General features: G+C 68.6%; 36 protein-coding genes. 17 read left to right on the top strand and 19 right to left on the bottom strand.

The genetic code is table 11. From position 1 onward, the window contains the following. Window positions 1–53: 53 nt before the first annotated feature. A complete protein-coding gene (gene hisC / locus AC0IYU_RS33100) occupies window positions 54–1,040 on the bottom strand; it encodes a histidinol-phosphate transaminase (protein ID WP_472126135.1) in 987 nt (328 codons plus the stop codon). Between the two features lie 206 nt (window positions 1,041–1,246). Here hisC and AC0IYU_RS33095 point away from each other — a divergent pair, with 206 nt between their 5' ends. Further along, a complete protein-coding gene (locus tag AC0IYU_RS33095) occupies window positions 1,247–3,421 on the top strand; it encodes a malate synthase G (protein WP_472126133.1) in 2,175 nt (724 codons plus the stop codon). A gap of 57 nt (window positions 3,422–3,478) precedes the next feature. Here the strand turns inward: AC0IYU_RS33095 and AC0IYU_RS33090 are convergent, their stop codons facing one another. Next, window positions 3,479–4,624, bottom strand: coding sequence for a PDDEXK nuclease domain-containing protein (locus tag AC0IYU_RS33090; RefSeq protein ID WP_472126130.1), 1,146 nt, complete (start codon window positions 4,622–4,624; stop codon window positions 3,479–3,481). A gap of 289 nt (window positions 4,625–4,913) precedes the next feature. On the opposite strand from AC0IYU_RS33090, the gene AC0IYU_RS33085 reads away from it, so the two are divergent. Further along, window positions 4,914–6,260 carry an MFS transporter gene (locus AC0IYU_RS33085; RefSeq protein WP_472126127.1) on the top strand — a complete coding sequence of 449 codons (1,347 nt, stop codon included), beginning with the start codon at window positions 4,914–4,916 and terminating at the stop codon, window positions 6,258–6,260. 5 nt (window positions 6,261–6,265) lie between these two features. Here the strand turns inward: AC0IYU_RS33085 and AC0IYU_RS33080 are convergent, their stop codons facing one another. The 3 genes from AC0IYU_RS33080 to AC0IYU_RS33070 all read right to left on the bottom strand — a co-directional run bounded on the left by AC0IYU_RS33080 (window position 6,266) and on the right by AC0IYU_RS33070 (window position 7,627). Then, complete coding sequence (locus AC0IYU_RS33080; protein ID WP_472126124.1) at window positions 6,266–7,027, bottom strand: hypothetical protein; 762 nt, start codon at window positions 7,025–7,027, stop codon at window positions 6,266–6,268. A gap of 4 nt (window positions 7,028–7,031) precedes the next feature. Further along, complete coding sequence (locus AC0IYU_RS33075) at window positions 7,032–7,184, bottom strand: hypothetical protein (RefSeq protein WP_472126121.1); 153 nt, start codon at window positions 7,182–7,184, stop codon at window positions 7,032–7,034. 203 nt (window positions 7,185–7,387) lie between these two features. Continuing rightward, window positions 7,388–7,627 (bottom strand): hypothetical protein, encoded by a 240-nt coding sequence (locus tag AC0IYU_RS33070; protein ID WP_435494300.1) that lies wholly within the window; start codon window positions 7,625–7,627, stop codon window positions 7,388–7,390. A 36-nt stretch (window positions 7,628–7,663) separates the two neighbouring features. Between AC0IYU_RS33070 and AC0IYU_RS33065 the strand changes: the two genes are divergently transcribed. Continuing rightward, complete coding sequence (locus AC0IYU_RS33065; protein WP_435438993.1) at window positions 7,664–8,242, top strand: fasciclin domain-containing protein; 579 nt, start codon at window positions 7,664–7,666, stop codon at window positions 8,240–8,242. Between the two features lie 34 nt (window positions 8,243–8,276). Here the strand turns inward: AC0IYU_RS33065 and AC0IYU_RS33060 are convergent, their stop codons facing one another. Continuing rightward, the gene (locus tag AC0IYU_RS33060) at window positions 8,277–9,203 is read right to left on the bottom strand and encodes a LysR substrate-binding domain-containing protein (protein WP_472126118.1); all 927 of its coding nucleotides are present in this window, start codon (window positions 9,201–9,203) and stop codon (window positions 8,277–8,279) included. An 81-nt stretch (window positions 9,204–9,284) separates the two neighbouring features. Here AC0IYU_RS33060 and AC0IYU_RS33055 point away from each other — a divergent pair, with 81 nt between their 5' ends. From AC0IYU_RS33055 to AC0IYU_RS33045, 3 genes are all read left to right on the top strand, one after another. Continuing rightward, window positions 9,285–9,638, top strand: a complete 354-nt coding sequence (locus AC0IYU_RS33055; protein WP_472126115.1) for a DUF2917 domain-containing protein — start codon at window positions 9,285–9,287, stop codon at window positions 9,636–9,638. 128 nt (window positions 9,639–9,766) lie between these two features. Then, window positions 9,767–10,945: an acetyl-CoA C-acetyltransferase gene (locus tag AC0IYU_RS33050; RefSeq protein ID WP_472126112.1), complete on the top strand. Its 1,179-nt coding sequence runs from the start codon at window positions 9,767–9,769 to the stop codon at window positions 10,943–10,945. After that, on the top strand, window positions 10,945–11,748 hold the full coding sequence (locus AC0IYU_RS33045; protein ID WP_472126110.1) for an enoyl-CoA hydratase-related protein: 804 nt from the start codon (window positions 10,945–10,947) through the stop codon (window positions 11,746–11,748). The genes AC0IYU_RS33050 and AC0IYU_RS33045 overlap by 1 nt, the downstream gene beginning before the upstream one ends. A gap of 40 nt (window positions 11,749–11,788) precedes the next feature. On the opposite strand, the gene AC0IYU_RS33040 is transcribed toward AC0IYU_RS33045, so the two are convergent. Next, a complete protein-coding gene (locus tag AC0IYU_RS33040) occupies window positions 11,789–12,682 on the bottom strand; it encodes a DUF4261 domain-containing protein (protein ID WP_472126108.1) in 894 nt (297 codons plus the stop codon). Between the two features lie 145 nt (window positions 12,683–12,827). Between AC0IYU_RS33040 and AC0IYU_RS33035 the strand changes: the two genes are divergently transcribed. Both AC0IYU_RS33035 and AC0IYU_RS33030 read left to right on the top strand, forming a co-directional pair. Then, the gene (locus AC0IYU_RS33035; protein ID WP_472126105.1) at window positions 12,828–14,090 is read left to right on the top strand and encodes a 6-phosphofructokinase; all 1,263 of its coding nucleotides are present in this window, start codon (window positions 12,828–12,830) and stop codon (window positions 14,088–14,090) included. Continuing rightward, window positions 14,087–14,341 (top strand): cysteine-rich CWC family protein, encoded by a 255-nt coding sequence (locus tag AC0IYU_RS33030; protein WP_472126102.1) that lies wholly within the window; start codon window positions 14,087–14,089, stop codon window positions 14,339–14,341. Before AC0IYU_RS33035 ends, AC0IYU_RS33030 begins: the two co-directional genes overlap by 4 nt. On the opposite strand, the gene AC0IYU_RS33025 is transcribed toward AC0IYU_RS33030, so the two are convergent. Beyond that, window positions 14,332–15,714 carry a zinc-binding metallopeptidase family protein gene (locus AC0IYU_RS33025; RefSeq protein ID WP_472126100.1) on the bottom strand — a complete coding sequence of 461 codons (1,383 nt, stop codon included), beginning with the start codon at window positions 15,712–15,714 and terminating at the stop codon, window positions 14,332–14,334. The genes AC0IYU_RS33030 and AC0IYU_RS33025 overlap by 10 nt on opposite strands. Window positions 15,715–15,836: 122 nt before the next feature. Between AC0IYU_RS33025 and AC0IYU_RS33020 the strand changes: the two genes are divergently transcribed. The 4 genes from AC0IYU_RS33020 (at window position 15,837) to AC0IYU_RS33005 (ending at window position 21,758) form a co-directional block, all read left to right on the top strand. Further along, entirely contained in the window at window positions 15,837–17,348 is a 1,512-nt protein-coding gene (locus AC0IYU_RS33020; protein ID WP_472126096.1) for a DHA2 family efflux MFS transporter permease subunit, read from the top strand. 81 nt (window positions 17,349–17,429) lie between these two features. Then, window positions 17,430–18,578, top strand: coding sequence for an ABC transporter substrate-binding protein (locus AC0IYU_RS33015; protein WP_472126094.1), 1,149 nt, complete (start codon window positions 17,430–17,432; stop codon window positions 18,576–18,578). Between the two features lie 70 nt (window positions 18,579–18,648). Then, window positions 18,649–19,416: a class II glutamine amidotransferase gene (locus AC0IYU_RS33010; protein ID WP_435487967.1), complete on the top strand. Its 768-nt coding sequence runs from the start codon at window positions 18,649–18,651 to the stop codon at window positions 19,414–19,416. Window positions 19,417–19,535: 119 nt separating this feature from the next. Beyond that, a complete protein-coding gene (locus AC0IYU_RS33005; protein WP_472126091.1) occupies window positions 19,536–21,758 on the top strand; it encodes a TonB-dependent receptor in 2,223 nt (740 codons plus the stop codon). Between the two features lie 17 nt (window positions 21,759–21,775). Here the strand turns inward: AC0IYU_RS33005 and gshB are convergent, their stop codons facing one another. Genes gshB through AC0IYU_RS32980 form a run of 5 tightly spaced genes read right to left on the bottom strand, consistent with a single transcriptional unit; the run spans window position 21,776 to window position 28,692 of the window. Then, window positions 21,776–22,726: a glutathione synthase gene (gene gshB, locus AC0IYU_RS33000; protein ID WP_472126088.1), complete on the bottom strand. Its 951-nt coding sequence runs from the start codon at window positions 22,724–22,726 to the stop codon at window positions 21,776–21,778. Then, window positions 22,726–24,006: a benzoate/H(+) symporter BenE family transporter gene (locus AC0IYU_RS32995; RefSeq protein WP_472126086.1), complete on the bottom strand. Its 1,281-nt coding sequence runs from the start codon at window positions 24,004–24,006 to the stop codon at window positions 22,726–22,728. The genes gshB and AC0IYU_RS32995 overlap by 1 nt, the downstream gene beginning before the upstream one ends. A 60-nt stretch (window positions 24,007–24,066) precedes the next feature. Continuing rightward, window positions 24,067–26,601, bottom strand: a complete 2,535-nt coding sequence (locus AC0IYU_RS32990; protein WP_472126082.1) for a branched-chain amino acid ABC transporter ATP-binding protein/permease — start codon at window positions 26,599–26,601, stop codon at window positions 24,067–24,069. After that, window positions 26,598–27,473 carry a branched-chain amino acid ABC transporter permease gene (locus AC0IYU_RS32985; protein ID WP_472126078.1) on the bottom strand — a complete coding sequence of 292 codons (876 nt, stop codon included), beginning with the start codon at window positions 27,471–27,473 and terminating at the stop codon, window positions 26,598–26,600. The genes AC0IYU_RS32990 and AC0IYU_RS32985 overlap by 4 nt, the downstream gene beginning before the upstream one ends. A 22-nt stretch (window positions 27,474–27,495) precedes the next feature. Then, the gene (locus AC0IYU_RS32980) at window positions 27,496–28,692 is read right to left on the bottom strand and encodes an ABC transporter substrate-binding protein (protein WP_472126076.1); all 1,197 of its coding nucleotides are present in this window, start codon (window positions 28,690–28,692) and stop codon (window positions 27,496–27,498) included. A gap of 246 nt (window positions 28,693–28,938) precedes the next feature. On the opposite strand from AC0IYU_RS32980, the gene AC0IYU_RS32975 reads away from it, so the two are divergent. From AC0IYU_RS32975 to AC0IYU_RS32965, 3 genes are all read left to right on the top strand, one after another. Then, window positions 28,939–29,367, top strand: a complete 429-nt coding sequence (locus AC0IYU_RS32975) for a nuclear transport factor 2 family protein (protein WP_472126073.1) — start codon at window positions 28,939–28,941, stop codon at window positions 29,365–29,367. Window positions 29,368–29,377: 10 nt separating this feature from the next. Further along, entirely contained in the window at window positions 29,378–30,301 is a 924-nt protein-coding gene (locus AC0IYU_RS32970; RefSeq protein ID WP_472126070.1) for a polysaccharide deacetylase family protein, read from the top strand. A gap of 61 nt (window positions 30,302–30,362) precedes the next feature. Next, complete coding sequence (locus tag AC0IYU_RS32965; RefSeq protein WP_472126067.1) at window positions 30,363–31,154, top strand: GntR family transcriptional regulator; 792 nt, start codon at window positions 30,363–30,365, stop codon at window positions 31,152–31,154. Window positions 31,155–31,184: 30 nt separating this feature from the next. Here AC0IYU_RS32965 and AC0IYU_RS32960 read toward each other — a convergent pair whose 3' ends face one another. The 6 genes from AC0IYU_RS32960 to leuS all read right to left on the bottom strand — a co-directional run bounded on the left by AC0IYU_RS32960 (window position 31,185) and on the right by leuS (window position 40,340). Then, complete coding sequence (locus AC0IYU_RS32960; protein ID WP_472126064.1) at window positions 31,185–33,053, bottom strand: potassium transporter Kup; 1,869 nt, start codon at window positions 33,051–33,053, stop codon at window positions 31,185–31,187. 184 nt (window positions 33,054–33,237) lie between these two features. After that, the gene (gene gshA / locus AC0IYU_RS32955) at window positions 33,238–34,554 is read right to left on the bottom strand and encodes a glutamate--cysteine ligase (RefSeq protein ID WP_472126061.1); all 1,317 of its coding nucleotides are present in this window, start codon (window positions 34,552–34,554) and stop codon (window positions 33,238–33,240) included. 92 nt (window positions 34,555–34,646) lie between these two features. Next, window positions 34,647–35,948 (bottom strand): glutamate-5-semialdehyde dehydrogenase, encoded by a 1,302-nt coding sequence (locus AC0IYU_RS32950; RefSeq protein WP_472126059.1) that lies wholly within the window; start codon window positions 35,946–35,948, stop codon window positions 34,647–34,649. A gap of 88 nt (window positions 35,949–36,036) precedes the next feature. Continuing rightward, entirely contained in the window at window positions 36,037–37,110 is a 1,074-nt protein-coding gene (holA, locus tag AC0IYU_RS32945) for a DNA polymerase III subunit delta (protein WP_472126057.1), read from the bottom strand. A gap of 39 nt (window positions 37,111–37,149) precedes the next feature. After that, window positions 37,150–37,695, bottom strand: a complete 546-nt coding sequence (locus AC0IYU_RS32940) for an LPS-assembly lipoprotein LptE (protein ID WP_472126054.1) — start codon at window positions 37,693–37,695, stop codon at window positions 37,150–37,152. Window positions 37,696–37,709: 14 nt separating this feature from the next. Continuing rightward, window positions 37,710–40,340 carry a leucine--tRNA ligase gene (leuS, locus tag AC0IYU_RS32935; RefSeq protein WP_472126051.1) on the bottom strand — a complete coding sequence of 877 codons (2,631 nt, stop codon included), beginning with the start codon at window positions 40,338–40,340 and terminating at the stop codon, window positions 37,710–37,712. A 282-nt stretch (window positions 40,341–40,622) separates the two neighbouring features. Between leuS and AC0IYU_RS32930 the strand changes: the two genes are divergently transcribed. After that, entirely contained in the window at window positions 40,623–42,332 is a 1,710-nt protein-coding gene (locus AC0IYU_RS32930) for an alpha-glucosidase (protein ID WP_472126047.1), read from the top strand. 5 nt (window positions 42,333–42,337) lie between these two features. Then, a complete protein-coding gene (gene glgB, locus AC0IYU_RS32925) occupies window positions 42,338–44,509 on the top strand; it encodes a 1,4-alpha-glucan branching protein GlgB (protein WP_472126044.1) in 2,172 nt (723 codons plus the stop codon). Window positions 44,510–44,606 lie beyond the last annotated feature (97 nt).

Genomic DNA, 44,606 nt, shown 5'->3' with positions numbered 1-44,606 from the left:
CCTTGTTTGTGTTTCTCCCTCCCCCAGCGGGGGAGGGAGAAACACAAACAAGGTCAGCGCAGCGCGGCGAGCAAAGCCTTGTTCTGGTCCGGCAGGCCGACGCTCACGCGCAGCCACTCCGGCAGGCCGTAGGGGCCGAGCAGCGAAACCTCGATGCCCGCGGCCAGCAGCCGCGCGTGCACGGCCTGCGCATCGCCGACCTGCACCATCAGGAAGTTGCCCGACGAAGGGATGTACGCCAGGCCCCGTTCGGTGAAGCCCGCGGCAAGCTGGTCGCGTCCGGCGGTGTTGAGTTCGTAGGTGCGCGCCAGAAAGTCCGCATCGCCCAGCGCGGCCACCGCAGCAGCCTGCGCCGGCGTGGTCACGTTGAAACGCGGGCGCTGCGCGTTCATGCGCAAGGCCAGCGGCGGCTGCGACACGCCGTAGCCGATGCGCAGCCCGGCCAGGCCGAAGGCCTTGGAAAAGGTGCGCGCCACGATCAGGTTCGGAAAGCGCCGCACCCACGCGATGCTGTCGTAGCGCTGCTCGGGTGACAGGTATTCGGTGTAGGCCTCGTCCAGCAGCACCGTCACGTGCGACGGCACCGACTGCAGGAAGGCCAGCAGGGGCCCGGCGTCGATGAAGGTGCCGGTCGGGTTGTTCGGGTTGGCGACGAACACCAGCCGCGTGTCGTCGCCGATGGCGGCGCGCATGGCGCCCAGGTCGTGGCCGAACGCGCGCGCCGGCACGACGGTGGCGCGCGCATGGGCGTGCGCCGCGGCCTGCGCATAGACGACGAAGCCGTACTGGGAATAGACGACGCCCTCGCCCGGCTTCACACTCACCTGCGCCGCCAGCTCGAGGATCTCGCTCGACCCGCTGCCCAGCGTGAGCCAGTCGGGCGGCACGTCGAGCCGGGCCGCGAGCGCGTTCTTCAGCGCGGTGCCGTTGCTGTCGGGATAGTTGCCCGCGCCTTCGAGCGCCGCGGCGGCCGCGCGCCGGGCCGATTCGGGCATGCCGAGGGGGTTTTCGTTGGAGGCGAGGAGGATCGTGGGGATCATGGGAGCGAATCCGGATTCATTTAAGAAGTTAAATATATCCCGCGCATCCCGCCGGCCCGTCAGTGCCTACCCTTTGCACACCGGGCCGTACGCCGTCGATTACATGCATTTTTGTCACAGATAAATCCCGCCGCCGGCTCTTACTGGCCAGCAAAGTATCGAATAAAGTTCGACCCAAGACTGCATCTTTCTCAAGGAGAACCCCCATGACTGCCCGCACCACCGCCCACGGACTCCAGGTCGCGACCGAGCTCCACCGCTTCATCGAAGACAAGGTCCTGCCCGCCACCGGCGTGGCCAGCGACGTGTTCTGGAAGGGCTTCGACGCCATCGTGAGCGACCTCGCTCCGAAGAACATCGCCCTGCTGGCCGAGCGCGACCGCCTGCAGACCGAGCTCGACGGCTGGCACAAGAAGAACCCAGGCCCGATCAGCGACATGCCCGCCTACCGCGCCTTCCTCGAAAAGATCGGCTACCTGCTGCCGGCCCCCAAGGGCGCCAAGGCCACCACCGAGAACGTCGACTCCGAACTCGCGCTGCAGGCCGGCCCGCAGCTGGTGGTGCCGATCCTGAACGCGCGCTATGCGCTCAACGCCGCCAACGCGCGTTGGGGCTCGCTGTACGACGCGCTCTACGGCACCGACGCGATTCCCGAAACCGACGGCGCTGAAAAGGGCAAGGGCTACAACCCCGTGCGCGGCGCCAAGGTCATTGCCTTCGCGCGCGATGTGCTCGACCAGGCCGCACCGCTGGCCAACGGCTCGCACAAGATGGCGACCAGCTACAGCGTGAAGGACGGCAAGCTCGTCATCACGCTGCAGAGCAGCAGCACCGGCCTTGCCGACCCCGCGCAGTTCATCGGCTACCAGGGCGATGCCGCGGCGCCGTCTTCGGTGCTGCTGAAGCACAACGGCATTCACCTGGACATTCGCATCGACCGCAGCACCGCCATCGGCAAGACCGACGCAGCCGGCGTGAGCGACCTGGTCCTCGAAGCCGCGCTCTCGACCATCCTCGACCTGGAAGACTCCGTGGCCGTGGTCGACGCGGCCGACAAGGTGGTCGCGTACTCGAACTGGCTGGGCATCGTCGAAGGCTCGCTCACCGAGGAAGTCGCCAAGGGCGGCAAGACCTTCACGCGCGGCCTGAACCCCGACCGCGAATACACGGGCGCCAACGGCCAGCCCGTGAAGCTGCACGGCCGCTCGCTCATGTTCCTGCGCAACGTGGGCCACCTGATGACCAACCCGGCCGTGCTGTACGCCGGCGGCAAGGAGATTCCCGAGGGCATCCTCGACGCCGTGGTCACCACCACCATCGCCACCATCGACCTGAAGCGCAAGGGCAACTCGCGCACCGGCAGCATCTACATCGTCAAGCCCAAGATGCACGGCCCGGCCGAAGTGGCCTTCGCGAGCGAGCTGTTCGGCCGCGTCGAACAACTGCTCGGCCTGCCCGCCAACACCGTGAAGCTCGGCATCATGGACGAGGAGCGCCGCACCAGCGTGAACCTGAAGGCCTGCATCGCCGAAGCGGCTGCGCGCGTGGCCTTCATCAACACCGGTTTCCTCGACCGCACCGGCGACGAGATGCACACCGCCATGCAGGGCGGCCCGATGATCCGCAAGGGCGACATGAAGTCCAGCGCGTGGATCGGCGCCTACGAAAAGAACAACGTGCTGGTGGGCCTGTCGTGCGGCCTGCGCGGCAAGGCGCAGATCGGCAAGGGCATGTGGGCCATGCCCGACCTGATGGCCGCGATGCTCGAGCAGAAGATCGCACACCCCAAGGCCGGCGCCAACACCGCCTGGGTGCCCTCGCCCACCGCCGCCACGCTGCATGCGCTGCACTACCACCAGGTCAGCGTCACGGCGGTGCAGCAGGAGCTGGAAAAAATCGACGCCGACGGCGAGCGCGACAACATCTTGAACGCGCTGCTGCAGGTGCCGATCGCCACCGAAGCCGCGTGGACGCCCGAGGAGCGCCAGCAGGAAATCGACAACAACGTGCAGGGCATCCTGGGCTACGTGGTGCGCTGGATCGACCAGGGCGTGGGCTGCTCCAAGGTGCCCGACATCCACAACGTGGGCCTCATGGAAGACCGCGCCACGCTGCGCATCTCGAGCCAGCACATCGCCAACTGGCTGCTGCACGGCGTGGTCACGAAGGCGCAGGTCGACGAGACCTTCCAGCGCATGGCCAAGGTGGTGGACGAGCAGAACGCGGGCGACGCGCAGTACCTGCCGATGGCCGGGCACTTCGACACCTCGGCGGCCTACAAGGCGGCGCAGGACCTGGTCTTCAAGGGTATCGAGCAGCCCAGCGGCTATACGGAGCCGCTGTTGCATGCGTGGCGCCTGAAGGTCAAGGGCGAGGCTTGAGGGCCGGCCGGAAAACCGGCCAATCAAGAACAAACGGCACCTTTTGGTGCCGTTTTTCTATGCGCGCGGTTTGTTTCTTTTGGAAGCTGTCTTGATTGGTGTTGCTTCAGACAACTGCCGGAATTCACGGCGCAGTTCCATCTCGAGTTCCTGCTCGGTTGGAAGGTGCAACTGGTAGCGGCTGGCGAAGATATTGCGTTCTTGCTGCTCGCCCAACGTATACCTCACCACAGCATCGTTCTTGTCTGGACAAAGGATCACACCCAGCGTCGGGTTGTCGCCTTCGGTGCGGCGCTCGCGGTCGTAGTAGTTCACGTAGAACTGGATCTGGCCAAGATCGCCATGGGTCAGCTTGCCGACTTTGAGATCGATGAGCACGTAACACTTGAGCACTGCATGGTAGAAGACCAGATCGATGTAGAAATGGTCGCCGTGGATGGTGATGCGCTCCTGCCGCGACACGAAGGCGAAGCCCTTGCCCAGCTCGAGCAGGAAGGTCTGCAGGTTGTCGATCAGCGCCTGCTCCAGCTTTGACTCGATCAGCTTCGGAGACTCCGGCAAGCCGAGGAACTCGATGACCATCGGGTCCTTCAAAACATCCAAAGGCTGCGTCACCTCCTGGCCGTGCGTGGCCAGGCGCATCAAGCCCTTCTTGTCCTTGCTTCTCGCCAGCCGGTCGTACAACAGGCTCGCCGTCTGGCGTTGAAGCTCGCGCACCGACCACGCGTTGCGGATCGATTCGATCTCATAGAACGCACGCGCTTGTGGCCTCGCCACACGCAGCAGTTGGCGATAGTGACTCCATGAAAGGGCCGGATGCAGCGTGCCGGGTTGGCAGTCGGTGCGATCACCGGATTTCCGTGACGGTGTCTCGGAACTTTGCTCGAGAGGCGGCACCGGCGCTCCTGCTAATTTCCGAGACGCCGTCTCGGAAATCAGCTCCGGATAGTCCAGGTAGAACTGTCTGAACGCTTCGAGGTTGTCTGCAGAATAGCCGCGGCCGAACTCGGCATTCAGGCGCGTCGACAGATCCGCAAGCAGCTTGGCGCCATAGTCCGCTCGGCGTTTCCCGCGCTGCTCTTCCTCGACGATCTCACGCCCGATCAGCCAGTTGGCAGCGACCTGTGTCGTGTTGACCGTGCGCACCACCCCGGCACGCGCCGCATCCAGAATCTCGCGCACACGGTTGAAAAGCGACGGCACGGCAGGAGCAGCCTTTGCACGAGTGGGTTTTGCGACAGGGGTACCGGGAGTGCGGGAAGTTGCCAATGCGATGCTCTGACAGGTTGTTGGGAAATTATGGGGGGCACGCCCGGCTTGCGGCACACCGCCTCCCATCATCAATGAATCGACCAGCTTGATCCTTGCAGGAACGGCACTGGGCGCGGTCGTTGGCGCCTCACTCAGTCGCGAACTCGACCGCCCGCGACAATACGCTGCGCCTCGATCCATTAGCATTCAGGCCGCCTCATCCTTCCCGGCCCCTCCCCTCATGAATCCGAACGCGGCACCCAAGCCCGCGGAGCGCACCGGCGACGCCGCTGCCAACTCACGCCCTGCCCCCCTTTCCCGTCTCTCACGTTTTTCAGGTTGGTCGTCTTCGGCAGCCGCCATGCTGGTCGCACTGGCCTCGGCCTTCGCGCTGAGCCAGGCCTTCCGCACCGTGGGCGCCATGATGGCCACGCCGCTCACCGGCTACTTCGGACTGACGCCGCAGCAACTCGGCATGTGGGCGGGCACCTTTCACTTCGCCTTCGGCATCATGCAACTCGCGATGGGCGTGTCGATCGACATGTTCGGCGTGCGCCGCACCGTGCTCACCGCCTTCCCGTTGGCCGTTGCCGGCGCCGCGCTGTGCGCGGTGGCGCCGAACTACCACGCGCTGCTGCTGGGGCAGGCGCTGATCGGCATCGGCTGCGCGCCGGCCTTCCTGGCGTGCACGGTGTTCATCGCGCGGCACTTCGATGCCTCGCGCTTCACCGCCATGTCGGGGCTGGTGATGAGCATGGCCGGCCTGGGCATCGTGTTCACCGGCACGCCGCTGGCCTTGCTGATCGAGGCGTCGTCATGGCGCGCAGGCTATGCGGTGCTGGCCGGCTTCGCGGTGCTCTCGTGGCTGGTCATCTTCTGGCGCGTGCGCGAACCTGCGAGTGCGTCTGACCATGTGGACCACGCGGCTCCACAGGCTGCACCGGCCGAGCGCAAGTCGCTGGGCAAGGCGGTGCGCGAACTGCTGCCGCTGTTCGCCATGCCCCACACGCTCGGCCTCGTGTGCTTCGCCTGCGTGTCGTACGCGGCGTTCATCACGCTGCGCGGCCTGTGGCTCGGGCCGGTGCTGCACGATCGCCATGGCCTGTCGCTGGTCGCCAGCGGCAACGTGGCGCTGGTGATGACGGTCGCCGGCATGATCAGCCCGGCGCTGTTCGGGCGCATGGACCCGGGCGGCGCACGGCGCGCCCGCTGGATGATGGGCTGCGCGCTCGCCGGCGCACTGATGTTCGCGGCCATGGCGTTCACACATTTGAGCGCGATCGACATCGGCCTGCCGATCGTCTACGGCCTGCTCTCCGGCTACAGCGTGCTGCAGTACGCGTACACCAAGAACGCCTATCCCGCGGCCATGACGGGACGCGCCCTGGCGCTGATGAACATGGCCATGTTCCTCGGCGTGTCGCTGATGCAATGGACCACCGGCGTGGCTGCGTCGTGGGCCGTGGACCACGGCGCGGAGCCCTTCCGCGCGGTGTTCCTCACAGTGGCGGGCATGCTGGCCGCCGGCACCATCGCGTTCCTTCTGCTGCCGCGCTCGCCGGGCACCGCATCGGCGCCGGCCGCCTAGCGCCTTCACTGCCTGCCGCCCAGCCGCGCACGCACTTCGCGGCGGTTGAGCTGGCGCTTGCCCACGGCGTAGACGAACGCGCGCGCGTAGCTCACCGGCCGGTGCGACATGCCGGCCATGACGTGGCACACGCCGTGCCGCGTCACGAGGCAGCCGCGCATCACGTCGAAGCGCTTGTCGTTGTCGGTACCGTCTCCGCTGGGGGGAAACGGCGCCAGGCGAACCTCGAACCAGCAACCGTCGACGCGATGCCACTCGGTCAAGGCGTCGACGACGAGGCGATCCACGGCCTGCGTCTTGCCCTGCCCCACCGCCCGCTGCCGCGCCTTGAGTCGCAGCCGGTTGGGCAGCAGGATGCCGGTGCCCGGATGCACGAACAGCTCGACGTGCGAGGCATCGCTCAGCGGCACACGTGCAACGTCGCTCCACCGTCGCGAGCGCACCCACACCTGGCCGTCACGAAGCACCGCCTTGCGTTCGACGAAGTCGTCGATGTGCTCGAAGATGTGCGCCTGCACCGTGCTGCGCCGGTCGATGCCGCTGCACAGGTCGGCGTACACCTTGTCCCACGGCCGGTGCACCTGCTTGTGCAGCCAGCGCCTGAGCGGCGCGAGGTTTTCGTTGAGCCCTTTCGGATGGCTGTAGCCCCGCGTCATGCCCAGGTGCGAGCCCCGCTCCTTGCTGTTGCGCCACTGGCGTCCGTCGCCCTGCACGCCGCCGCCGCGGCGCGGCCGCTCGACGATGACCTTGTCCATGTCTTCACGCATGCCGTCAGTCCTCCGCGTGCAGGCTGCGCGCCGCCTTCTGCAGCGCCACCTTCTGCGCACGCCGCTCCGCGCGGTGCGTGCGCAGGTGGCGGCCTGCGCCCTGGCTGGATTCGCCCCGGGCCATCGCGGCCACCACGGGATTGCGAGGTGCCGCCATGGGCACCGAAAAGTAAAACCGGCCCAGACGCTTGTCGTCGTCACGGGCCCTTCGTTGAGCACTCATATGTGCGCACACTCCAGAAACAAGAAAGCCCCGGCGAATGGCTGCGCGGGGCCTTTGTCGAGAGGGCCTCGGGCGGATGCATGGGTGCACATCCGGCCGGGGCGGTCGGTGTGCGGGTCAGGTGTTCAGGAAACGGTTCATTGATTGCGTTGAGCGCCCGGGAGGTCGATCGTCACCAGGCGCGGTGAAAAGAAACTGTTGCTGAAAAACGAAGGGCGGATTCTGGCGAGCACGCGCGCGATGCGCAAGCGCGCCCTGCGCGGCTGTGGCGCAAAGCCGACGCGCAACAAATCTGAAACCGGCTGCGAATCCAAACGCGACGCGCCCCCGTATTCGATCCAAGCGCATCGCGCCTCCGAGCTGTTGGCGGTTTCCACAGACACCTCAAGAACCATTCTTTCCAGGAGCCTCCAATGAAAAAACTCATGATTGCAGTCGGCGTTTCGGTCTTGCTCGGCGCTTGCGCGGGCGGCATGGGCATGAGCGGCAGCGGCAGCACCGGCATGACGTCGAACCCGATGGTCGGCGGCGCCGCGATGTACCCGACGAAGGACATCGTCGACAACGCCGTGAACTCGAAGGACCACACCACGCTGGTGGCTGCAGTGAAGGCCGCCGGCCTGGTCGACACGCTCAAGAGCCCCGGCCCGTTCACCGTGTTCGCACCGACCAACGCGGCCTTCGCCGCACTGCCGGCCGGCACCGTCGACACGCTGCTCAAGCCCGAGAACAAGGCCACGCTGACCAAGGTGCTGACGTACCACGTGGTGCCCGGCAAGATGGACGGCCCCGCCCTGATGAGCGCCATCAACGCAGGCGGCGGCAAGGCCGTGCTGAAGACCGCCAGCGGCGGCACGCTGACCGCCACGATGAGCGGCGGCAACGTGCTGGTGACCGACGCCAAGGGCGGCACGGCGATGGTGACCATCGCCAACGTGTACCAGTCGAACGGCGTGATCCACGTCGTGAACAAGGTGCTGCTGCCGGGTTGATTCTTTCCCGGCGAGGCACCGGCGCGGCGGGCCTTCAGGTTCGCTGCGCAGCCTCTGCCTCGTCGCGCAGCCACTGCGCGAACTCGAGCGCGTCGCGGTTGCCTGCGGCGCGCTTTGCTGTTTCCACGAAGTAGCCGCGCCGCGACACGGCCTGCTCGCCCAGCGGCGCCACCAGCCGGCCCTCGCGCAGCAGTTCGCGCAGCAAGGGCAGGCGCCCGATGACCACGCCCTGCCCCGCCACCGCGGCGGCCACCGCATCGGCGTACTGTGTGAAGCGCAGCGTGCTCTTCATGCGCAGGTCTTCCAGCCCCATCACCTTGAGCCAGGGCTCCCAGTCGGCCAGGGGCGCTTCGCTGTGGTCGGGATAGTCGACCGTCAGCAGCGTGAGCGTGGCCAGGTCGGCAGGCACGCGCAAGGCATCGGCCAGCGCGGGCGAACACAGCGGCACCACCGACTCCTCGAACAGCGCCGGCCCCACCCCCTTGCCGACGGGCATGAGCCGCACCGCGACGTCGATGCGGCTGCGCTCCATGTCGAGCACGTCCAGCGTGGCCGACACGCGCACGTCGACCTGCGGGTGGTTGCCGGTGAAGCGCGCAAGACGCGGAATGAGCCACAGCGACGCGAAGCCCGGCGTGGTGGTGATCGCGACCTGGCGCGGCGCGGAGGCCGCGCGCACGCGCGCGGTGGCGTCGCGCAGCCGCTCCAGGCTGTCGGTGACGGCGCGCAGCAGCACGCCGCCGGCCTCGGTGAGCGCAAGCGCGCGGTGCCGGCGCTCGAACAGCGGCACGCCCAGGCTGGCTTCCAGCTGCTGGATCTGCCGGCTCACGGCCGATTGCGTCAGGTGCAGTTCGCCGGCCGCCAGCGTGAAGCTCAGCCGGCGCGCGGCCGCCTCGAAACTGCGCAGCAACTCGAGCGGCGGCAGTTCGGCGGTGGAGGCTTTCGCATTCTCTGGATGCATGCAACGAGTTCCGAATGACCGCGTGTAAAGGCGGCTCGGCTCACTATATTCATTCGTATCACGAATGCAATGGAGCTTGCCATGAGCACTGCCCGCCCTTCTTCCTACCCCTTGTCCTCTTCGTCTTCGGACGCCTCCCGCTTCCACGTCAGCCTGCCGCACCGCGCCGTCTTCGCCGTGCCCGACGGCGCCGGCGTGGGCATCGAATGCCGCAGCGGCTCGGTCTGGGTCACGCTCGACCGCGACCCTCGCGACATCGTGCTCGCCCCGGGCGAACGCTTCGAAAGCACCGATCACCGGCGCGTGCTGGTCTCCGCGCTGGAGGCCTCGTGCATCACCGTGTCGGACGCGCAAGCCGCCGCGATCCCCCTGACGCGGCGCACGCCGGCGCGGTCGCCTTGGCGACTCCTGTCCCACGGGTTGTCCCCGGCTTGACCGGACCCCATGGGCATCGAACCATCGATGCCCATGAGTCACTGCGCTTCGAAGGCCGCCGTCGTCTGTGACGGGCGGCCTTCCTGCGTTGGGGCACCCCGCATTCCCGTTACCTGAAGGACATGAACATGGCAGAGGCATACATCGTGGCCGCGGCACGCACGGCAGGCGGCCGGCGCGGCGGCAAGCTCGCGGGCTGGCACCCGGCCGACCTGGCGGCGCAGGTGATCGACGCGCTGGTGGCGCGCAGCGGCATCGACCCGGCTGCGGTGGAGGACGTGATCCTGGGCTGCGTGAGCCAGGTGGGCGAACAGGCGACCAACATCGCGCGCAATGCGGTGCTGGCGTCGAAGCTGCCCGAGTCGGTGCCGGGCACCTCGGTCGACCGGCAGTGCGGCTCGTCGCAGCAGGCGCTGCACTTCGCGGCGCAGGCCGTGATGTCGGGCGCGATGGACGCGGTGATCGCGGGCGGCGTCGAGAGCATGACGCGCGTGCCCATGTTCACGCCCAATGCGCTGCCGGCCAAGGCGGGCCTGGGCACCTACATGAGCCCGGCGATGAAGCGGCGCTATCCCGGCGTGGAGTTCAGCCAGTTCACCGGCGCCGAGATGATCGCGCGCAACTACGGCATCGAGAAAGACGCGTTGGACCGCTACGCCTTCGAGAGCCACCGGCGCGCCATTGCCGCGAGCCGCGCGGGCGCGTTCACCGACGAGATCGTGCCGATCGAGATCCTCTCGGCCGACGGAACCAGCACGGGCGAACAGCACCTGGTGGACGAAGGCATCCGCTTCGAGGCCACGCTGGAAGGCATCGCGGGCGTGAAGCTCATCGCCGAGGGCGGGCGCTGCACCGCCGCCACCGCCAGCCAGATCTGCGACGGCGCCAGCGGCGTGCTGGTGGTCAACGAGCGCGGCCTGAAGGCACTGGGCGTGAAGCCGCTGGCGCGCATCCACCACATGAGCGTGATGGGGCACGACCCGGTGATCATGCTGGAGGCGCCCCTGCCCGCCACGCAGCGCGCGCTGAAGAAGGCCGGCATGAACATCGCCGACATCGACCTTTATGAAGTGAACGAGGCCTTCGCGCCCGTGCCCATCGCCTGGCTGCAGGCGCTCGACGCCGACCCGGCGCGCCTGAACGTGAACGGCGGCGCCATCGCACTGGGCCATCCGCTGGGCGCCTCGGGCACCAAGCTGATGGCCACGCTGATCCATGCGCTCGGCCAGCGCGGCAAGCGCTACGGCCTGCAGACCATGTGCGAAGGCGGCGGCATGGCCAACGTGACCATCGTCGAAAGGCTGTGATGGCCGAGCCGCAATTCATCCTGTACGACCTGACCGACGGCATCGCGACGCTCACGCTGAACCTGCCCGCCAAGCTCAACCCGATCGCGCGCGAGCTGCAGGTCGAACTGCGCGACGCGCTGGAGCGCATCCGCGACGACCGCGCGGTGCGCGCCGTGATCCTCACGGGCGCGGGCAAGGCCTTCTGCGTGGGCGCGGACCTGAGTGCGATGGCGCCGGGCGAGGCCGGCAAGTCGCTCGGCACGCAGACCGCCGAGGCGATGCAGGCGTTGAGCAACCCGCTCATCGAAACGCTGCGCACGCTGCCCGTGCCGGTGGTGGCCGCGGTGAACGGACCGGCGGCGGGTGCGGGCGTGGGCCTGGCGCTGGCGGCCGACGTGACCATTGCGGCGCGCAGCGCCTACTTCTACCTGCCCTTCCTGCCCAAGCTGGGCATCGTGCCGGACCTGGGCTGCACCTGGGCCATTCCGCGCCTCGCCGGCAAGGCGCGCGCGATGGGCATGGCACTGCTCGACGAGCGCCTGAGCGCGGGGCGCGCGGTGCAATGGGGCCTGATCTGGGCCTGCGCCGACGACGAGCAACTGATGGACGACGCACGCGCCATCGCGCAGCGCCTGGCACGGCTGCCCGCGCACGCGGTGGTCGAGGCGCGCGAAGCCTTCGAGGCCGCAGAGCGCCACACGCTCAAGGAACAGTTGCACTACGAAAGCGAGCGCCAGCGCGTGCTGATCGACGGACCCAGCTTCCGCGAAGGCGTGAGCGCCTTCCTGCAGAAGCGCGCGCCCGAGTTCCCGAGCCGCTGAACGGCAGGCCCCACCGTGCTCCTGTGAGCCCGGGGCCGTGTCAATGAGACCGCTGCGCGATCTCGTCGGCACCGATCATCTCGGCCACCATCACCGTGCCGGGGCCGTCGAGAAAGTACTCGGTCGCGGCCGGTGCGCGCAGCCGCATGAAGCGGTCTTCGCCAACCTGCATGGTGTGGCCCGGCCCCATGTCCGCGCCGCTGTCGACCAGGTAGCGCAGTACATTGCCGAACAGCTGGAAGTAGGTCTCGCCCTCGTGATGGCCCTCGGCCAGCACGGCGAAGTCGGGATGGCCGAAGCGGTCGGCGCCATGGGTGCGCATCCACACGCCCTGGACGCCTTCGACCTCGTACTTGACGAAGCCGCAGTACAGCGCGGGCAGGTCGAGCTCGCGCAGCAGCTCGATGCGGTCCCCCTCGACCTCGGCGTCGAACACGCCCGCCGGCATCGAGGTGCGGGCGGCCTCGTTCACCACCGCCAGCGCACCGAGGCGGGCCAGCGCGCCGGCCACGGTGGCCAGCGCCACGTACTGCTCGAGCACCGAGGCCTCGCGCCCGGCGTAGTAGAGGATCACGTGGCCGCGGTGGGCACGCACCTGCGCCTTGAGTTCCTGCGGGTAGTGCGCCGGCGCGACGCAGGGCTCGAGCGCGTCGGCCGGCATCGGCGCATCGAAGCCGACCAGCCGCACCACGTGCTTTCGCCAGCCCACCAGCGCGATGAAGGCGCCCGGGTCGGGCGAGATCTCGCAACGCGCGTCGCCGGTCGACCGGTGGTAGGCGCGCAGCGCCTGGCCGAGCGCGGCGATGTCGATCTTCTGCGCATCGGGAAACAGGACCGTCAGCGCGACGGGATCTTCCAGATCGGGGTTCGCCACCAGCGCGCCGGCGTCGGCCGGCTCGTCCTTGCGGCCGAAGAAACGGGAAAAGATGCTCACTCGAGGACTCCTTGGATTGCTCTGCAGCACCGGTGCACGGCGCACAAGGAAAAGAACTGTAGTCGCGCCCGGATCGCCGGCCCGGCGATTGGCCTGCGGACGGCGATTGCGCCAGAATGGCCCTCCCTGCGCGCGAAGGATCTCCATGCCCAACGACCTCACCAATGCCTTCTACGCCCAGTCGGGCGGTGTCACCTCGGTCATCAACGCGTCGGCCTGCGGTGTGATCGAAACGGTACGCCAGCACCCTCAGCGCATCGGCAAGCTCTACGCCGGACGCAACGGCATCATCGGCGCGCTGACCGAGGAGCTGATCGACACCGGCGCCGAATCGGCCGAGGCCATCGCGGCGCTGCGCTCCACGCCCTCGGGCGCCTTCGGCTCGTGCCGCTACAAGCTCAAGTCGCTGGAGAAGAACCGGCGCGAGTACGAACGGCTCATCGAGGTGTTCAAGGCGCACGGCATCGGCTACTTCTTCTACAACGGCGGCGGCGATTCGGCCGACACCTGCTTCAAGGTGAGCCAGCTGTCGCAGTCGATGGGCTATGCGCTGCAGGCCATCCATGTGCCCAAGACCATCGACAACGACCTGCCCCTGACCGACTGCTGCCCGGGCTTCGGCTCGGTCGCGAAGTACGTGGCGGTGTCCACCATCGAGGCCTCGTTCGACGTGCGCTCGATGGCGGCCACCTCCACCAAGGTGTTCGTGCTCGAGGTGATGGGCCGGCATGCGGGGTGGATCGCCGCAGCCGGCGGGCTGGCGGCAGACCAGGGCATTCCGGTGGTGGTGCTGTTCCCGGAGATCGAGTTCGACAAGGCGCGCTTCATCGCGCGCGTCGACGAACTGGTGAAGCAGCACGGCTACTGCTCGGTGGTGGTGTCCGAAGGCTGCCACCATCCCGACGGCACCTTCCTGGCCGAGCAGGGCACGCGCGACGCCTTCGGCCATGCGCAGCTCGGCGGCGCGGCGCCGGTGGTGGCGCAGATGGTGAAGGACGCGCTGGGCCACAAGTTCCACTGGGCCGTGGCCGACTACCTGCAGCGCGCGGCACGGCACATCGCCTCGGCCACCGACGTGAAACAGGCCTACGAGCTGGGCCAGCGCGCGGTCGAACTCGCGCTGGAAGGCCGCAACGCGGTGATGCCGACCATCGAGCGCACGTCCGACGTGCCCTACGCCTACCGCCTGGGCAGCGCGCCGCTCGAGTCGGTCGCCAACGTCGAGAAGCCGATGCCGCGCGATTTCATCTCGGACGACGGCTACGGCATCACCGAGAAATGCAGGCGCTACCTGCTGCCGCTGATCGAGGGCGAGGATTACCCGGCCTACAGCGGCGGCCTGCCGGTGTACGTGACGCTGAAGAACGTCGCGGTGGCGAAGAAGCTGCCGGCCTTCGAGATCGCATGACCCCCGCCGCCGCGGTCATCGACGCCACGCGCTGCCCGCTGTGCGGCGCCTCGAACCGATGCGCGATGGAGATCGAGCGCGAGAGCGGCCAGGTTCAGCCCGCGTGCTGGTGCATGCAGGTCGACTTCAGCAACGCGCCGCTGACGAACCTGCCCGCCGACATGCGCGGCCTGGCATGCATCTGCGCGCGCTGCGCAAGGGGTGCAATGGGGGCAATGGACGCGACAGACGCGCCCGCGCCTCAGGACTGAACGAGATCCTGCGGCTGGGTCTGCGACTGCGACTGCGACTGCGACTGCGATTGGCTTTGCGACTGGCCCTGCGATGGCGACTGCATGGGCGCCACGGCATCGAGCGCGGGTGCCGCGGTCACCTCGCTGGCCACCACCATCGTCGGCGCGCTGCCCGGCCGCTGCTCGGTCACCACGCGGTGGATGAACTGCAGCTTGCCCACCGCCGCGCGCGGCAGCACGAAGGGGTAGTAGTCGGGCTGGCCCATGCTGCGCGACAGCTCGTTGAGCACGTTGGTGAGCTTGACCCAGCCGTTGATGAAATCGAGAAACTTCGCCGCATCGGCATGGTCGGGCTGCCACAGGTCGTCGACGGTGAAGAGGTCGCTGGTGAGCTCGACGTTGGAGGCGTCGACGCCGAAGCTCATCGCGGTGTCGGCCGTGTCTGCCATGTGCAGGTAATGGGCCCAGGTCTCGGCCCAGTCTTCCCACGGGTGCGTGCTGGCGTAGCTGCTCACGAAGCGGTCGGCCCAGTCGGGCGGCGGCCCCTGGTCGTAGTGGACCTGCAGCGCGGCCGCGTAGTCGGCGCGGTCGTCGCCGAACAGCGCGCGGAAGTCGTCGATCCACGGCGTGGGCAGCACCAGCAGGTCCCAGTAGTAGTGGCCGATCTCGTGGCGGAAGTGGCCCAGCAGCGTGCGGTAGGGCTCGCGCATCTCGGCGCGGATGCGCTCGCGCACCGCGTCTTCGGCCTCCTCGGCGTTCAGGGTGATCACGCCGTCGTCGTGGCCCGTCATCACGTGCGGGCCGCCGGGCATGTTGCTCAGGAAGTCGAAGGCCAGGCCGTGCACCGGGTCGGCGTGGCGGCTCACCACCGGCAGGCCGAGCGCCAGCAGCTGCGAGATGAGCCGGCGCTTGGCCTGTTCGAGCTTGCCCCAGAAGACGCCGTTGGCCTCCTGCGACAGGTCGGGAATGGTGCGCGTCACGCTGCAGGCCAGGCAATAGCCCGGCGCGAGGCCGTGCACGTCGACGGGCAGCGCGTCGCCGTCGCGCGCGGCGGGCACCATCCAGCTGCAGGCCGCGGGGGTCATGAGGTTGGCGCAGCGACGGTAGACGGGGCCCTGCGGGTCGCCGAACACGGTGAAGGTGTCGGGCGGCGCGCCCTCGCCCTGCGCCGGTGCCAGCGGCATGACGCCGAGGCGGTCGGCCACATAGCCGAGCGGCGTGCGGCAGGCCAGGCACTGGCTGTTGCGCAGGAACACGGGGCGCCCGCACTGGCAGCGGTACGAGCGGCTGACGGTGGGTGCGGCAAGTTCGGTGGCGAGCGTGGTCGCGCCTTCGGACTGTGGCGCCAGGTCTTGTGCAGGGGCGGCTTGTTCGTTAACGGGGGAATTCATGGGGTGTCGGTCTTGACGCGGAGGGCGCAGCCGCTGCATTGTGCAATTGCCCGCCGCGCCCTTCGCCATGCAATCGCCGATATGCTTGTAGGACGACGGACCCCCACACCATCCGCCGCCCCATGACCTCCCCACAGCCTTCCGAAGCCGCGACCGCGCCGGCCCCACCGTCCATCGGCACCCTGCGCGAACGCTACGGCGAGCGCTACCGCTGGTACCTGCTGCTGTCTGTGATGGTGGGGACGATGGCGTCGATCATGTCCTCGACCATCGTCAACGTGGCGATCCCCGGCATGAGCCACCACTTCTCGCTCGGCCAGGAGCGCGCGCAGTGGGTGAGCTCGGGCTTCATGGTGGCGATGACGGTGTCGATGCTCACCACGCCGTGGCTGCTGTCGCGCTACGGCTACCGGCGCACCTACGTCGGCACCATGTTGCTGTTGCTGCTGGGCGGCATCGTGGGCGGACTGGCCAACAACTTCTCGCTGGTGCTGTTCGCCCGCGTGGCCGAAGGGCTGGCGGCGGGCGTGGTGCAGCCCATTCCGGCCATCATCATCCTGCGCGCCTTCGAGCCGCACGAGCAGGGGCGCGCGAGCGGCATCTTCGGCATGGGCGTGGTGCTGGCGCCGGCCATCGGGCCGAGCATCGGCGGGGTGCTGGTCGACCTGTTCGGCTGGCGCTCGATCTTCTTCATGGTGGTGCCGTTCTGCCTGGCCTCGATCTGGCTGGCCTACAAGTTCGTGCCGAAGACGGCGCCCGGCGGCGTGGCCGCGGTGCGCGGCAGCGGGCTGGACGCGCGCGGGCTGGCGCTGGGCACGGTAGGCACGCTGTGCCTGCTGAACGGGCTGGTGGCGCTGCGCGGCGACTCGCCGCTGCAGGCCGCGCTGCTGCTGGTGGGCGCGCTGGCGGGGTTCGCCGCGTTCGTGTGGTGGCAGCGGCGGCTGGCGGCCTCGGGCGGCACGCCGCTGATGAACCTGGCGCTGTTCCAGTACCGGCAGTTCGCCATGGGCAGCGTGGTGGCCTTCATCTACGGCACGGCGCTGTTCGGCTCGACCTACCTGCTGCCGGTGTACATGCAGCTGGGGCTTCAGCTGTCGGCATCGCACGTGGGCACGATCCTGCTGCCGGCGGGCCTGGTGCTGGCCCTGACCATCGCCGGCGTGGGCCGGCTGGCCGACCGGCACCCGACCTGGCTGCTGGTGACCATCGGCCTGGCGCTGCTGGCAGCGTCGTTCGCGCTGATGATCGTGCTGCGGCTGGACAGCGCGCTGTGGCTGCTGGTGGTCTTCGCGGTCGTCGGGCGCATCGGGCTGGGCTTCATCCTGCCCTCGCTCAACCTGGGCTCGATGCGCCCGCTGGCCAAGCCGCTGATTCCGCAGGGCGCGAGCGCCATCAACTTCGTGCGCATGCTGGGCGGCGCGGCCGGCGTGAGCCTGTGCGCCATCGTGCTCGAGTGGCGGCTGGCGGCGCACGGCGATTCGCTGGCCAACCCCATGACCAGCCCGGCGCGGCTGGCGGCCTTCGACGAGGTGTTCGCGATGCTGGCCGGGCTGTGCGCGCTGGCCATCTGCGCCGCATGGCAGTTGCGAACGGGCGCCACGCCGGCCGGTGGGCCTGTACGCAACACGGGGTAAACCCCGGCGACGGATGCGGGGACTTTGGCATTCAATTGTTATCAGTTGTATCCAAATGGTCCAGATCGCAATCGGGTTCCCATGCACCGCAGAAATTTCATCGCCGCCTCGGCCGCGGCCGGGGCCGTCTTTGGCCCTCTTGCCCCTCTTTCGTCCGCCTTCGCCGCGGAAAACGGTGTCACCGACACCGACATCGTGCTGGGCCACACCGGCATCCTGAGCGGCCCGCTGGGCGTGCCGGTCAAGGTGGTGATGGCGGGGGCCGGGCTGGCCTTCGATGCGGTCAATGCGCAGGGCGGGCTGTCGGGCCGCAAGATCAAGGTGGTTTCGCTCGATGACGAACTCAAGCCCGAGAAGGCCCTCGCCAACTACGAGAAGCTGCTGGCGGAGCACCGCGTCTTCGCCTTCTTCGGCTGCGTGGGCTCGGGCACCACGGCCGCGGGCGCCAAGGTGGTGAACCAGAGCGGCGCGCCGACGGTGGGCGGCTATGCGGTGTCGGACTCGGCCCGCGAAAAGATGGGCGGCGCCGGGTACTTCGTGCGCGCCACCTTCGCCCGCGAGGCCCAGGCGCTGGTGCAGCACCTGACCACCATCGGCGTGACGCGCATCGGCGTGGCGTACCTGGACAACCCCGGCGGCGCGGAAGTGGCCCAGCTGGTCGAAGCCGCGCTGGCCAGCCTCAAGCTGAAGCCGGAGGCCGCCGTGGCGGTCAAGGGCGACGGCACGGGCAACGAGGCATCGGGCAAGGCGCTTGCCGACAGCAAGGCGCAGGCCGTGATCATGTACCTGGGCGGCGGCATCGGCGGCGAGGTGATGAAGGCGGCCTGGGCGGCCGGCGGGCGCCAGATGTACTACGGCATGTCGATCGTGCCGGGCGACGTCACGGCCAAGCTCGTGGGCGACAAGACCAGCGGGCTCGCCATTTCGCAGATCGTGCCCTACCCGTGGAGCGAGGTCGACACGGCCGCGCGCGAGTTCCGCCAGCTGGCCGAACGCGCCAAGGTGGACATCGGCTACCTGGCCTACGAGGGCTATGTGAATGCGCTGGTCATGATCGAGGGCCTACGCCGCACCGGCCGCGACCTGACGCGCGCCAGGCTGCACACCGCGCTGAAGGCGATGAAGCTGCGCATCGGCGGCATGGAGATCGACTTCACCGGCACGAGCAACACGGGTTCGCGCTTCATCGAGATGGTGCGGGTGACCAAGGAAGGCAAATTCATCCGCTAGCGGCAACCCGATGGTTGGGCAAATCGCACGGCGGGCAGGGGCCGGCGCGAATCGCGGTCTAATCGCTGCCATGTGCCAATTGCTAGGGATGAACTGCAACACGCCGACCGATGTGACCTTCAGCTTCACGGGGTTCGCGCAGCGCGGCGGCCGCACCGACCACCATGCGGACGGCTGGGGCATCGCGTTCTTCGAGGACCTGGGGCTGCGCCACTTCGTGGACCACCAGCCGGCGTGCGAATCGCCGGTGGCGGAGCTCATTCGCCGTTACCCCATACAGAGCCGCAACGTCATCGCGCACATCCGCAAGGCGACGCAGGGCGAGGTGAACCTGCAGAACTGCCACCCCTTCGTGCGCGAGCTGTGGGGGCGCTACTGGGTGTTCGCCCACAACGGCGACCTGAAGGACTTTCGCCCGCGCCTGCACGGCAACTTCCACCCGGTGGGCAACACCGACAGCGAACACGCCTTCTGCTGGCTGATGCAGGAGCTGGCCAAGTCGCACGCCGGCGTGCCGAGCATCGAGGAGCTCACGCTCACGCTGCGCGAACTGGCGCCGCAGCTCGCAAGCCATGGCACCTTCAACTTCATGCTGTCGAACGGCCAGGCGCTGTGGGCGCATGCCTCCACCAACCTCTGGTACGTGGAGCGCCAGCACCCCTTCGTGACGGCGCAGCTGTCGGACGAAGACCTGGCCATCGACTTCGCGCAGCACACCACGCCCACCGACCGCGTGGCCGTGGTGGTGACCGCGCCGCTCACCACCAACGAGACGTGGACGCAGTTCGCACCGGGCGAGCTGCATGTGTTCGTGGACGGGCGGTTGTCGGGGGTCTGATTGCAGACAAAGTGCGGCCTTTAGCCTGACACTTTTTAGCAACAGTGCATGAAAGTATCGGTGGGCCGGTGCAAACATAGGAACAATAACGGTTCTCATTTGCATCTTTCGATCCGCCCATGCCCACTCCTTCGTTCTATTTCCGGCCGACCGTGGTCGCGTCGCTGCTCGCGCTCAACGCCGTGGCAGCACAGGCCCAGACCCCCTCGGCCGAACCCGCTGCCGCGGCGGCGTCGAGCGGCACGCTGTCCACGGTGAACGTGGAAGCCAGCGCCGACGCCTCGGCGGAAGGACTGACCAAGCCCTACGCCGGCGGGCAGGTGGCGCGCGGCGGGCGCGTCGGCATCCTGGGCAACCAGGACATGATGAGCACGCCGTTTTCCAGCACCAACTACACCAACGAGCTGATCCAGGACCAGCAGGCCAAGAGCGTGGCCGACGTGCTGCTGAACGACCCGTCGGTGCGCCAGGCCCGAGGCTTCGGCAACTTCCAGGAGCTGTACGTGGTGCGCGGCTTCCCCGTGTACTCGGACGACGTCTCGTACAACGGCCTCTACGGCATGCTGCCGCGCCAGTACATCGCCTCCGAATTCTTCGAGCGCGTGGAAGTGTTCCGCGGCGCCAACACCTTCCTGAACGGCGCGGCCCCCGGCGGCAGCGGCATCGGCGGTGCGATCAACCTGCTGCCCAAGCGCGCGCCCAACGAACCGCTCACGCGCGTGGGCTTCGGCGTGCAGACCGGCGGCCAGGGCTTCGTCAACCTCGACCTGGCTCGCCGCTTCGGTCCCGACGATAGCCTGGGCGTGCGCGTGAACGCGGTGCGCCGCGACGGCGGCACCGGGATCAAGAACGAGAGCCAGCAGCTCAGCGCCTTCGGCGTGGGCCTGGACTGGCACAGCCGCAACGTGCGCCTGTCGGCCGACTTCGGCTACCAGGACTACGACCTGAAGGACGGCCGCCCCAGCGTCACGCCATCTTCCACGCTGCCGATCCCGCGCGCGCCCGACGCCCGCACCAACTTCGCCCAACCCTGGACCTATTCCAAGGAAAAGGACAAGTTCGCCACCTTCCGCGGCGAAGTCGACATCACCGACAACATCACGGCCTGGGCCGCGGGCGGCGTGCGCCGCAGCGACGAAGACAACGTGCTGTCGAACCCGACGCTCACCAACGCCTTCGGCGACACCAGCAACACGCGCTTCAGCAACACCCGCAAGGACCGCATCGGCACGGCGGAACTCGGCGTGCGCGGCACCTTCGCCACCGGCCCCGTGAAGCACACCGTGGTGGCCTCGGTGGCCAAGTACAGCAACGACCGCGACAACGCCTACGCCATCTCGTCGGGCAGCGTGCGCAACAACATCTACGCGCCGTATGCCTCGATCTATCCGATCGCCAACGGCGCGGGCGGCTTCGTCGGCAACACGCTGGCAGACCCGCGCCTGACCGACAAGATCGACACCTCCAGCGTGGCCGTCGCCGACACCATGGCCTTCATGGACGACCGCCTGCTCGTCACGCTCGGCGCGCGCCGCCAGACCATCGAGCAGACCAGCTTCGCCTACACCACGCTCCAGCAGACGAGCACCTACGACAAGAGCAAGACCACGCCGGTGGCCGGCATCGTGTTCAAGATCACGCCGACCGTGTCGGCCTACGCCAACTACATCGAAGGCCTGGTCAAGGGCAACGTGGCGCCCGGCACGGTGAACAACCGCCCGGTCACCAACAGCGGCGAGATCTTCGCGCCGTACCAGGCCAAGCAGAAGGAAGTCGGCGTCAAGTACGACGGCGGCACGCTCGGCGCCAGCGCCGCGTTCTTCACCACCGACCAGCCCACCTACGCCTACTCGGGGCAGACCTACGGCCTCTACGGCAAGCAGCGCAACCAGGGCCTGGAGTTCTCGGTGTTCGGCCAGCCCGCCAAGGGCCTGCGCCTGCTCGGCGGCCTGACGCTGCTCGACGCCAAGCAGAAGCAGACGCAAGGCGGTGCCACCGACGGCCTGGACGCCATCGGCGTGGCCAGGCAGCAGGCCAACCTGGGCGCCGAATGGGACGTGCCCGGCCTGCGCAACCTGTCGCTGAACGCTCGCGTGCTCTACACCTCCAAGCAGTACGCCAATGCCACCAATACGCAGTCGGTGCCGTCGTGGACGCGCTTTGACATCGGCGCGCGCTACCTGGTCGACCTGGGCAACGGCCGCGCGCTCACGCTGCGTGCGCGCATCGACAACCTGTTCAACAAGTCGTACTGGGCGTCGGTGGGCGGCACGCAGGGATCCAACTACCTGGTGCTGGGCGCGCCGCGCACCTTTGCAGTGAGCGGCACGATCGACTTCTGACCGCCGGCGCCCTCGCGCTACCGCGCGAGGTGCGCCTCCAGCGCGTCGATGAACATCTTCGGCACGTCGAAGCCCGTCTGCTCGGTGATTTCCTGAAAGCAGGTCGGGCTGGTCACGTTGATCTCGGTGACCGAGTCGCCGATCACGTCCAGCCCGATCAGGAGCAGTCCGCGCGGCGCCAGCACGCTGCCGATGGCCTCGGCGATCTCGCGGTTGCGCGCGGTCAGCGGCTGCGCCACGCCCTTGCCGCCGGCCGCCAGGTTGCCGCGCACCTCGGTGCCCTGCGGAATGCGCGCCAGCACGAAGGGCGCCGGCTCGCCCGCGATGATCAGGATGCGCTTGTCGCCCTGCACCACCTCGGGCACGAAGCGCTGCACCATGATCGTCTCGGCGCCGTCCTTGTTGAGCGTCTCGACGATGGAGCCCAGGTTCAGCGCGTCCTGCTTCACGCGGAAGATGCCCATGCCGCCCATGCCGTCGAGCGGCTTCAGGATGATGTCGCCGTGCTCCGCATGGAAGTCGCGCACGGCCTGCGCGCTGCGCGTGACCAGGGTGGGCGTCACGAACTGCGGAAACTCCATGATCGCGAGCTTCTCGGGGTGGTCGCGCAGCGCGCGCGGCGAGTTGACCACCTGCGCGCCCTCGCGCTCGGCCTGCTGCAGCAGGTGCGTCGAATAGATGTACTCGGCGTCGAAGGGCGGGTCCTTGCGCATCAGCACGGCGTCGAAGTCCTTCAGCGCCTTGCTTTCGGTGATGTCGACCGTGTACCAGTCTGTCGCATCCCCGGTCAGCGTGATCTGCTGCACCACGGCCGTGACCAGCCCGCCCGACTTCCACTGGATGTCCTGCGGCAGGCAGGCGGCGATGCGGTGGCCGCGGCGCTGGGCCTCGCGCATCATCGAGAAGGTCGTGTCCTTGTAGATCTTGAACTGGTCGAGCGGATCGGCGACGAAGAGGATGTTTTTCATCAGATGTTCTTTCCGGCGCCGGGAGCGGCGGCCTCAGGGATGTCGGGCGCGATGTTGCCGGAAGGGGCGATCTCCTTGCCGGGCGGGGCCTTTTCGAAGGCTTTCGAGCTGGTCGAGCGGCCGATCTGCTGCACCGCCAGCGCCACGGCCCCGGCCACCACGCCCCAGAAGGCCGAGCCGATGCCCGCCAGCGTCACGCCCGAGAGCGTGACCAGGAAGGTGATCAGCGCAGCCTCGCGGTGCGATTCGTCGCGCACCGCAGCCGCCAGGCCGCCGCCGATGGTGCCCAGCAGCGCCAGCCCGGCGATGGCCGCGACCAGCTCTTTGGGAAAGGCCGTCAGCAGCCCGGTGACGGCCGCGCCGAACAGGCCGATCACCACGTAGATGGCGCCGCAGCTCACGGCGGCCGTGTAGCGCCGCGCCGGGTCTTCGTGCGCCTCGCGGCCCATGCAGATGGCCGCGGTGATGGCGCTCAGGTTCAGCGCGAAGGCGCCGAACGGCGCCAGCACCAGCGTGGTCAGCCCGCTGATGGTGATGAGCTTGCTGACCGGCAGCCCGCCATAGCCCGCCGCGCGGATGGCGGCCACGCCCGGCAGGTTCTGCGAGGCCATGGTCACCACGAACAGCGGCAGCGCTAGGCTGACGATGGCCTGCCAGCTGAAGACCGGCATCGTGAACACCGGCCAGGTGAGCGAGAAATGCACCGCCGACCACGCCAGCTGGCCGCGGGCCGCGACGAACACGATGGCCACCAGCAGCGTGAGCGGCACCGCGTAGCGCGGCAGCAGCCGCTTGGCGACGAGGTAGGTGCCGAGCATCAGCAGCACCAGCGGCAGCGCCGTTTGCGCCGCGATGAAGGCGCCGAGCCCGAAGCGCGCCAGCACGCCGGCGAGCAACGCGGACGCGATGGCCATCGGGATCTTGTTCATGACGCGCTCGAACCAGCCGGTGGCGCCCGCCAGCACCATCAGCACCGCGCAGACGATGAAGGCGCCGACCGCCTCGTTCATGCTGTAGCCCATGCCCGCCACCGCCAGCACGGCCGCGCCGGGCGTGCTCCAGGCGATCATGACGGGCTGGCGCCACCACAGCGAGGGCAGCGCCGAGGCCAGGCCCATGCCGATGCCCAGCGCCCACATCCACGAGGCCGCCATTTCCGGCGTGGCGCCGAAAGCCTGGGCGGCCTGGAACACGATGGCCACCGAGCTGGTGAAGCCCACGAGCACGGCGACGAAGCCCGCGGTGAAAGCCGAAAGGCTCAGGTCCTTGAAAAATCGCATCGCGCGATTGTGCCGCCGTGCCGGGGGGCGCCGGCACGGCGGCGTCAGGGCTTCATAGCCTCAGGCCGCGCCCAGGTAGGCCTTGGCCAAGGCGCCGTCGGCCGCGATGTCCGCCGCGCTGCCCTGCGCCACGATGCGCCCGCCTTCCATCACATAGGCCCGGTCGCACAGCGCCAGCGCGAGCGCGGCCATCTGGTCGACCAGCAGCACGGTGAGCCCTTCGGCGCGCAAGCTGTCGAGCGCCTCGAACAGCTCCGAGATGATCTTCGGCGCCAGCCCGAGCGAGGGCTCGTCGAGCAGCAGCACGCGCGGCTGCGACATCAGCCCGCGCGCGATGGCCAGCATCTGCTGCTCGCCGCCCGACAGCAGCCCCGCACGCTGGTGCAGCCGCTCGCGCAGGCGCGGGAAGCGCACGAGCATGGCCTCGGTGCGCGCGTCGATGTCGCGCCCGTCGAGAAACGCGCCCAGGCGGATGTTGTCGCGCACGCTGAGCTCGGGGAACACCTGCCGGCCTTCGGGCACCAGCACCAGCCCGCGCGCCACGATGCGCTCGGCGGGCAGGCCCGCCAGTTCCGCGCCTTCGAGGTGGATGCCGCCCTGCACCGGCCGGTGCAGCCCGGCCAGCGAGCGCATCAGCGTGGACTTGCCCGCGCCGTTGGCGCCCAGCAGTGCCACCAGTTCGCCGCGCCGCACGCGCAGGTCGATGCCGTGCAGCACCGGCTCGGCGCCGTAGCCGGCCACCAGCGCGCCGATGCCCAGCACCTCGGGCGCGTCCGCCGGCAAGGCGGGGCGCGGTGCCTTCGGGGACGCGCCGGCCGTCATCGCCTCGCCCAGGTACGCCTTGCGCACCGCCGGGTCGGCCTGGATGGCCGCGACATCGCCCACCGCCAGCCGCTGCCCGGCGTCGAGCACCACGAGATGGTCGGAGATGCCCATGACCAGTTCCATGTCGTGCTCGACCAGCAGCACGCCGATGCCGGCCGCCGCGATGCGCTGCAGCAGTGCGGCCAGCTGCGTCTTGTCTTCGCGCGAGAGGCCGGCCGCGGGCTCGTCGAGCAGCAGCGCCTGCGGCGAGGTGGCCAGGGCGCGTGCGATCTCGACCAGGCGGCGGTCGACGTGCGCGAGGTCGGCGGCCGGCGTGTCGGGCGAACCCGCGTAGCCACAGAAGGCCAGCAGCTGCCGCGCCTGCGCGCGCGCCGCGGCCGAGCGGTAGCGCCGCGCGCCCAGCAAGGGCCCGAGCGTGCCGCGCCCCAGCGCGAGCGCCACGTTGTCTTCCACGCTCAGGCTGCCGAACAGCTGCGAGGTCTGGTAGGTGCGTGCCACGCCGGCGCGCGCGATGCGGAAGGCGCGCAGGCCCTGCAGCGGCGCCTCGCCCAGGCGGAAGCCGCCGCCCGTGGGCCTGTAGAAGCCGCTCAGCATGTTCAGCACCGTGGTCTTGCCCGCGCCGTTCGGACCGATCAGGCTGGTGATGCCGCCCGCGTGCGTGCCGAAGGCCAGGTCGCTCACGGCGCGCACGCCGCCGAACTGCATCGTGAGGCCTTCGGTGCGGATCGGTGCGCCCGATGCGCCTGGCGCGCGCGGTGGCAGGCCCGTGGCATCTGCGCGCAATGGCAGCGGCGCCGGCTGCCTGGCGAAGCGCGCAAGCACGGGGGCCATCACACGCCGCCACAGCCCGGCCGCACCGTCCGGCGCCGCCCACAGCACGACCAGCAGCAGCAGGCCGAAGAACAGCAGCCGGTATTCCTCCAGGCTCGCGAGCACCTCGGGCAGCAGCGCCACCACGAGCGCGCCGACCACCGGCCCGCCCACCGAGCCCGCGCCGCCGATCATCACGACCAGCACGAACAGGATCGACTGCCCGAAGCCGAAGGTGTGCGGCGTGACGAAGCCCGACAGCGGCGCGAACAGCCCGCCCGCCGCGCCCGCGCACAGCGCCGACAGCGCGAAGGCCACGGTCTTGATGCGCAGCGGATCGAGCCCGATCGACTCGGCCGCCGTCTCGCTGTCGCGCACCGCGCGCATTGCAGCGCCCCAGCCGCCGCGCGACAGCAGCGCGAAGGCCACGAGCGCCACGCCGGCCGTGAGCACCGCCAGCATGGCCGCCGCGCGCTCGCCCTGCGCCAACCCAAAGAGCGAAGGACCCGCGATGCCCATGAGGCCGTTCTGCCCGCCCGTGAGGTCGCGCGCCTCGACGATCGCGTGCTCCACGATGAAGCCGAAGGCGATGGTGATCATCGCGAGGTACGGCCCCTTGGCGCGCAACGCGGGCAGCGCGAGCAGCGCACCCATGGCGCCCGCGACGAGCGCACCCACCGGCCATGCGGCCCAGAAGCTCCAGCCGGCCTTGCTCGTGAGAATGGCGACGGCGTACGCTCCGATCGCATAGAAGCCCACGTGCCCGAACGACATCTGCCCCGTGAGCCCGAGCAGCACGTTGAGCCCGATGCCGACGATCGCGAACAACGCCACGTTGGCGAGCACGAACACGTAGTAGCCGTTGACCGTGGCCGCGAGCGCCACGCCCACGGCCATTGCCGACACGAGCACGACCAGCGCGGGCCAGCGCATGCCCGAAATGCCAGGAGCGGCGCTCATACCTTCTTCACCGCCGCACGGCCGAACAGCCCCTGGGGCCGCAGCGCGAGCACCACGATCACCAGGGCGAAGGTCAGGATCTGCGTGTAGCCCGAACCCAGCGTGGCGGTGATCAGCGCTTCGGCCAGGCCGAACAGCAGCCCCGCGCCCATCACGCCCCATGCGCTGGTGATGCCGCCCAGGATCGCGACCGCGAAGGCCTTCAGGCCGAACAGCGTGCCCATGTCCGCCTGCACGTTGAACAGCGGCGCGATCAGCACGCCCGCCACGCCCGCGAACACGGCCGACAGCGCAAAGGCCGCGGCCACCGCGCGCCGGATCGGAATGCCCATGAGCCGCGCGGCGGCCGGGTTCTGCACCACGGCCAGCATGCCCACGCCCCAGCGCGTGCGCCGCGCCACGATGTGCAGCGCCGCGGCCAGCGCCAGGCCCGCCACGGGAATGAGCAATTGCAGCGGGTACACGCCCAGCCCCACGTCGCCCACCTGCAGCGGCGTGACCGCCAGCGGCGACGGCAGGCTGCGCGGCTCCTTGCCGAAGGTGAACATCACCAGGTTGTCGACCACGATGCCCAGCGCCACCGTGGCCATCAGCCAGGCTTCGGAGCCGCGGCTCGCGAACGGACGCACCGCCACGAACTCGACCACCAGCCCGTACACGCCACACAGCACGAGCGCCAGCGCGATGGCCAGCGGCATCGGCCAGCCCAGGGTCTGCGCGAACCAGAAGGTGAAGACCGCGCCCAGCATCATCGCGCTGCCCTGCGCGAAGTTGACGGTGCCCGAAACGGCGTAGGTGACGTAGAAGCCCAGGGCGATCAGCCCGTACATGCTCCCCAGCCCCAACCCGCTGATCCATGCGGAAAGCAGCATTGCGCGCAGCCCTCTTCTTTTCTTACTTCGCCGCGACCATGCCCACGGGCAGGATGCGGTTGTCGATGAACTGCGCCCACACGTAGTCGTTGGCGGTCACGGCGTCGTGCACGGCGGGCGAGAAGGGCTTGTCGTAGGTCTTGATCAGGCCTTCGTACCTGCCGATCTTGTAGAAGCCCTGGCGCACCGCGTCGCCGTCGGTCGAGCCGGCCGCCGCGATGGCCAGCGCCGCGAGCTGCATGCCGTCGTAGGCGTTGGCCACGCCCACGGCGGGCGTGATGTCGTCCGGGCCCTTGATGGCGGGGTACTTGGCCTTCAGCGCGGCAATCACCTTCTCACCCACCGGTGACTGCTTGCCGAAGAAGCTGTAGGTCTGCACGAAGTGCACGTTCTTGCCGTTGGGGCCGGCCAGCTCGGTGAAGCGGCCGCCCGCCGGGCCCCAGTGCGACACGATGGGCACCTGCCAGCCCATGCGGTCGAGCGACTTCACCACCTGCGCCGACGGGCCCACGTTGCCGACCATGAACAGCGTGTCGGCGCCCGCGGCCTTCAGGCGCGTGAGCTGCGGCACCACGTCGACGTCGTTGCCGTCGAACTTCTCCACGCCCACGGCCTTCAGGCCCTTGGCGGCGAGCGCGGCGTGCAGGCCCTTCTCGTTCGATTCGCCCCACGGGTTGTTGACCAGGATCATGCCGAACTTGCTCGCCTTGAAGTTCTTCTGCGCGTAGTCGAGCATGCCCACGTTGACGATCTCGTCGACCGCCGACACGCGAAAGGCGTAGTTGGGGTTGGCGCCATTCTTCGTGATGGGCGTGCCCGCGGCCCAGGGGCCCATGAAGGGCGTCTTCTCCTGGTTGGCGATGGGCACGATGGCCATCGACACCGGCGTGTCGAGCCCGCCGAACAGCACTGCCACCTTCTCCTTGAAGATGAGTTCGCGCGCGGCCACCACGCCCTTGGCGGGGTTGGCCTCGTCGTCGCGGCGCACCAGCTCGAGCTTGCGCCCGCCGAGCAGCCCGCCCTTGCCGTTGATCTCGTCGATGGCCACCGTGAGGCCGCGCGTGATGGCTTCGCCGGCCAGTGCCGACTGGCCCGACAGGGCCGTGACCAGGCCGATCTTGATCGGCTCGGCGGCGAAGGCCGCACCGTGGGAAAGGCAGGCAGCGGCAACGGCTGCAAGGCACAGCGTGCGGCGGTTGAAGCGAGGCGAACGGGACATGGCGGACTCCTGGGTCGAAGAGAAGCAGGGGATGGACAAGGGATGAGGCACCCAACAAGGTGCATCGAAATGCGCCGAAGCGACTGGCCAGCCCCGGATGCAAGCGGCATGCCAAGTTGACAATTTATCCATCGAATTGTCGACAATCCAAATTCGAGCGTGTCAACAATCAGGCACAGGAATTGCACGATTCCGCCACGACATACCGCCGTGCACCGCCATGGCTCACAACGACTGGAGAACCGCATGACCACGCCCGCCGCACCAGCACCCCACACGCTCGCCCCCGCCGCCGTGGTGGACGAGTTCCTTCGCCTGGTGATGATTCCCGACCCGCAGTCGGCCTCGCGCTTCACCGCGCCCGGCATCCGCATCCGCTTCACCGGCAACCGGCCGATGCAGGCGCCGGGCGACACCTCGGCCTTCAATGCGAAGCGCTATGCCTGGGTGAAGAAGAAGATCGAGCGCACCGAAACGGTGGCCGGCGGCACGCCCGAGGCCACCGTGGTCTACAGCCTGGGCACGCTGTACGGCGCATGGCCCGACGGCACCGCCTTCGAGGACAACCGCTACGTCGACCGCTACGTGGTGAGCCACGGCCTCATCGTGCAGATGGACGTGTGGAACGACAGCGCCGAATGGCTGCTGTTGCGCGCCGGCCTCGCGGTGCTGTGAGGACCGGCGCATGACCACGCGCTGGCCCGAACTGCTGCCCACGCACGACCGCTTCGACTACCGGCCCATCACGCGGCGGCCCGACCACGTGTGGCCCAACGGCGCGCGGCTGGCGGTGTACCTGGGCTTCAACGTCGAGCACTTCGCCTTCGGCGACGGGCTGGGCGCATGCATCGGCCCGGCCTCGCCGCAGCCCGACGTGCTCAACCACGGCTGGCGCGAGTACGGCAACCGCGTGGGCGCATGGCGCTGCCTGGAGCTGTTCGACGCGCTCGCATTGCCCGCCGGTGCGCTGATCAACACCGCGCTGTACGACCACTGCCCGGAGCTGGTGCAGGCGCTGGTGGCGCGCGGCGACGAGCTGATCGGCCACGGCCACAGCAACGCCGAACGCCAGGGCGTGCTCGACGAAATGCACGAGCGCGCGCTGCTGCAGCGCTGCCGCGACCGCATGGTGCGCGAGAGCGGGCAGGCGCCTTCGGGATGGCTGTCGCCGTGGATCTCGGAGAGCGCCGTCACGCCCGACCTGCTGGCCGAGACAGGCTACGGCTACACGCTGAACTGGTGCCACGACGACCAGCCGATTCGCATGCGCACGCGCGGCGGCGGTGCACTGTGGTCGGTGCCTTACCCGCAGGAGCTCAACGACATTCCGATGATCGTCGGCCGCCTGATGGACGCGAAGGACTTCAGCGCGATGGTGGTCGACAACTTCGAAGAAATGCTCACGCAGGCGCGCAGCCAGCCGCTGGTGATGGGCCTGGCGCTGCATCCGTACATCGTGGGCCAGCCTTACCGGCTGCGGCATTTGCGCACCGCGCTGGCGCACCTGGCGCAGGCGCGCGACCGGGGCGACATCTGGTTCACCACGCCGGGGGCCATTGCGGCGCACATGACGCAGCTGGCCGCGGAGCGGCCCGGAGAATTCGACTGAACCACAGGGTGCATGGGCGGGCTCGATAATCTGCGCGTTCCCACCGCCTGCTTTCCACCCCATGGCCCGTTCCCCCTCGCCGCCGAAGCCCGCCGCCGCCCGGCGCAAGCCGTCGCCAGCCGCCGAACCCACCGCGACGGCCGCGCCGGTCACGCCGGTCACGCCGGCAGGGGGCGAAGGTGACGAAGGCGACATCGAGGAACGCATCTACCGCTCGGTCTTCGAGGGCGTGACCAACCAGCGCCTGGCACCCGGCACCAAGCTGCCCGAGGCCTCGCTGTGCGAGCTGTTCGGCGTGAGCCGCGCGCTGGTGCGCAAGGTGCTGCAGCGGCTGGCGCACGACCACATCGTCGACCTGCGGCCCAACCGCGGCGCCATCGTCGCGATGCCTTCGCCGGAAGAAACGCGGCAGATCTTCGAGGCGCGCCGCGCGCTCGAGGCCGCGCTGGTGCGCATGGCGGTGCGCAACGCCACCAAGGCCGAAGTGGCCGAACTGCGCCGGCACCTGAAGGAAGAACACGCAGCCATGCACCGCCACACGCAACCCGAATGGGCGCGGCTGGCCAGCTCGTTCCACCTGCGCGTGGCGCGGCTCGCGCGCAATCCGATCCTGGAGCGCTACCTCACGGAGCTGATGTCGCGCTGCTCGCTGATCGTGGCGCTGTACGAGCCGCCCGGCAACGCCGCGTGCGAGCACGGCGAGCATGCCGAAGTGGTCGACGCCATCGCGCGCGGCGATGCGGACACGGCCGTGCACCTGATGGAAGCGCACCTGCTGGTGCTGGAGCGGAACATCGCGCTGGACCGGCCGGCCGCGCAGCGCAGCCTGGGGCAGATGCTGGGCCTGGGCTGAACCGCCCCGGCCGAACACCCGGCGGCCGCGTCAGATCTCGATCTTCGAGCCCAGCTCCACCACCGCATTGTTCGGCAGCCCCAGGAAGGCGGCCGCGCCACTCGCGTTGTGGTGCATCTGCGCGAACAGCTTCTCGCGCCACGGCGCCATGCCGCTGCCCAGCGTGGGAATCACCACGTCGCGCGACAGGAAGTAGCTGGTCGTCATCGGCTCCAGCTGGCAGCCGCGCAGGCGCGCGTTGTCGAGCGCGCGCGGCAGGTCGATGTCGTTCTTGAAGCCGTAGTGCACGATCACCTGCCAGCAGTGGTTGCCCAGCGCGTCGATCTCGATGCGCTTGTCCATCGGGATCCAGGGCACCTCGTGGTTGCGCACGGTGACGAACATGTTCTGCTCGTGCAGCACCTTGTTGTGCTTCAGGTTGTGCAGCAGCGCGTTGGGCACGGTGCCGGGCTCGGCCGTGAGGAACACCGCCGTGCCTTCCACGCGCACCGGCGGGCTGACGAACACCGAGCCCAGGAAGGACTTCAGGTCGATGGCATCGGCATGCTGCGCCTCGCCCATGAGGCGCCGGCCTTCCTTCCACGTGATCATCAGCGTGAAGACGAAGCCGCCGATCATCAGCGGGAACCAGCCGCCTTCGAACAGCTTGAGCAGGTTCGACGCGAAGAACATGAAGTCGACGAAGAAGAACAAGGCCGTCGAGCCGATGCAAAGCACCAGCGGCAGCTTCCACGCGTAGCGGATCACGAAGAAGGTCAGGATGGTGGTGATCAGCATGTCGGTGGTCACCGCGATGCCGTAGGCCGCCGCCAGGCTGCTCGACGTGCGGAACATCACCACCGCCAGCACGATGGCCACGAACAGGCCCCAGTTGACCAGCGGAATGTAGATCTGCCCGGCCGTGCGCACGCTGGTGTGCTCGATGTTCAGGCGCGGCAGGTAGCCCAGCTGGATGACCTGGCGCGTGACGCTGAACGCGCCCGTGATGAGCGCCTGCGACGCGATGACCGTGGACAGCGTGGCCAGCAGCACCAGCGGAACCAGCGCCCACTCGGGCGCCATCATGAAGAAGGGGTTCTTCACGGCCTCGGGGTTCTCCAGCAGCAGCGCGCCCTGGCCCAGGTAGTTGAGGGTGAGCGCCGGCATGACGACCGAGAACCACGCGATGCGGATCGGCTTCTTGCCGAAGTGGCCCAGGTCGGCGTACAGCGCCTCGGCGCCGGTCACGCACAGCACCATGGCGCCCAGCAGGATGAAGCTGGTGCCCGGGTTGTCCCAGATGAACTTCAGCGCATACCAGGGGTTGAGCGCCTTGACGATCTCGGGGTGGTGCAGGATCTGCCACACGCCCAGCACCGCAATGGCCGCGAACCACGCCAGCGTGACCGGTCCGAAGAACTTGCCGATGCCCGCGGTGCCGCGCTTTTGCACCGCGAAAAGGCAGAACAGCACGACCAGGGTGATGGGGATCACGTAGTGCGAGAAGTGCGGCGACACCACCTCCAGGCCCTCGACCGCCGACAGCACCGAGATGGCCGGCGTGATGACCCCGTCGCCATAGAAGAGCGATGTGCCGAAGATACCCACCACCAGCAGCACGTGGCGCAGCCGGGGCTTGTCGGCCACCGCCCGGGACGCCAGCGCGAGCATGGCGACGAGGCCGCCCTCGCCTTCGTTGTCCGCCCGCAGCACCAGCACCACGTACTTGATGGAGACGATGACCGTGAGCGTCCAGAAGAACATCGACAGGATGCCGTAGACGTTCTCGACCGTGAACGGCACGTGGCCGTGGCCGAACACTTCCTTGACGGCATACAGCACGCTGGTGCCGATGTCGCCGTAGACGACGCCGATGGCGCCGACGATCAGGCCGGCTGAGAGGTTTTTGGGGGCTGACACGAAGTCGATGGGAAAAGGGCAGGCTGCTGGAATCGACGCGTCAGACACGCCGGGGTGCGACGAGAGCGAACGTCCGTACGCCCGCCCGCATCACCCCTCCCGCCCTTTTGTTTCCGTTTGCTGTGGGGCCGCTATTTTGCCGTCGCCCGCCGCCGCCGCAAGCTGCGGCCCTTCATTTAGACCTTCATTCGTAGATTTCGGCGTCCGGGTCGGTCGCCTCCATCTCGTAGCTGGCGGCCACCATGGCCAGCCGCCCGACCACGCCGTACATGTAGAAGCGGTTCGGCGCGCTGGCACCGGGCTTGGCGCCGGGCTGCGGCATGTGCGCGCTTTCGGAGAAGGCCAGCGGCACGAAGCTCGCGCCCGGCAGCTTGAGGTTCTCGTCGGCGGCCTGCTCGGCATGCACGCGGTAGAAGCCGCCCACCACGTAGCGGTCCATCATGTAGACCACCGGCTCGGCCACGCCGTTGTGCACGCGCTCGTTGGTCAGCACGCCTTCCTGCACGATCAGCTCGGTGGGTTCGCGCAGGTCGCGCCCGCCCGAGATCCTGGCGGCCGACGACGTGCTGGTGCGCGACTTGCCGATCAGCGCCTCGACCTCCTTGGCGTCGCGCACCGTCACCACGCCCGGGCTGCCGCTGCCGCTGTGGCCGCCCTTGACGACCACGAACGGCTTCTCGTTGATGCCGTATTCCTTGTACTTGCGGCGCACCTTGGTGAGCACTGCTTCCACGTGGCTGGTCAGCACGTCGATGCCGCGGCCTTCGGCCACGTCCACGCCCTCCGCGCGCGCATAGATCGGGTTGATGAGCCAGGGGTCGATGCCCAGCAGCTTGCCGAAGCGCTTGGACAGCTCTTCGTAGCTGTGCAGGTGGTTGCTCTTGCGCCGCACCGACCAGCCCGCGTGCAGCGGCGGCAGCAGGTACTGCTCGTGCAGGTCCTCGAGGATGCCGGGCGTTCCCGCCGAAAGCTCGTTGTTGAGCAGGATTGTGCAGGGATCGAAGTTCTTCAGGCCCAGGCGGCGCTTGGTACGGACCACGGGTTCGAGCGTCACGGTCTCGCCGTTGGGCAGCTCGATCTTCTTGGGCGCCTTGATGGCCGGGTCGATGGACCCGATGCGCACGTTGAGCCCCGCCATGTGGAAGATGCGCACCAGTTGCGCGACGTTGGCCAGGTAGAAGGTGTTCTTGGAGTGATTTTCCGGAATGACGAGCAGGTTGCGCGCCTCCGGACAGATCTTCTCGATGGCGGCCTGCGCGGCCTGCACGGCCAGCGGCAGCATCTCCTTGGTGAGGTTGTTCCAGCCGCCGGGAAACAGGTTGGTGTCGACCGGCGCCAGCTTGAAGCCGGCGTTGCGGATGTCCACGGCGCTGTAGAACGGCGGCGTGTGCTCCATCCATTCGAGCCGGAACCAGCGCTCGATGGCGGGCATCGAGTCGAGCACCCGCTGCTCCAGTTCATTGATCGGGCCGGTCAGGGCAGTGACGAGATGCGGAACCATGCGGCGGCCTTGTTGGTTTTGTGCTTAAAGGTGGAGCGGAATTGTAGGATTTGGGGATGGCCGCCCCAATGACAAGACTGCGCGCGGGCGCATCAAGTCCGGACCTCGCCCTGTCCCAGCACCACGTACTTCAGCGAGGTGAGGCCTTCGATGCCCACCGGGCCGCGGGCATGGAACTTGTCGGTGCTGATGCCGATTTCGGCACCCAGGCCAAATTCGAAGCCATCCGCGAAGCGGGTGCTCGCATTGACCATCACGCTGGCCGAATCGACCTCGCGCAGGAAGCGCTGCGCATGCACGTGGTCGCGCGTGACGATGGCGTCGGTGTGGTGGCTCGAATAGCGGTTGATGTGGGCAATGGCCTCGTCCACGCCCGACACCACCTTGATGCTGATGACCGCCGCGAGGTATTCCTCGGACCAGTCGCTCTCCACCGCATCGACGATCTTGGCATTGGCACCGGCGGCGCCCAGCGCCTCGCTGGCCCGCAGGATCGCGGCGGCGGCCGGGTCGCAGCGCATTTCCACGCCCTTGGCCGCGAAGATGGCGGCGATGTCGGGCAGGAAGTGCTCGGCCACCGTGGCCGACACCAGCAGGCCTTCGGCGGCGTTGCAGGGGCTGTACTTCTGGGTCTTGGCGTTGTCGACGATGCGCAGCGCCATGTCGAACTCGGCCGTGTCGTCCACGTAGACGTGGCAGTTGCCGTCCAGGTGCTTGATGACCGGCACCTTGGCGTCGCGGCTGATGCGCTCGATCAGGCCCTTGCCGCCGCGCGGAATGATCACGTCGACGAATTCGGGCATGGCGATGAGCTGGCCCACGGCTTCGCGGTCGGTGGTCTGCACCAGTTGCACCGCCTCGACCGGCAGGCCGGCCTCGGCCAGCGCCCCGGACACCAGCAGCGCCAGCGCCTTGTTCGACTCGATGGCCTCCGAGCCGCCGCGCAGGATGGCCGCGTTGCCGCTCTTGATGGCCAGGCTCGCGGCCTCGATGGTCACGTTGGGGCGGCTCTCGTAGATCATGCCGAACACGCCGATCGGCACGCGCATCTGGCCCACACGAATGCCGCTGGGTTGCTGCTTCATGCCGATGATCTCGCCGATCACGTCGGCCATGCCGGCGAGCTGCTCGCAGCCCAGTGCCACGGTCTCGATGACCTTCGGCGTGAGCTTGAGGCGGTCGACCATCGGTGCCGACAGGCCGGCGGCCGTGGCGCGCGCCAGGTCTTTCTCGTTGGCGACGGCCAGCACCGGGCCGGCTTCGCGCAAGCGCCGGGCCAGCGCCTTCAATGCTATGTTTTTGGTAGCTGCATCCGCACGGGCCATGAGGAATGCAGCGGCTTTGGCTTGCAGACCGAGGGTCTGCATGTGCTCGCTGACGTTGAACGCATTCATCTGCGCATTTTCCCACGCCAACCTGTGGCCCGGATGACACAGGCTTTTTGATGGCTCGCGCCACCGGAACAGACGCCTTCGGCGTGGATCAGCCGCGCCGCGGTGCAGCCGCCGCACTGCTGCACGCGCGGCACAGCATCAGCGCCAGCCGCTGCAGCGACTGCCAGCCGCTCGCGGGCCAGTCGGGCTGCTTCAGGCCCTTCACGATGCCGTCCACCGAGTGGGCGGCGCGCAGCAGCCGCGCCAGCATGCGGTCGTCCAGCCGCGGCAGCACGCGCTCGAACGCGCGCTCGCGGGGCCCCCAGATGCGGTTCTCGCGCAGCGCCATCGGCAGCGGGCGGCCCGACGCCATGGCGTCCTTCACACGCTTGAGCGCCCGGATGTCCTCGGCGATCGTGTAGTGCACCAGCACCTCGGCCTCGCCCTCGGCCTGCAGGCCGTCGAGCATGCGCGCCACGCGCTGCGGGTTGCCGGCCAGCACGGCCTCGGACAGCTTGAACACGTCGTAGCGCGCCACGTTGTTCACCGCGCCTTCCACCTGCTCCCAGCTCAGCTCGCCGGCCGGATGCAGCAGCGCGAGCTTCTGGATCTCCTGGTGCGCGGCGAGCAGGTTGCCCTCCACGCGGTCGGCAAAGAACTGCAGCGTGCGCTGGCCTTCGTCGCCGGGCATCACGCGCTGGCCCTGCAGTCCCAGGCGCTGCGCGATCCATTGCGGCAGCGCATTGCGCTCGATCGGGTCGACCTGGATGCTCGCGCCGTTGTTCTCCAGCGCGGAGAACCAGGCGCCGGTGCGCGTGGCCTTGTCCAGGCGCGGCAGCATCACCAGCGTGAGTGTGCTGTCGTTGCCAGGCGCGGCCTCGGCCATGTGCTGCAGCGCCGCGCTGCCGTCCTTGCCGGGCTTGCCCGAGGGGATGCGGATCTCCACGATCTGCTTGTCGGCGAACAGCGAAAGCGAGCCCCCGGCCGCCAGCACCGCGCTCCAGTCGAAGTGCGCGCCCGCCACGGTGTACGAACTGCGTTCGGTGTAGCCCTGCGCGCGCGCGGCCGCGCGGATGGCGTCGGCCGCCTCCTGCGCGAGCAGCGGCTCGTCGCCGTGGATCGTGTAGAGCGGCTTCAGGCCCTTTTGCAGGTGGGCCCCGAGTTGGGCGCTGGCAAGTTGCATGGAAATGGAATGACCGGGGAATGACCTGGGCGCAGCGGCTCAGAGCTCCTTGACGGCGGCAATGCGGCGCATCAGCTGCTGGGCGATGTCCGACTGCATGTCGCGGAACAGCAGGTCGGCTTCGCCTTCCTTGGCCAGCGCGTTGGTCTCGTTGAAGCTCAGGTCGCGCGTCTGCGAGACCTCGGTGGACGGCAGCAGGTCCTTGCCGGCCGGCGTGCGAAGCCGAAAGCGCACGCGCAACCGCAGCTGCAGCTCGCGCACCAGGCCGGCCGAGTTGGTCGAGATGACGAGGCGGTCGCGATCCTCGCCCAGGATCTCGAGTATCACGTCGGCCGTCGACACCGGGGGCGGGCTGCCGGCCACGGCAGGCTCGACGGCCACCAGCGTCACCGAGCCCGTGGCCCGCAGCTCGCGCCGGATCTGGTTGATCATGGCCGTGTTGCCCGAGATCGACAGCGTCTTGAACGCGAAGACCGGCGCCTTGCGCAGCTCGAAGCCGCAACCTGCCAGTCCGAGCGAGGCGCCCGCCACCGTCAGGCCCATGAGAAAGCCGCGGCGCGGCAGCGAGACATTGCGAGTGTTCATGCTTGAGTCGTTCGTCAGAGAACCACGTTGACCAGGCGGCCGGGAACCACGATCACGCGCTTGGGCGGCGCGCCCTCGGCGAAGGTGACGAAGTCGTCGCAGGCCAGCGCCAGCTCCTCGATCTCGTCCTTGGAGGCCCCGGCGGGCACCAGCAGCTTGCCGCGCAGCTTGCCGTTGACCTGCAGCATGAGCTCGATCTCGTCCTGCACCAGCGCGCCGGCGTCGACCGTGGGCCAGGCCGCGTCGAGCAGGCCGCCCAGGTCCTTGTCGTAGCCGAGTTCGTTCCACAGCTGCTGGGCGATGTGCGGCGTGGCCGGGTACATGCAGCGCAGCAGGATGCCGAAGCCCTCGCGCAGCGCGGCCGCGTCGCCCTTGCTGCCGTCGGGCTTGAAGCCTTCCAGCGCATTGAGCAGCTTCATGGCGCCCGACACCACGGTGTTGTATTGCATGCGCTGGTAGTCGTAGTCGACCTGGCGCAGCACGGTGTGCACCTCGCGGCGCAGCGCCTGGGCGCCCTTGCCGAAGGTCTGGCCGGCAAGGGCCACCGGGGCCGCCTCCGCCTGCGCGGCGCCGAAGTTCCACACCCGGCGCAGGAAGCGGTAGCTGCCTTCCACGGCCGCGTCGTTCCACTCGAGCGTGGCTTCGGGCGGCGCGGTGAACATGGTGTACAGGCGCGCGGTGTCGGCGCCGTACTTCTCGATCAGGTCCTGCGGGTCGACGCCGTTGCGTTCGCTCTTGCCCATCTTGCCCACGCCGCCGTACTCGACCTTGGTGCCGTCGGCGGTGGTGCCGCCGGTGATGCGGCCCTGCGCGTCGAGCACGGTCGTGACCTCGGTCGGCGGAAAGTAGTCCTTGCCGCCCTTCTCGTTGCGCTTGTAGAAGATGTGGTTGAGCACCATGCCCTGCGTCAGCAGCTTGCTGAAGGGCTCGTCGGCCTTCACCAGGCCCAGGTCGCGCATCACCTTGGTCCAGAAGCGCGCGTACAGCAGGTGAAGAATGGCGTGTTCGATGCCGCCAATGTACTGGTCCATCGGCATCCAGTAGTCGGCACCCTCGGCGACCATCGCCTGGTCGTTCTTCGGGTCGCAGTAGCGCATGAAGTACCACGACGAATCCACGAAGGTGTCCATGGTGTCGGTCTCGCGCCGCGCGGCCTTGCCGCACACGGGGCACACCACGCCGGCATGAAAGCCTTCGTGCTTGTTCAGCGGGTTGCCGGAACCGTCGGGCACGCAGTCGGTAGGCAGCACCACCGGCAGGTCCTTCTCGGGGACCGGCACGGCGCCGTGCTCGTCGCAATGGATGATCGGGATCGGCGTGCCCCAGTAGCGCTGGCGGCTCACGCCCCAGTCGCGCAGGCGCCAGGTGGTCTGCAGCTCGCCCAGGCCCTTCTGGCCCAGCGCATGCGCCACGGCGGCCACGGCCTCCTTGTAGGTCATGCCGCTGAAGTTGTCGGAGTTGATGGTCACGCCGCGCTGCTTGTCGCCGTACCAGTCCTGCCACTTGTGATAGTCGAAGTGCGGCTCGTCGTCCACCAGCACCACCTGGATGATCTCGATGCCGTACTTGTTGGCGAAGGCGAAGTCGCGCTCGTCGTGCGCGGGCACGCCCATCACGGCGCCGTCGCCGTAGCCGATCAGCACATAGTTGCCGACCCACACGGGCACCTGCTCGTCGGTGATGGGGTGCGTCACCGTGAGGCCGGTGGGCACGCCCTTTTTCTCCTGCGTGGCGAGCTCGGCCTCGGTGGTGCCGCCGTTCTTGCACTCCTCGATGAAGGCCGCGACCTTGGGGTCGAGCGTGGCGGCATGCGCGGCCAGCGGATGCTCGGGCGCCACGGCGCAGAAGGTCACGCCCATGATGGTGTCGGCACGGGTCGTGAAGACGTACATGCGGCCGTCCTGGATGGCCTTGCCGCTCGCGTCCTTGATGTCGTGCGTGAAGGCGAAGCGCAGGCCTTCGCTCTTGCCGATCCAGTTTTCCTGCATCAGCTTCACGCGCTCGGGCCAGCCCGGCAGCTTGTGCTGGGTGTGCTCGAGCAATTCTTCGGCGTAGTCGCTGATCTTCAGGTAGTAGCCCGGGATTTCGCGGCGCTCGACCGTGGCGCCGGTGCGCCAGCCCTTGCCGTCGATCACCTGTTCGTTGGCCAGCACGGTCTGGTCGACCGGATCCCAGTTCACGACCTGGGTCTTGCGGTAGGCAATGCCCTTTTCGAGCATCTTCAGGAACAGCCACTGGTTCCACTTGTAGTAGCTCGGGTCGCAGGTGGCGATCTCGCGGCTCCAGTCGATGGCCAGGCCCATGGCCTGCAGCTGGCCCTTCATGTAGGCGATGTTCTCGTAGGTCCACTTGGCCGGGGGCACGCCGTTCTTCAGCGCCGCGTTCTCGGCCGGCAGGCCGAAGGCGTCCCAGCCCATGGGCATCAGCACGTTGTAGCCGCTCATGCGCAGGTAGCGCGTGAGCATGTCGTTGATGGTGTAGTTGCGCACATGGCCCATGTGCAGCTTGCCGCTGGGGTACGGCAGCATCGAGCAGGCGTAGTACTTCTTGCGGCTCGCGTCTTCGGTGACGCGGTAGGCATCGGCGGCGCTCCATTGCGCCTGGGCAGCGGACTCGACGTCGCTGGGTTTGTAGCTGGGGTTCATGACGGTTCGGCAAGAGCCCGGCGCAAGGCGGCCGGGAACGGCGGATTATCGCGCCCGGGCAAAGCCCCCGGCCCGCAGACTCCGGACTTGGGGTACGTAACCTGTGTGTTGTGCGGGTAACGCCTGCCGCGCCGCGGGTTTTCGCGCCGCCCGCGCCCCTGCAACTGCGCCTGAAACACCTCGCCGTGGCCACCGGCGGCGCGCAGCGCGCAGGACGGGGCAAGGCCGTATCACTGGCCCGAATTTCGCATGCCACAATGTTTTTCGACCACAGGGACCGGCATGGGCAGCAAAAGCGACATCAGGAACAGCCACAGCGACTGGTGGCGCGGCGCCGTGATCTACCAGATCTACCCCCGAAGTTTCATGGACAGCAACGGCGACGGCATCGGCGACCTGCCCGGCATCACCTCCCGGCTCGACCACGTGGCCAGCCTCGGTGTCGACGCCATCTGGGTCTCGCCCTTCTTCCGCTCACCGATGAAGGACTTCGGCTACGACGTGTCCGACTACCGCGCGGTCGACCCGCTGTTCGGCACGCTGGCCGACTTCGACGCCATGCTCGCGCGCATGCATGCGCTGGGCCTGAAGCTCATCATCGACCAGGTGCTCTCGCACACCTCCGACCAGCACGCCTGGTTCGCCGAGAGCCGCAGCAGCCGCGACAACCCCAAGGCCGACTGGTACGTGTGGGCCGACCCCAAGCCCGACGGCACGCCGCCGACCAACTGGCTGTCGGTGTTCGGCGGCTCGGCCTGGCAGTGGGACGCGCGCCGCAGGCAGTACTACCTGCACAGCTTCCTGGCCGAGCAGCCCGACCTGAACTTCCATTGCGCCGAGGTGCAGGAAGCGCTGCTCGGCGAGGTGCGCTTCTGGTGCGAGCGCGGCGTGGACGGCTTCCGCTTCGACGCCTGCAACCACCAGTTCCACGACGCGCTGCTGCGCGACAACCCGCCGGCCACGCTGGCGTCCATCGACGAGGTCAGCACGGTGCGCGCCGACAACCCCTACGCGATGCAGCAGCACCTGTACGACAAGAGCCAGACCGAGAACCTGGCCTTCCTCGAAAGCCTGCGCCGGCTGCTCGACGGCTACGGCGCGGTGGCGCTGGGCGAAGTCGGCGACGAGAACGCACCGCCCGTCATGGCGCAGTACACCGAACTCGGCAAGCGCCTGCACCTGGCCTACAGCTTCAGCCTGCTGACGGCCGAGCACAGCCCGAAGCACCTGCGCCACCAGGTCGAGGCGCTCGACCATGCGCTGGCGCCCACCGGCGGCTGGGGTTGCTGGGCGGTGTCGAACCACGACGTGCCGCGCGTGGCCACGCGCTGGAGCGGCGGCACATCGACACGGGTCTCCGCCCCGGCGGACACCCGGCGCGACCGGCTCTGGCTGACGCTGCTGCTCACGCTGCGCGGCAGCGCCAGCATCTACCAGGGCGAGGAGCTGGGCCTGCCCGAGGCCGAGGTGCCGTTCGAACTGCTGCAGGACCCGTACGGCCGCGCCTTCTGGCCCGAGTTCAAGGGCCGCGACGGCTGCCGCACGCCGCTGGCCTGGACCGCCGAGGCGCCGAACGGCGGCTTCAGCACCGGCACGCCCTGGCTGCCGGTGTACGGCCCGCACCTGCCGCTGGCCGTCGAACGGCAGGCGGACGACCCCGATTCGATGCTCGCCTTCACCCGCGCCCTGCTGCACTGGCGCCATGACCAGCCCCTGCTGCGCACCGGCGACATCGCCTTCATCGACGCGCCCGAGCCCCTGCTGCATTTCGAGCGGCGCGGCGCTGGCGGGTCGCTCCACCTCGTCTTCAACTTCGCCGGCGAGCCGGTGTCGATTCCGTTGCCGATGTCCGGGTCGAAGGGCTTGTCGCCCCTTGCCGGGCAACCGCTGTCGAGCACCGCCGCCATGCAGGGCGAAGGTGAAAGGCGCATGCTGGTGCTGGCGCCGTACGGCGTCTTCATCGGCGCGCCCGCCGACGCAGGAAACCACTGACCACCATGCCCCTGAAGCCGCTGCCCGAGTCCGAAATCCATGCGCTGATGCGCGCCGAGCACGGCGACCCGTTTGCCGTGCTGGGGCCGCACGAGACGCCCGAGGGCCTCGTCGTGCGTGCCCTGCTGCCCGGCGCCCAGCGCGTGGCCGTGCTGCACGCGCGCACCGGCTGGCCGCTGGCCATCCTCACGCGGCACGACGAGTCGGACCTGTTCAGCGGCCTCGTGCCCGCGGCCGAGGCCCGCATGGGGTATTTGTTCCAGGTCGACTGGGACTCGCACACCTCGCGGCTCGAAGACCCCTACCGCTTTCCCTTCGTGCTGGGCGACACCGACCTGTGGCTGCTGGCCGAGGGCACGCACCTGCGGCCCTGGGAGCGGCTGGGCGCGCACCTGCGCGAGATGGACGGCGTGAAGGGCGTGGCCTTCGCCGTCTGGGCGCCGAATGCGCGGCGCGTGTCGGTGGTCGGCAACTTCAACAACTGGGACGGCCGGCGCCATGCGATGCGGCTGCGCCGCGAGTGCGGCGTGTGGGAAATCTTCGCGCCGCACGTGACGGTGGGCGACCGCTACGAATTCGAGATTCTTTCGGCGCAGGGCGAGGTGCTGCGCAAGGCCGACCCGTTCGCCTTCTCTTCGCAGCTGCGCCCCGACACCGCCTGCGTGGTGCAGCCGCTGCCCGCGCCGGTGAAGCTGCCCGAGGGCCGCGCCGAGGCGAACGAGCGCCATGCGCCCATCAGCATCTACGAGGTGCACCTGGGTTCGTGGCGCCGCAAGAACGGCCACGAGTGGCTGGACTACCGCGAGCTGGCCGACACGCTGGTGCCCTACGTGCGCGACCTGGGCTTCACGCACATCGAGCTGCTGCCGATCAGCGAGCACCCCTTCGACGGCTCGTGGGGCTACCAGCCCATCGGCCTGTACGCGCCGACCTCGCGCTTCGGCACGCCGGGCGACTTCCGCCACCTGGTCGAGGCCGCGCACGCGGCGGGGCTGGGCGTGATCCTCGACTGGGTGCCCGCGCACTTTCCGACCGATGCGCACGGCCTGGGCAACTTCGACGGCACCCCGCTGTACGAGTACGCCGACCCGCGCGAGGGCTTCCACAACGACTGGCAGACGCTGATCTTCAACTATGCGCGCACCGAGGTGCGCAACTACCTGGTCGGCAATGCGCTGTACTGGCTGGAGCGCTACGGCGTGGACGGCCTGCGGGTGGATGCGGTGGCCTCGATGCTGTACCGCGACTACAGCCGCAAGGCCGGCGAGTGGGTGCCCAACGTGCTCGGCGGGCGCGAGAACCTGGAGGCCATCGACTTCCTGCGGCGCATGAACCATGTGGTGGGGGTGGAGCGGCCCGGCGCCATCACGGTGGCCGAAGAATCGACCAGCTTCCTCGGCGTGACCCGGCCGCCGGAAGACGGGGGGCTGGGGTTTCACTACAAGTGGAACATGGGGTGGATGAACGACACGCTGGCGTATGCCGGCACCGACCCGGTGTACCGCAGGCACCATCACCAGCAGATCACCTTCGGGCTGATGTATGCGCACAGCGAGAACTTCGTGCTGCCGCTGTCGCACGACGAGGTGGTGCACGGCAAGGGCTCGATGATCGGGCGGATGCCGGGCGACGAATGGCAGAAGTTCGCCGGCCTGCGCAACCTGTATGGGTACCTGTGGGCTTATCCGGGGAAGAAGCTGCTGTTCATGGGCGGCGAGTTCGCCCAGCACGCGGAGTGGAACGCGGACCGCGGGCTGGACTGGCACCTGCTGGAGCATGCGTCGCACCAAGGGGTGCGGCGGCTGGTGCGCGACCTGAACAACGTGTACCGGCACTTTCCCGCGTTGCACGAGCTGGACCATGAGGGCGCGGGCTTCGAGTGGATCGTGCACGACGATGCGGAGCAGTCGGTGTTTGCCTTCGTGCGGCGGGCACGCGACGGGTCGTTCGTGGTTGCCGTGTGCAACTTCACGCCCGTGCCTCGGCATGGCTATCGGCTGGGGGTGCCTTGTGCGGGGGCTTACCGCGAGATCGTCAATACGGATGCGTCGGTGTATGGCGGGAGTGGGGTTGGCAACGGGGTGGTTCAGAGCGATTCTTTGCCCTGGCATGGGAAGGCGGACTCTGTTTCCGTGAGCTTGCCGCCGTTGGGGACTGTGATGTGGGTTCTGGTTTGAGGGCGTTGGGCTTGGTTTTTGTTCCGGGGCCGGGTCTCGCCCCGGCGGGCGAGCTACTTTCTTTTGCTTCGCCAAAAGAAAGTAGCCAAAGAAAAGG

The sequence above is a fragment of the Variovorax sp. AC103 genome (assembly GCF_979254005.1).
The sequence above is the reverse complement of the archived record's forward strand: the minus strand, read 5'-3'. Positions and strand labels throughout refer to the sequence as shown.

Excerpts from the sequence above, each read along its gene's own strand:
- AC0IYU_RS33005 (WP_472126091.1), top strand. The coding sequence starts at position 19,536 with ATGCCCACTCCTTCGTTCTATTTCCGGCCGACCGTGGTCGCGTCGCTG.
- hisC (WP_472126135.1), bottom strand. The coding sequence starts at position 1,040 with ATGATCCCCACGATCCTCCTCGCCTCCAACGAAAACCCCCTCGGCATG.
- gshA (WP_472126061.1), bottom strand. The coding sequence starts at position 34,554 with ATGGTTCCGCATCTCGTCACTGCCCTGACCGGCCCGATCAATGAACTG.
- AC0IYU_RS33060 (WP_472126118.1), bottom strand. The coding sequence starts at position 9,203 with ATGCATCCAGAGAATGCGAAAGCCTCCACCGCCGAACTGCCGCCGCTC.
- AC0IYU_RS32980 (WP_472126076.1), bottom strand. The coding sequence starts at position 28,692 with ATGTCCCGTTCGCCTCGCTTCAACCGCCGCACGCTGTGCCTTGCAGCC.
- AC0IYU_RS33095 (WP_472126133.1), top strand. The coding sequence starts at position 1,247 with ATGACTGCCCGCACCACCGCCCACGGACTCCAGGTCGCGACCGAGCTC.
- AC0IYU_RS32940 (WP_472126054.1), bottom strand. The coding sequence starts at position 37,695 with ATGAACACTCGCAATGTCTCGCTGCCGCGCCGCGGCTTTCTCATGGGC.
- AC0IYU_RS32965 (WP_472126067.1), top strand. The coding sequence starts at position 30,363 with ATGGCCCGTTCCCCCTCGCCGCCGAAGCCCGCCGCCGCCCGGCGCAAG.
- AC0IYU_RS33020 (WP_472126096.1), top strand. The coding sequence starts at position 15,837 with ATGACCTCCCCACAGCCTTCCGAAGCCGCGACCGCGCCGGCCCCACCG.
- gshB (WP_472126088.1), bottom strand. The coding sequence starts at position 22,726 with ATGAAAAACATCCTCTTCGTCGCCGATCCGCTCGACCAGTTCAAGATC.
- leuS (WP_472126051.1), bottom strand. The coding sequence starts at position 40,340 with ATGAACCCCAGCTACAAACCCAGCGACGTCGAGTCCGCTGCCCAGGCG.
- AC0IYU_RS32990 (WP_472126082.1), bottom strand. The coding sequence starts at position 26,601 with ATGAGCGCCGCTCCTGGCATTTCGGGCATGCGCTGGCCCGCGCTGGTC.
- AC0IYU_RS33035 (WP_472126105.1), top strand. The coding sequence starts at position 12,828 with ATGCCCAACGACCTCACCAATGCCTTCTACGCCCAGTCGGGCGGTGTC.
- AC0IYU_RS33080 (WP_472126124.1), bottom strand. The coding sequence starts at position 7,027 with ATGCGTGAAGACATGGACAAGGTCATCGTCGAGCGGCCGCGCCGCGGC.
- AC0IYU_RS33015 (WP_472126094.1), top strand. The coding sequence starts at position 17,430 with ATGCACCGCAGAAATTTCATCGCCGCCTCGGCCGCGGCCGGGGCCGTC.
- holA (WP_472126057.1), bottom strand. The coding sequence starts at position 37,110 with ATGCAACTTGCCAGCGCCCAACTCGGGGCCCACCTGCAAAAGGGCCTG.
- AC0IYU_RS32930 (WP_472126047.1), top strand. The coding sequence starts at position 40,623 with ATGGGCAGCAAAAGCGACATCAGGAACAGCCACAGCGACTGGTGGCGC.
- AC0IYU_RS33010 (WP_435487967.1), top strand. The coding sequence starts at position 18,649 with ATGTGCCAATTGCTAGGGATGAACTGCAACACGCCGACCGATGTGACC.
- AC0IYU_RS33030 (WP_472126102.1), top strand. The coding sequence starts at position 14,087 with ATGACCCCCGCCGCCGCGGTCATCGACGCCACGCGCTGCCCGCTGTGC.
- AC0IYU_RS32995 (WP_472126086.1), bottom strand. The coding sequence starts at position 24,006 with ATGCGATTTTTCAAGGACCTGAGCCTTTCGGCTTTCACCGCGGGCTTC.
- AC0IYU_RS32970 (WP_472126070.1), top strand. The coding sequence starts at position 29,378 with ATGACCACGCGCTGGCCCGAACTGCTGCCCACGCACGACCGCTTCGAC.
- AC0IYU_RS32950 (WP_472126059.1), bottom strand. The coding sequence starts at position 35,948 with ATGAATGCGTTCAACGTCAGCGAGCACATGCAGACCCTCGGTCTGCAA.
- AC0IYU_RS33085 (WP_472126127.1), top strand. The coding sequence starts at position 4,914 with ATGAATCCGAACGCGGCACCCAAGCCCGCGGAGCGCACCGGCGACGCC.
- AC0IYU_RS32975 (WP_472126073.1), top strand. The coding sequence starts at position 28,939 with ATGACCACGCCCGCCGCACCAGCACCCCACACGCTCGCCCCCGCCGCC.
- AC0IYU_RS32985 (WP_472126078.1), bottom strand. The coding sequence starts at position 27,473 with ATGCTGCTTTCCGCATGGATCAGCGGGTTGGGGCTGGGGAGCATGTAC.
- AC0IYU_RS33050 (WP_472126112.1), top strand. The coding sequence starts at position 9,767 with ATGGCAGAGGCATACATCGTGGCCGCGGCACGCACGGCAGGCGGCCGG.
- AC0IYU_RS33075 (WP_472126121.1), bottom strand. The coding sequence starts at position 7,184 with ATGGCGGCACCTCGCAATCCCGTGGTGGCCGCGATGGCCCGGGGCGAA.
- AC0IYU_RS33025 (WP_472126100.1), bottom strand. The coding sequence starts at position 15,714 with ATGAATTCCCCCGTTAACGAACAAGCCGCCCCTGCACAAGACCTGGCG.
- glgB (WP_472126044.1), top strand. The coding sequence starts at position 42,338 with ATGCCCCTGAAGCCGCTGCCCGAGTCCGAAATCCATGCGCTGATGCGC.
- AC0IYU_RS33065 (WP_435438993.1), top strand. The coding sequence starts at position 7,664 with ATGAAAAAACTCATGATTGCAGTCGGCGTTTCGGTCTTGCTCGGCGCT.
- AC0IYU_RS33045 (WP_472126110.1), top strand. The coding sequence starts at position 10,945 with ATGGCCGAGCCGCAATTCATCCTGTACGACCTGACCGACGGCATCGCG.
- AC0IYU_RS33055 (WP_472126115.1), top strand. The coding sequence starts at position 9,285 with ATGAGCACTGCCCGCCCTTCTTCCTACCCCTTGTCCTCTTCGTCTTCG.